At 67.7% G+C, this 54,273-nt stretch carries 61 protein-coding genes and 4 pseudogenes (1 of these 65 only partly in view); 42 read left to right on the top strand and 23 right to left on the bottom strand.

All coding sequences use genetic code 11. From position 1 onward, the window contains the following. Both NGR01S_RS19045 and NGR01S_RS19040 read left to right on the top strand, forming a co-directional pair. Window positions 1-558 carry the 3' portion of a lipocalin family protein gene (locus NGR01S_RS19045; RefSeq protein WP_373861438.1) on the top strand. Its footprint begins 57 nt before the window's first position, so only the last 558 of its 615 coding nucleotides appear in the window; its start codon lies beyond the left edge, outside the window; it ends in the stop codon at window positions 556-558. Between the two features lie 83 nt (window positions 559-641). Next, window positions 642-1,067, top strand: coding sequence for a nitroreductase/quinone reductase family protein (locus NGR01S_RS19040; RefSeq protein WP_063038965.1), 426 nt, complete (start codon window positions 642-644; stop codon window positions 1,065-1,067). Here the strand turns inward: NGR01S_RS19040 and NGR01S_RS19035 are convergent. The 3 genes and pseudogenes from NGR01S_RS19035 to NGR01S_RS33030 all read right to left on the bottom strand — a co-directional run. Continuing rightward, the gene (locus tag NGR01S_RS19035) at window positions 1,053-2,147 is read right to left on the bottom strand and encodes an NAD(P)H-dependent amine dehydrogenase family protein (protein WP_063038681.1); all 1,095 of its coding nucleotides are present in this window, start codon (window positions 2,145-2,147) and stop codon (window positions 1,053-1,055) included. The two genes, NGR01S_RS19040 and NGR01S_RS19035, sit on opposite strands and share 15 nt — an antisense overlap. 59 nt (window positions 2,148-2,206) lie before the next feature. After that, a complete protein-coding gene (locus NGR01S_RS19030; RefSeq protein ID WP_063038679.1) occupies window positions 2,207-3,334 on the bottom strand; it encodes an NDMA-dependent alcohol dehydrogenase in 1,128 nt (375 codons plus the stop codon). A gap of 215 nt (window positions 3,335-3,549) precedes the next feature. Then, window positions 3,550-3,795 (bottom strand): annotated as a pseudogene (locus NGR01S_RS33030) (hypothetical protein); the annotation flags it as partial. A gap of 86 nt (window positions 3,796-3,881) precedes the next feature. Between NGR01S_RS33030 and NGR01S_RS33230 the strand changes: the two are divergent. From NGR01S_RS33230 to NGR01S_RS19020, 3 genes and pseudogenes are all read left to right on the top strand, one after another. Next, a pseudogene (locus tag NGR01S_RS33230) lies at window positions 3,882-4,082 on the top strand (alpha/beta fold hydrolase); the annotation flags it as partial. A gap of 59 nt (window positions 4,083-4,141) precedes the next feature. Then, a complete protein-coding gene (locus NGR01S_RS32615; RefSeq protein WP_063038677.1) occupies window positions 4,142-4,390 on the top strand; it encodes a hypothetical protein in 249 nt (82 codons plus the stop codon). An 89-nt stretch (window positions 4,391-4,479) separates the two neighbouring features. Next, on the top strand, window positions 4,480-5,370 hold the full coding sequence (locus NGR01S_RS19020; protein WP_063038675.1) for a Vgb family protein: 891 nt from the start codon (window positions 4,480-4,482) through the stop codon (window positions 5,368-5,370). Window positions 5,371-5,683: 313 nt separating this feature from the next. Here NGR01S_RS19020 and NGR01S_RS19015 read toward each other — a convergent pair whose 3' ends face one another. Beyond that, entirely contained in the window at window positions 5,684-6,061 is a 378-nt protein-coding gene (locus tag NGR01S_RS19015) for a MerR family transcriptional regulator (RefSeq protein ID WP_084481405.1), read from the bottom strand. Window positions 6,062-6,115: 54 nt separating this feature from the next. Here NGR01S_RS19015 and NGR01S_RS19010 point away from each other — a divergent pair, with 54 nt between their 5' ends. Beyond that, window positions 6,116-6,817, top strand: coding sequence for an NAD(P)H-dependent oxidoreductase (locus tag NGR01S_RS19010; RefSeq protein ID WP_063038671.1), 702 nt, complete (start codon window positions 6,116-6,118; stop codon window positions 6,815-6,817). A 145-nt stretch (window positions 6,818-6,962) separates the two neighbouring features. On the opposite strand, the gene NGR01S_RS19005 is transcribed toward NGR01S_RS19010, so the two are convergent. Together NGR01S_RS19005 and NGR01S_RS19000 are read right to left on the bottom strand one after the other, a co-directional pair. Further along, a complete protein-coding gene (locus NGR01S_RS19005) occupies window positions 6,963-8,066 on the bottom strand; it encodes a Gfo/Idh/MocA family protein (RefSeq protein ID WP_281179772.1) in 1,104 nt (367 codons plus the stop codon). Between the two features lie 120 nt (window positions 8,067-8,186). Then, a pseudogene (locus NGR01S_RS19000) lies at window positions 8,187-8,315 on the bottom strand (transcriptional regulator); the annotation flags it as partial. 89 nt (window positions 8,316-8,404) lie between these two features. On the opposite strand from NGR01S_RS19000, the gene NGR01S_RS18995 reads away from it, so the two are divergent. The 4 genes from NGR01S_RS18995 to NGR01S_RS18980 all read left to right on the top strand — a co-directional run bounded on the left by NGR01S_RS18995 (window position 8,405) and on the right by NGR01S_RS18980 (window position 11,062). Then, window positions 8,405-8,944 carry a DoxX family protein gene (locus NGR01S_RS18995; protein ID WP_157107334.1) on the top strand — a complete coding sequence of 180 codons (540 nt, stop codon included), beginning with the start codon at window positions 8,405-8,407 and terminating at the stop codon, window positions 8,942-8,944. Window positions 8,945-8,979: 35 nt separating this feature from the next. Further along, window positions 8,980-9,738 carry an SDR family NAD(P)-dependent oxidoreductase gene (locus tag NGR01S_RS18990; protein WP_218020794.1) on the top strand — a complete coding sequence of 253 codons (759 nt, stop codon included), beginning with the start codon at window positions 8,980-8,982 and terminating at the stop codon, window positions 9,736-9,738. A 10-nt stretch (window positions 9,739-9,748) separates the two neighbouring features. Next, window positions 9,749-10,099, top strand: coding sequence for a MerR family transcriptional regulator (locus NGR01S_RS18985; RefSeq protein WP_063038667.1), 351 nt, complete (start codon window positions 9,749-9,751; stop codon window positions 10,097-10,099). Window positions 10,100-10,594: 495 nt separating this feature from the next. Next, on the top strand, window positions 10,595-11,062 hold the full coding sequence (locus NGR01S_RS18980) for a hypothetical protein (protein WP_157107333.1): 468 nt from the start codon (window positions 10,595-10,597) through the stop codon (window positions 11,060-11,062). A gap of 219 nt (window positions 11,063-11,281) precedes the next feature. Here the strand turns inward: NGR01S_RS18980 and NGR01S_RS18975 are convergent, their stop codons facing one another. From NGR01S_RS18975 to NGR01S_RS32870, 3 genes and pseudogenes are all read right to left on the bottom strand, one after another. Next, on the bottom strand, window positions 11,282-11,632 hold the full coding sequence (locus tag NGR01S_RS18975) for a hypothetical protein (protein ID WP_063038663.1): 351 nt from the start codon (window positions 11,630-11,632) through the stop codon (window positions 11,282-11,284). Between the two features lie 27 nt (window positions 11,633-11,659). Further along, window positions 11,660-12,911 (bottom strand): annotated as a pseudogene (locus NGR01S_RS18970) (IS256 family transposase). A gap of 169 nt (window positions 12,912-13,080) precedes the next feature. Then, the gene (locus NGR01S_RS32870) at window positions 13,081-13,215 is read right to left on the bottom strand and encodes a hypothetical protein (RefSeq protein WP_281179771.1); all 135 of its coding nucleotides are present in this window, start codon (window positions 13,213-13,215) and stop codon (window positions 13,081-13,083) included. A 265-nt stretch (window positions 13,216-13,480) separates the two neighbouring features. Between NGR01S_RS32870 and NGR01S_RS18965 the strand changes: the two genes are divergently transcribed. Further along, window positions 13,481-14,260, top strand: a complete 780-nt coding sequence (locus tag NGR01S_RS18965; protein WP_063038661.1) for a DJ-1/PfpI family protein — start codon at window positions 13,481-13,483, stop codon at window positions 14,258-14,260. A gap of 189 nt (window positions 14,261-14,449) precedes the next feature. Beyond that, entirely contained in the window at window positions 14,450-14,740 is a 291-nt protein-coding gene (locus NGR01S_RS33225) for a recombinase family protein (protein WP_169811933.1), read from the top strand. Here the strand turns inward: NGR01S_RS33225 and NGR01S_RS18960 are convergent. Continuing rightward, the gene (locus tag NGR01S_RS18960; protein ID WP_084481400.1) at window positions 14,724-14,978 is read right to left on the bottom strand and encodes a helix-turn-helix domain-containing protein; all 255 of its coding nucleotides are present in this window, start codon (window positions 14,976-14,978) and stop codon (window positions 14,724-14,726) included. The genes NGR01S_RS33225 and NGR01S_RS18960 overlap by 17 nt on opposite strands. Window positions 14,979-15,330: 352 nt before the next feature. Here NGR01S_RS18960 and NGR01S_RS18955 point away from each other — a divergent pair, with 352 nt between their 5' ends. The 3 genes from NGR01S_RS18955 (at window position 15,331) to NGR01S_RS31055 (ending at window position 16,464) form a co-directional block, all read left to right on the top strand. Then, window positions 15,331-15,729, top strand: a complete 399-nt coding sequence (locus tag NGR01S_RS18955) for an oxygenase MpaB family protein (protein WP_063038657.1) — start codon at window positions 15,331-15,333, stop codon at window positions 15,727-15,729. After that, window positions 15,717-15,944 (top strand): oxygenase MpaB family protein, encoded by a 228-nt coding sequence (locus tag NGR01S_RS18950; protein ID WP_063038655.1) that lies wholly within the window; start codon window positions 15,717-15,719, stop codon window positions 15,942-15,944. The genes NGR01S_RS18955 and NGR01S_RS18950 overlap by 13 nt, the downstream gene beginning before the upstream one ends. 211 nt (window positions 15,945-16,155) lie before the next feature. Next, on the top strand, window positions 16,156-16,464 hold the full coding sequence (locus NGR01S_RS31055; protein WP_157107332.1) for a hypothetical protein: 309 nt from the start codon (window positions 16,156-16,158) through the stop codon (window positions 16,462-16,464). Between the two features lie 34 nt (window positions 16,465-16,498). Here NGR01S_RS31055 and cobG read toward each other — a convergent pair whose 3' ends face one another. Both cobG and NGR01S_RS18935 read right to left on the bottom strand, forming a co-directional pair. Then, window positions 16,499-17,683: a precorrin-3B synthase gene (cobG, locus tag NGR01S_RS18940; RefSeq protein ID WP_063038651.1), complete on the bottom strand. Its 1,185-nt coding sequence runs from the start codon at window positions 17,681-17,683 to the stop codon at window positions 16,499-16,501. Window positions 17,684-17,709: 26 nt separating this feature from the next. Beyond that, entirely contained in the window at window positions 17,710-18,111 is a 402-nt protein-coding gene (locus NGR01S_RS18935; RefSeq protein WP_063038649.1) for a PaaI family thioesterase, read from the bottom strand. A gap of 227 nt (window positions 18,112-18,338) precedes the next feature. Here NGR01S_RS18935 and cobN point away from each other — a divergent pair, with 227 nt between their 5' ends. After that, window positions 18,339-21,971, top strand: coding sequence for a cobaltochelatase subunit CobN (cobN, locus tag NGR01S_RS18930; protein ID WP_063038647.1), 3,633 nt, complete (start codon window positions 18,339-18,341; stop codon window positions 21,969-21,971). Between the two features lie 4 nt (window positions 21,972-21,975). On the opposite strand, the gene NGR01S_RS18925 is transcribed toward cobN, so the two are convergent. Together NGR01S_RS18925 and NGR01S_RS18920 are read right to left on the bottom strand one after the other, a co-directional pair. Then, window positions 21,976-22,467, bottom strand: a complete 492-nt coding sequence (locus NGR01S_RS18925; RefSeq protein ID WP_063038645.1) for a hypothetical protein — start codon at window positions 22,465-22,467, stop codon at window positions 21,976-21,978. A gap of 305 nt (window positions 22,468-22,772) precedes the next feature. Continuing rightward, complete coding sequence (locus NGR01S_RS18920; protein ID WP_063038638.1) at window positions 22,773-23,522, bottom strand: TetR/AcrR family transcriptional regulator C-terminal domain-containing protein; 750 nt, start codon at window positions 23,520-23,522, stop codon at window positions 22,773-22,775. Between the two features lie 54 nt (window positions 23,523-23,576). Between NGR01S_RS18920 and NGR01S_RS18915 the strand changes: the two genes are divergently transcribed. The 3 genes from NGR01S_RS18915 (at window position 23,577) to NGR01S_RS18905 (ending at window position 26,191) form a co-directional block, all read left to right on the top strand. Continuing rightward, window positions 23,577-25,049 carry an MFS transporter gene (locus NGR01S_RS18915; RefSeq protein ID WP_063038636.1) on the top strand — a complete coding sequence of 491 codons (1,473 nt, stop codon included), beginning with the start codon at window positions 23,577-23,579 and terminating at the stop codon, window positions 25,047-25,049. 31 nt (window positions 25,050-25,080) lie between these two features. Next, the gene (locus NGR01S_RS18910) at window positions 25,081-25,473 is read left to right on the top strand and encodes a PPOX class F420-dependent oxidoreductase (RefSeq protein ID WP_063038634.1); all 393 of its coding nucleotides are present in this window, start codon (window positions 25,081-25,083) and stop codon (window positions 25,471-25,473) included. 310 nt (window positions 25,474-25,783) lie between these two features. Next, window positions 25,784-26,191, top strand: coding sequence for a nuclear transport factor 2 family protein (locus tag NGR01S_RS18905; RefSeq protein ID WP_063038632.1), 408 nt, complete (start codon window positions 25,784-25,786; stop codon window positions 26,189-26,191). A 60-nt stretch (window positions 26,192-26,251) separates the two neighbouring features. Here NGR01S_RS18905 and NGR01S_RS18900 read toward each other — a convergent pair whose 3' ends face one another. Beyond that, window positions 26,252-27,490, bottom strand: a complete 1,239-nt coding sequence (locus NGR01S_RS18900) for a cytochrome P450 family protein (protein WP_157107331.1) — start codon at window positions 27,488-27,490, stop codon at window positions 26,252-26,254. A gap of 236 nt (window positions 27,491-27,726) precedes the next feature. On the opposite strand from NGR01S_RS18900, the gene NGR01S_RS18895 reads away from it, so the two are divergent. From NGR01S_RS18895 to NGR01S_RS18885, 3 genes are all read left to right on the top strand, one after another. Next, window positions 27,727-28,554: a mycofactocin-coupled SDR family oxidoreductase gene (locus tag NGR01S_RS18895; RefSeq protein WP_063038630.1), complete on the top strand. Its 828-nt coding sequence runs from the start codon at window positions 27,727-27,729 to the stop codon at window positions 28,552-28,554. Between the two features lie 211 nt (window positions 28,555-28,765). After that, a complete protein-coding gene (locus NGR01S_RS18890) occupies window positions 28,766-29,713 on the top strand; it encodes an endonuclease/exonuclease/phosphatase family protein (RefSeq protein ID WP_084481397.1) in 948 nt (315 codons plus the stop codon). A gap of 46 nt (window positions 29,714-29,759) precedes the next feature. Next, entirely contained in the window at window positions 29,760-30,002 is a 243-nt protein-coding gene (locus NGR01S_RS18885) for a hypothetical protein (RefSeq protein WP_063038628.1), read from the top strand. Window positions 30,003-30,162: 160 nt separating this feature from the next. Here the strand turns inward: NGR01S_RS18885 and ampC are convergent, their stop codons facing one another. Next, window positions 30,163-31,422, bottom strand: coding sequence for a class C beta-lactamase (ampC, locus tag NGR01S_RS18880; protein ID WP_084481394.1), 1,260 nt, complete (start codon window positions 31,420-31,422; stop codon window positions 30,163-30,165). Window positions 31,423-31,668: 246 nt separating this feature from the next. Here ampC and NGR01S_RS18875 point away from each other — a divergent pair, with 246 nt between their 5' ends. Beyond that, on the top strand, window positions 31,669-32,463 hold the full coding sequence (locus NGR01S_RS18875; RefSeq protein ID WP_157107330.1) for a hypothetical protein: 795 nt from the start codon (window positions 31,669-31,671) through the stop codon (window positions 32,461-32,463). Then, window positions 32,463-32,831 carry an Imm8 family immunity protein gene (locus tag NGR01S_RS18870; protein ID WP_084481392.1) on the top strand — a complete coding sequence of 123 codons (369 nt, stop codon included), beginning with the start codon at window positions 32,463-32,465 and terminating at the stop codon, window positions 32,829-32,831. The genes NGR01S_RS18875 and NGR01S_RS18870 overlap by 1 nt, the downstream gene beginning before the upstream one ends. A 435-nt stretch (window positions 32,832-33,266) precedes the next feature. Here NGR01S_RS18870 and NGR01S_RS18865 read toward each other — a convergent pair whose 3' ends face one another. Further along, window positions 33,267-33,530 carry a helix-turn-helix transcriptional regulator gene (locus tag NGR01S_RS18865; protein WP_063038622.1) on the bottom strand — a complete coding sequence of 88 codons (264 nt, stop codon included), beginning with the start codon at window positions 33,528-33,530 and terminating at the stop codon, window positions 33,267-33,269. 73 nt (window positions 33,531-33,603) lie between these two features. On the opposite strand from NGR01S_RS18865, the gene map reads away from it, so the two are divergent. Further along, window positions 33,604-34,371, top strand: a complete 768-nt coding sequence (gene map, locus NGR01S_RS18860; protein WP_063038955.1) for a type I methionyl aminopeptidase — start codon at window positions 33,604-33,606, stop codon at window positions 34,369-34,371. A 247-nt stretch (window positions 34,372-34,618) separates the two neighbouring features. On the opposite strand, the gene NGR01S_RS18855 is transcribed toward map, so the two are convergent. The 3 genes from NGR01S_RS18855 to NGR01S_RS18845 form a co-directional block, all read right to left on the bottom strand. Beyond that, complete coding sequence (locus tag NGR01S_RS18855; protein WP_063038620.1) at window positions 34,619-36,022, bottom strand: TldD/PmbA family protein; 1,404 nt, start codon at window positions 36,020-36,022, stop codon at window positions 34,619-34,621. Continuing rightward, entirely contained in the window at window positions 36,019-37,524 is a 1,506-nt protein-coding gene (locus tag NGR01S_RS18850; protein WP_174551721.1) for a TldD/PmbA family protein, read from the bottom strand. Before NGR01S_RS18850 ends, NGR01S_RS18855 begins: the two co-directional genes overlap by 4 nt. 61 nt (window positions 37,525-37,585) lie before the next feature. Next, window positions 37,586-38,383 (bottom strand): 2-keto-4-pentenoate hydratase, encoded by a 798-nt coding sequence (locus NGR01S_RS18845; protein WP_063038616.1) that lies wholly within the window; start codon window positions 38,381-38,383, stop codon window positions 37,586-37,588. A gap of 189 nt (window positions 38,384-38,572) precedes the next feature. Here NGR01S_RS18845 and NGR01S_RS18840 point away from each other — a divergent pair, with 189 nt between their 5' ends. From NGR01S_RS18840 to NGR01S_RS18785, 12 genes are all read left to right on the top strand, one after another. Continuing rightward, window positions 38,573-39,541, top strand: coding sequence for an ABC transporter substrate-binding protein (locus tag NGR01S_RS18840; RefSeq protein ID WP_063038614.1), 969 nt, complete (start codon window positions 38,573-38,575; stop codon window positions 39,539-39,541). Window positions 39,542-39,719: 178 nt separating this feature from the next. After that, window positions 39,720-40,487, top strand: coding sequence for an ABC transporter permease (locus tag NGR01S_RS18835; protein ID WP_218020792.1), 768 nt, complete (start codon window positions 39,720-39,722; stop codon window positions 40,485-40,487). Beyond that, a complete protein-coding gene (locus tag NGR01S_RS18830; protein ID WP_084481389.1) occupies window positions 40,484-41,272 on the top strand; it encodes an ABC transporter permease in 789 nt (262 codons plus the stop codon). Before NGR01S_RS18835 ends, NGR01S_RS18830 begins: the two co-directional genes overlap by 4 nt. Then, the gene (locus NGR01S_RS18825) at window positions 41,269-42,111 is read left to right on the top strand and encodes an ABC transporter ATP-binding protein (RefSeq protein WP_245664668.1); all 843 of its coding nucleotides are present in this window, start codon (window positions 41,269-41,271) and stop codon (window positions 42,109-42,111) included. The genes NGR01S_RS18830 and NGR01S_RS18825 overlap by 4 nt, the downstream gene beginning before the upstream one ends. Window positions 42,112-42,115: 4 nt before the next feature. Beyond that, a complete protein-coding gene (locus tag NGR01S_RS18820) occupies window positions 42,116-42,970 on the top strand; it encodes a creatininase family protein (protein WP_084481386.1) in 855 nt (284 codons plus the stop codon). Between the two features lie 72 nt (window positions 42,971-43,042). Next, a complete protein-coding gene (locus NGR01S_RS18815; protein ID WP_063038951.1) occupies window positions 43,043-43,888 on the top strand; it encodes a DODA-type extradiol aromatic ring-opening family dioxygenase in 846 nt (281 codons plus the stop codon). Between the two features lie 30 nt (window positions 43,889-43,918). Further along, entirely contained in the window at window positions 43,919-44,248 is a 330-nt protein-coding gene (locus NGR01S_RS18810; protein WP_063038607.1) for an extradiol ring-cleavage dioxygenase, read from the top strand. Further along, on the top strand, window positions 44,241-45,329 hold the full coding sequence (locus NGR01S_RS18805; RefSeq protein ID WP_084481383.1) for an amidohydrolase family protein: 1,089 nt from the start codon (window positions 44,241-44,243) through the stop codon (window positions 45,327-45,329). Before NGR01S_RS18810 ends, NGR01S_RS18805 begins: the two co-directional genes overlap by 8 nt. Further along, window positions 45,326-46,033 (top strand): FadR/GntR family transcriptional regulator, encoded by a 708-nt coding sequence (locus tag NGR01S_RS18800; RefSeq protein WP_063038605.1) that lies wholly within the window; start codon window positions 45,326-45,328, stop codon window positions 46,031-46,033. The genes NGR01S_RS18805 and NGR01S_RS18800 overlap by 4 nt, the downstream gene beginning before the upstream one ends. Continuing rightward, window positions 46,030-46,659 carry a cysteine hydrolase family protein gene (locus tag NGR01S_RS18795; protein WP_063038603.1) on the top strand — a complete coding sequence of 210 codons (630 nt, stop codon included), beginning with the start codon at window positions 46,030-46,032 and terminating at the stop codon, window positions 46,657-46,659. The genes NGR01S_RS18800 and NGR01S_RS18795 overlap by 4 nt, the downstream gene beginning before the upstream one ends. Continuing rightward, entirely contained in the window at window positions 46,641-46,832 is a 192-nt protein-coding gene (locus tag NGR01S_RS18790; protein WP_063038601.1) for a tautomerase family protein, read from the top strand. The genes NGR01S_RS18795 and NGR01S_RS18790 overlap by 19 nt, the downstream gene beginning before the upstream one ends. A 2-nt stretch (window positions 46,833-46,834) precedes the next feature. Then, window positions 46,835-48,280, top strand: coding sequence for an aldehyde dehydrogenase (locus tag NGR01S_RS18785; RefSeq protein ID WP_063038599.1), 1,446 nt, complete (start codon window positions 46,835-46,837; stop codon window positions 48,278-48,280). A 125-nt stretch (window positions 48,281-48,405) separates the two neighbouring features. Here the strand turns inward: NGR01S_RS18785 and NGR01S_RS18780 are convergent, their stop codons facing one another. Further along, window positions 48,406-49,173, bottom strand: coding sequence for a TSUP family transporter (locus tag NGR01S_RS18780; protein WP_063038597.1), 768 nt, complete (start codon window positions 49,171-49,173; stop codon window positions 48,406-48,408). Between the two features lie 81 nt (window positions 49,174-49,254). On the opposite strand from NGR01S_RS18780, the gene NGR01S_RS18775 reads away from it, so the two are divergent. The 3 genes from NGR01S_RS18775 (at window position 49,255) to NGR01S_RS18765 (ending at window position 51,788) form a co-directional block, all read left to right on the top strand. Beyond that, a complete protein-coding gene (locus NGR01S_RS18775; RefSeq protein ID WP_063038595.1) occupies window positions 49,255-50,424 on the top strand; it encodes a sensor histidine kinase in 1,170 nt (389 codons plus the stop codon). A 27-nt stretch (window positions 50,425-50,451) separates the two neighbouring features. After that, complete coding sequence (locus tag NGR01S_RS18770; protein ID WP_063038949.1) at window positions 50,452-51,111, top strand: response regulator; 660 nt, start codon at window positions 50,452-50,454, stop codon at window positions 51,109-51,111. A gap of 170 nt (window positions 51,112-51,281) precedes the next feature. Continuing rightward, entirely contained in the window at window positions 51,282-51,788 is a 507-nt protein-coding gene (locus NGR01S_RS18765; protein ID WP_063038593.1) for an FxsA family protein, read from the top strand. On the opposite strand, the gene NGR01S_RS18760 is transcribed toward NGR01S_RS18765, so the two are convergent. Further along, on the bottom strand, window positions 51,785-52,339 hold the full coding sequence (locus NGR01S_RS18760) for a PadR family transcriptional regulator (RefSeq protein ID WP_063038591.1): 555 nt from the start codon (window positions 52,337-52,339) through the stop codon (window positions 51,785-51,787). The two genes, NGR01S_RS18765 and NGR01S_RS18760, sit on opposite strands and share 4 nt — an antisense overlap. 104 nt (window positions 52,340-52,443) lie before the next feature. Between NGR01S_RS18760 and NGR01S_RS18755 the strand changes: the two genes are divergently transcribed. Beyond that, a complete protein-coding gene (locus NGR01S_RS18755; protein ID WP_063038589.1) occupies window positions 52,444-53,163 on the top strand; it encodes a DUF8817 family protein in 720 nt (239 codons plus the stop codon). Window positions 53,164-53,188: 25 nt separating this feature from the next. Here NGR01S_RS18755 and NGR01S_RS18750 read toward each other — a convergent pair whose 3' ends face one another. Further along, window positions 53,189-53,590 carry a PPOX class F420-dependent oxidoreductase gene (locus NGR01S_RS18750; RefSeq protein WP_063038587.1) on the bottom strand — a complete coding sequence of 134 codons (402 nt, stop codon included), beginning with the start codon at window positions 53,588-53,590 and terminating at the stop codon, window positions 53,189-53,191. Between the two features lie 121 nt (window positions 53,591-53,711). Here NGR01S_RS18750 and NGR01S_RS18745 point away from each other — a divergent pair. Further along, window positions 53,712-54,273 (top strand): amidohydrolase family protein (locus NGR01S_RS18745; RefSeq protein ID WP_157107329.1); only part of this gene is annotated, 562 nt, incomplete at its 3' end.

Genomic DNA, 54,273 nt, shown 5'->3' with positions numbered 1-54,273 from the left:
TTCGGTGCCCTCGCCGCCGGTGGCTCGGTCGCCCAGCCGCCGCTGCCGGCCGGGCCCGCCCCCGTCCCCGCACTGGACCTGAACCGGTACCTCGGCGACTGGAACCAGCTCGCCGCGGTACCTCAGCTGTTCAACCTGGACTGCGCGCGCGATACCCGCGCGCGGTACACGCTCGACCCGCAGGGCAATGTCGCCGTGCACAATTCCTGCACCACCTGGGCGGGCGGCCGGAACGAGATCCGCGGCACCGCGAAGGTGAACGACCCGGTGACGGGTGCGCAGTTGCACGTCAGCTTCCCCGGAGTGCCGGGTCAGGACTCGCTCGACGGCCCGACGAACTACATCGTCACCGCGCTGGCGCCCGATTACTCCTGGGCTCTGGTGACCGACCCGAGCCGGCTGTCGGGTTTCGTACTGGCCCGCTCGGCCGCGCTCGACACGCCGACCTGGGACGAGGTGAAGTCCGCCATCACCGCGGCGGGCCAGACAACGTGTATGTACCTGAGCTCGCCCACCACCGGTGGCCGCTCCGATATCACGCCGCTGTGCCTGCGCTGACCGCCGCGCCGCGCATTCGGCGATAACCCGCCGCGCGGCCGGGAGTACGGACCCGGCCGCCCGGCCGCTGCATAATGCCGGGTATGGCAGACGACTGGAACGACCGGATCATCGCGGAATTCCGGGCCAACGAGGGCCGGGTCGGCGGGCCTTTCGAGGGTGCCCCGCTGGCATTGGTGCACCATCGCGGCCGGCGTACCGGCCGCGAGTCGGTGACGCCGATGATGTACCTGGCCGATGAACAGGATCCCGACGGCCTGGTCTACGTATTCGCCAGCAAGGCGGGTGCGCCGACGAATCCCGACTGGTATCGCAACCTGACCGCGGCCGGTAAGGCCACGGTGGAGCGGGGCACCGAGAGCTACCCCGTCACGGTCACGGAGGTGACCGGCGCGGAGCGCGACCGCATCTACGGCGAACAGGCCCGGCGCTATCCCGGCTTCGCCGAATACGAGCAGAAAGCGGCCGGCTTCCGCACCATTCCGGTTCTGGCCTTACGGCGCGCCTAGCGGTCCGCCGGGCGCCTGCGATCCGCGCGCGAATCGCGGATGGGCCCGGCCCGCCACCATCGGTAGTTCGACCGAGGTGCGGATACCGGGTTCGGCCGCGCAGACGTACGGTACGGAGTTGACGCAGTGCGCGGCCGTCGCGGCGATCCCGGGATTCTCGGACTCCGGCGGGTCACCGGGTTCGGATTGCCAGCCGCGGATGGTGACGAATGTGCCCGGGTCGCCGTCGATCTCGATCTCGAACCGTTCGCCCTCGGCACCGAGGGTCCATGGCGGGTCGAGATGCTGCTGCCCCATCAGCCAGTTGACTCCGATGCGTACGACGGTTTCACCACCGGCCAGCGCCTCCCAGTGGAAGCGCTGGCCGGCCACCTGCCCGGGTTCGATGGTACCGATCGGTGATTCGATCGGTGCGGTCGCGACCGCCGTCTCGTGCACCGTGCGGATCTCCGGGTTCGCGCCGAAACCCAGCGTGTCCAGGATCATCCGGACCGATTGGCGGAAGCCGCCGTCGAGCAGTTTCCGCATGGGGCCCGCAGCTGCCTCGGCGGGAGTGGTACCGAACCGCATGATATGGCGCACCACATCGGGCGCACCGTAGGTCCGGATATCGGAGAACTCCTCGCCGCGCACGAAGGTGACCGCCGCGGACATGGCCGACAGCATCAGCGGGAACACCTCGGTGACCCCACCGGGATCGATTCCGGTGCCGTGCAATGTGGCCCCGCCCGCCAGACAGGCCTGCCGGACCGGTTCGGCCTGCTCCTCGTCGGGATAGAACCAGCCGACCGGTGTCACCACGTTCTTCCCCGACCGCAGCAGTGCCGCCACCTCCTGCGTGCGCGGGAGCAGTGGCGCGTAGACCACGGCGTCGGCGGGCAGCGCGAGGATCTCGTCGAGACTGTCGGTCGCCCGCACCCCGACGGGTGCGCGGCCGAGGATCTCACCCACATCGCGGCCGCATTTGTCCGGTGAATGCACCCAGCATCCCACCAGTTCGAGATCGGGGTGATCGATGATGGCTCGCAGCGCGGCCCGGCCGACCGATCCGGTGGCCCACTGCACGACCCGGTAGCTCACATGTCCTCCTCGTCGGTGTCCGGTCGCGCGGCAGACCGGCGGCGATGGGTCCGGGCGGCTCAGCGGTCCGCGTCGGTGTAGCGGATGATGCCGCGGATATTTCGGCCGGCCAGCATGTCCTGATATCCGTCGTTGATGTCCTCGAGCCGGTACTGCCGGGTGACCATATCGTCGAGGTTCAACTTGCCGACCTGGTACATCGACAGCAGATGCGGGATGTCGTAGTGCGGGTTGCCGCCACCGAAGATGGTGCCCTGCAGATTCTTCTGCAGCAGCGAGAGCATGGCCAGGTTCAGGGTCGTCTTGTTCTCGGTCAGGCTGCCCATGGCGGTGAGGACGCACGTTCCGGCCTTGGCGGTGATGCCCAACCAACTGTCCACGTCCTCGCCGTGCACCTCGCCGACGGTCACGATCACCTTCTTGGCCATACCGCCCCAGGTGACCTCCGCGCAACCGGCGGTCGCCTCCTCGATGGTCGCGTAGGCGTGGGTGGCCCCGAATTTCCGGGCCTGTTCGCGCTTCCACGGCACCGGGTCGACCGCGAAGATGTAGCGGGCGCCCGCGTGCACCGCGCCCTGTAGCGCGGAGATGCCCACGCCGCCGAGGCCGATGATCGCGACATCCTCACCCGGCCGGATATCTGCGGTGCGGACGGCCGACCCGTATCCGGTGGTGACACCGCAGCCGACCAGGCAGGCGACCTCGAACGGAATCGTCGGGTCGATCTTCACCACCGAGCTCTGGTGCACCACCATGTACGGGGAGAAGGTGCCCAGCAGGGCCATCGGGTAGACATCGTGGCCGCGAACCCGGATCCGGAACGATCCGTCGGTGACCGAGGTGCCCGCGAGCAGGAGCGCGCCGAGATCGCACAGGTTGCGCAGACCCGCCTGACAGGATTTGCATTTCCCGCACGACGGGATGAACGACAGGACGACGTGGTCGCCGACCGCGAGATCCTCCACGCCCTCGCCGACCTCGGTCACGATGCCGGCACCCTCGTGCCCGCCGAGTACCGGGAATCCCATCATCGGGATGCCGCCGGTGACCAGGTGGTGGTCGGAATGGCACATTCCGGCCGCTTCCAGCTGGACCTTGACCTCATGTTTGCGGGGATCGCCGATCTCGATCTCCTCGATCTGCCACGGCTGGTCGAATTCCCAGATGAGAGCGCCTTTGGTCTTCATCGGTGAACCTGCTTTCTCCTACCGCTCCGGGTCCGGGAAGTAGCCGGGTCCGGCTGAATGCACAAGTGTATGGACAACAGTCCAGACGACAATACGACACGAGTGTGGCCGGCGGCGCGGAATCCGTCCGGCAATAACGCCGGTGCGGACCCGATCGACCGAATGCAGGATCGGAGGACAGCGGCGTAGCGGGGCCCCGCGGTTCGGCAGGTCGGAGACGCGGAGCCGAGTTCGCGGCCGGCGCGGCGCTGGGCAGCGGACAGATGGCCAGGCTGACCGCGGCCGGCGCGATCGCGATCGTGGGCGCTCGGCCTCGGCAACCCCGCGCAGCGCGCCCGCACCGAGTCGACGACCACGTAGGTGGCAAGAGCGCAGAAGGAGAAGGCGATGATCCGCAGCGTGATCTTATGCCGGGCGTCGGGGTCGCGGCCGGCGAACTGTCAGGCGACCGCGGCCGCCGAGGGCCGGCTCCGGGGTGCGCGGAGATGAGTCCCTGTACCGATAAACAGTTGCGGGTGGTGTCTGCGGCGGGCACAGTGTCGGACTTGTGTTGGGGACCGAGGTCGAGGTGCGCGTATCCGGTGGTGTGTTGTCGGGGGTGGACTTCGGCGGCGAGGGCACAGGGGTGCTGTTGGTGCACGGAAGCGGCCACAACTGTGTGGCATGGTCGGAGGTGGCGACTTATCTGGTGGCGCACTGCCGTGCGGTGGCATTCGATTTGCGCGGTCACGGGCATACGGCGGCCGATTCGCGCACCGCGGCAACGCGCAGTGGCGAAGACCGGCAGCGGCTCGACAGTTGCGGGAGATGTTTCGGTACGGGTGGCGCGCCGACGAACGCCGGATGCTCGACTACATCGAGCAGTGCGCGCGGGAGGCCCGAACGGATCGGCTCGACGCCGGCGCCGGTCCGGAGCTGGTGCGCAAGGTCGTGCGCCGCTGCTTCATGCCGCATTCGGACGGCGGGTATGTGCGGCGGCCGACCGTAGAAGAGATCGCGTCGACCGCGGTGCCGGACCCCGAGGCGGTCGTGTATCCGGACACAATGTGCCGATGACCCGGCCCGCCGAACTGGCCGCGATCATTGTCGACCTGGTGTACCGGGTCGCCGCTGCCACCGAATAACCGAGCCGGAAAGGGCCATCAATGACACGCAATGCCGAAAGTCGCCTCGTCCAGGAGTTTCCGGTGGCCGATGCCGCAGCGGGACCCTACGGCATCACCACCGGTGCCGACGGCGCGCTCTGGATCACGCTGGCGCAGAGCGGCGAGATCGCTCGCCTGACCGTCGACGGTGTGCTCGACCGTTATCCGGCCGGCCCCTCCGGATGCCGGCCTACCGTCATCGCCGCGGGCGTGGACGACGCCCTGTGGTTCGCCCGAACCGGCGACGACCACATCGGGCGCATCACCACGGACGGGATCGTGACAGCGTTCGGCTTACCGGCGGGCAGCGGCCCGTTCGGGGTCTGCGCCGGTCCGGACGAGGCCATATGGTTCACCGAGATGAACACCGACCGCATCGGCCGTATCACGCCCAACGGACAGATCACCCACATCGACCTCCCTGTCCGGGGCGGATTCCCATCCATGATCACCCGCGGTCCCGACAGCGGACTGTGGTTCACCCTCAACCAGGCCGGCGCTATCGGACGGGTCGACCACCACGGCAATGTCACCCAGTACCCATTGCCCGATCCGGGCGCGCCGGTGGGGATCACGTGCGGTCCGGAGGCCATCTGGTTCGTCGATATCGCGGCAGGCCGGATCGGCCGCCTCGAGCCCGGTGGCACGATGACGATGTTCCCGTTGCCCGACCCCGCGGCGAAACCGCACGCGATCACCGCATCGACTTCCGGTGACTGCTGGTTCACCGAGTGGGGAGCCAACCGGCTCGGCCGGATCGACCCCGCCGGCGCCATCACCGAACACGACCTGCCCACACCGGAATCCGAACCACACGGCATCACCGTGGGCCCCGACGGCGCGGTGTGGGCGGCACTGGAGATCGGAGTAATCGCCCGCGTCGCGCCGTGACCCAGGCAACTGCCACAGGCGGTCGTTCTCGGCGACTTCCGAAATCGGCCAGCGCCCGCAGCAGCGCATCGGGCTGCCGGTCACTCGGCAGCGCAACGTGTTCGCCTCGACCCGCACCTCGGTGACGCCGGGCAACGCCGTGAATTCGGGCCGATACAGCGCTCGTAGGTGAACGTGGGCCGGCAGGGTTCGACCTATCTGTGGACATCCCTGATTTCGCGCCGATGTTCCTCGACCCTCTACTCGAATCCACCTGAGGGCCGGAGTCCGGTCGGGCCGGTCGCAGCGTGGTTCCGGCCGTGCCTGTATCGAATCAATCCGATGGGGGAGGGGCCGCGGCCTCGATGCTCGCACGAAGTCGGAGGATCTCGGCTTCCTGGGTCCTGAGGCGGGCGATTCCAGCGTTCAATTGGCTTGCCCGCTCGTCGAGTTGCGTTAATGCGGCTCTCCGGTCGGCTTCGGAGGCGCCGCCGGGATCGAGGCATGCGACCTGCAGTATCGCGGATGCCTCCGACAGCGACAGGCCGGATGCCAGCAAGCAGCGTATGTGGTCCACGATCTGCACATCGTCTGGGCGGTAGTTCCGGTAGCCGTTGGAGTCGCGTTCGGGCGACAGGATCCCGGCGCCCTCGTAGTGTCGGAGCATTCGCGGGCTCGCACCGGTGGCCTGGCTCAATTCGCGTATCCGCATCCAGCTGCCTTCTCCTTGACATTGACGTCAGCGTCATACTTTAGTTTGGCCGGCATGATGAACGAAAGCAGCCGACCGAAGGTGATGCTCGTAGTTGCGCATCCGGACCACGATTCGGCTACCTGGGCCATTGCACGGGCCATCGAGCAGGGCATCGAGTCCGATGGAAGTACCACCGCCATTACCCATGACCTGGTGGCATCCGGTTTCGATCCGGTCTACCGAAAGGCGGATCTGGCGCATCATCGAGGGCTTTCCGAACTTCCCCCCGACGTCCGGCGGGAGCAGGAACTGCTCGAATCCGCCGAGGTGACCGTCGTTCTCTTCCCGGTCTACTGGTGGTCCATGCCGGCACTCACCAAAGGCTGGTTCGACCGGGTATTCGGGGCCTACGACGATGTTTCGCACGGTAGCCCCAGTGTGGTGAAGCAACTACATCTCGTCGCAAGTGCCGGTCTCGGTGAAAGTACGTTCGCCCGGCACGGATACAAGACTGCGTTGACAACTCAGACGATGCACGGCATCGCCGACTACTCGCAGATCGGCGACTCGTCCATGGAATTTCTCTACGACACCGAGTCCGAGGACTCGGCAGTCCACGAGCAACTGATCGCTCAGGGATACGAAATCGGCGTCGCGATGGCGCAGCGTGCGCAGATTGCGTACGACTCGGTCGCGGTCCGAATGATCGGGCGTCACAACCCAGCCGCGGGACCGGTGACCGAACGCGGTGCCGGTGGGGCAGCGAAACGCTGATGTCCAGATCTGACGAGGAGCGGGAGGCTGGAGCTGATTTTCATCGGGGTGGAGCCTCCGGAAACGCCCCTGGCATGCGATACCGCTTTCGTGCATTATTCACAAACTGACGCATTCCTGGACGCCGGTAAGTGCAATCAGGAACCTAGGGGCATACGTCCGGAACGGGAACCGGCGCGGAACCCCTCGCGAGCGATTCCGCACCTGCAACGCCGACCAGTGATGCCGCGACCGCGGGACGCACCGGGATAAGTGGAGGCGTACCGCGTTCCACGGTGGCACGGAATCCTTCGAGTACCGCGACGGTCCCCTCCGCCATACGGTCGACCGGTTCGTCGTCCACAAGGTAGGGACCCGGTACGCGGATCTGCTCGCATGCCTGCCCGTCGGCCTGTGCCCAGCCCTCCTTGCGTACTCGCACCGACCAAGCATCTCCGTCGGTGGCACGGACGGATTCGGCCAGGCCGTGGGCACCGCGCACGGAGACCCAGCTCCAATGGCTGCCTGTTTCGCCGGCGAGGAACCCATGGCGAACCAGGGCCAGGGTGTCGTCGGACAGCCGGATCGCCAGCACCACGGCGGCAGGTCGGTCGCCGCCCCGACCGACCGGGAAGGCGCTGACCTCGACCGGCCATTCTCCGGTGAGGTTCAGCAGCGGCGAGACGGTGTGGGTGCAGTAGGCAGTCGGCGCGATGCGACCACGCCAGTGCGCTGGATCACCGATCAGCGCGGCGGTGTCCTGGGGCGACAGGCTGTGCAGATAATCGGCCTCCACCAATGCGATGGCGCCCAGCTCGCCGGAATCCACCGACTCCCGGAGCAGTCGGGTGTGTGGATGGAAGACGTAGTTCTCCGCGAACGAATAGGTCGCCGTCGACCGCTCGGCCGCGGCAATAAGCCGACGCCCTTCCTCCTCGGACACGCAGGCCGCCGTCTCCGACAGCACATGGATCCCGCGATCCAGGAATGCGACGGCCAACGCCGTGTGCGCGTCGAAATCATTGGCGAGTACGACACCATCGAGACCGGCGTCGAGCAGTTCCGTCCAGTGCTCGGTCGCCCGGGCTGCCGGAAATCCCGCCTGTGCAGCAGCCAGTCGTTCGGAATCGCGATCACAGATCGCGATCACCTCGACCCCGATCCGGTATGCCAACTCGGCCATATACAGACCCCGCAACAAACCCACAATTCCGATACGCACCCCACCGGTATACACACGCAGCGGAGAACCCACAAAGGTTTTTCGCATCCAACACATGACGGGGGAACGTCTTTCATCGCCGTGCGCCGCGACGCCGTGTCGTAAAAGGATGCGTTCCTCAACAGTGGGCGAGCGCGATCATCGCTGGTCGGCGATGATTCACCAGTGAATCTGCTCGGCGAGTTCAGAGGGATACCCGAGTGCCTGGCGCAGGGACGGCAGGACTCGGGTGCGGGTCGGATCGGATCGGGCGTGCCCGAACCGGGCCAGGGCATCGGTGTGTACGGCGGTTTCCATACCCGGAAGAGTGCATCTGAATCTGATTCAGGAAATGATGAAATTTCAAGGAAGTTGTAGCAGATGGCGGGATCGGGAGGTGAGTACCGATGACGGAAACGCGACGGTGGTCGTGGCCGCAGATACTGGGCTCCGAGGGCCCAGCGGCGGCGACCTGCATCCGGGTGGCGGTGGGGTTCGTGTTCCTCAGTGAGGGGATCCAGAAGTTCCTTTACCCGCACACGCTGGGGCCGGGTCGTTTCGAGAAGATCGGAATACCGGCGGCGACGTTTTTCGCCGACTTCGACGGGGCCGTCGAGATCGCCTGCGGCGCCTTGATCGTCTTCGGCCTGCTGACCCGTGTGGCGGTGATCCCTCTGCTCGTCGACATCAGCGGGGCGATCGTGCTGACCAAACTGCCGCAGCTGCGACCCGGCGGGTTCGATGGGAAAGAGGGTTTCTGGGAAATGGCCCACGATGCCCGCACCGATTTCGCGATGCTGCTCGGGCTGATCTTCCTGCTGTGGGCCGGCCCCGGCCGCTGGTCACTGGACGCGGTGATAGCCCAGCGTGCTCGGTTCACTCGCGACGGGGATCGGCGAGGGCATGATGCGAGGTGTCCGCCGCGCGTTTCCCGTTCCGGGCCTTGACCTTGACGCCCGGGTCAAGGCTTAGCGTCTCGGGCATGGAAGAGACGAACACCCTGTACGGGCGAGCAGTGCTGATTACCGGAGGGGGCAGCGGGATCGGTCGGGCGACGGCCCTACAGTTCGCTGCCTCGGGCGCCGACGTCCTGATCGTCGGCCGGTCCGCCGGGCGGCTGGCGGAAACGGCCGACGAGCATCCCCGAATTCGGGCATTCGTGGCCGACGTCACCGAGTCGACCGCCGCCGCTGGTATCGTGACCGCCGGGTTGGAGGCCTTCGGACGCATTGATGTCTTGATCAACAATGCTGCGATCACCCGGCCGGCTCCTCTCGGGGCCATCGACCGGAGGGTCGCCGAGGAACAACTCGCCACGAATCTTCTCGCGCCGATCTTTCTCACCCAGCATGCTCTGCCGCATCTGCGGTCCGGTGCCACCATCGTCAACGTCACATCCAACCCGCCGTACTACGGATGGCCGAACAATTCGGTCTACGGATCCACGAAAGTAGCTCTCGACTTCCTCACCCACACGTGGGCTGTCGAACTCGCGCAGCGAGGCATTCGCGTTCTGTCGGTGGCACCGGGGATCACGGCGACACCGGTACTCGCCCACGCCGGTCTATCCGACGAGCAGATCGCTGCGGCGGGGGCGCAGCTTCGGGCCCGAATTCCACTGGGCCGCATCGCCGAGCCCAACGAGATCGCGTGGTGGATCGTGAACGCAACGCGCCCCGAAGCCGGCTACCTCACCGGCGCGGTCATCCGCGTCGACGGCGGACTGAGCGCGGCCGGGTGAAAATGTACTGATGCTGATCGGAGAACTGGCGAACGCGGCCGGCACCACCATTCGCGCACTGCGGTATTACGAACAGCAGGGCCTGCTCCATCCCCAGCGAGCACCCAACGGCTACCGGGAGTACGAGGAGACAACCATTGTCCACGTCGGCAAAATCAGGCTCCTACTCTCCCTCGGCCTCACCACCAACGACGTCCGGGCCTTCCTGCCCTGCCTGGATCAGGACCTCGCCGCCGCTACGCTTTGTCCCGCCAGCGCACAGGTCGTCGCCCGCAGGCTCAACGAGGTGGACGAGAAGATCGCCGCATTGAATGTCGTCCGCAACCGTCTCCTCGAAGCGATGCCCGCTCTCATGCAGTAGGCCGCGCGCTGACGCGGCAGACGATTCCAGCCTATCCTCAGCCCGGACGCGGAGCGATGCCCACTCCGGGCCCCGGACTCGAGCCCATCCCTGTGACTCGCAGTGTTGAGTGGCAATATTTTCGTAGTGTTGGGTGGCACCGATCGTGGGGACTGCTGCGGGTCTGGATGAGAGGTTGGGTGGGACGATGGATGCTGCAGCCCTGGAGGGTGATGTAATCGGCTGCACTCGACGGTTCTGCCCTTCCGTTGGCCGGTCAGTGGGCTGACCACGCCGTAGAGTTCGGTCGGGTAATCACCGAGCGCGGATCAGGCCTTCGGTCACGGTCGTCGAGATGAGGAGGCTTCGGTCAAAACAATTCGTGTCCATGATCGGCGGACCGGGGACGGGCGTGACACTGCCACTGCGCCGGGTTTTGTGGTCCTGACGGGGGCGGTCCTCGGTGTCGTGGTCCTTATGTGCGTCCACCTCGACTGGGCTCCGTTCGTCAGGAATATGACCGGTCCCGATCAGCTTCTTGCCCTGGTGGCCGGCGGGATTCTGCTGGGTGTTTGCTTGCTGGTGTGGGCGATCAAGTCGTTGCACCTGCTCGGCAGCGAGCGTCGGTGGCTCTGGAAGGTCGCCGCGGTGCCGCTGGTTGTGCTCGCGGGGCTGGTGGCCGGCATGGTCTTTCAGCCTGCGGGCTTCGATTCCGCACGTCCGGAAATGGAAAAGGTCGCGGTCGAGATGCTGCGCGAGGATAGGCCGCACACCCGTCGGGACCTGAATCTCGGCGGAGTCGATATCAGTCTGGTGCACCGCGCGCCCGATGGGCGCGTCTACTTCTACGACGCCGACGGGTTCGTGGGAACCACTGTCCAGGGTTGGGTCTTCTCGCCCGGCCCTGAGCCAGTAGGGAGCGGTGCGCGACAGTTCGAGAAGCTGTCCGGAGACTGGTATTCGTTCGACTTCACTATCGACTGACGCGCCTGGTGGCGGTCGACTCGGCGACAATGCGGGTCGGGTCAGGTGGTCGTCGTCATCGATAAGGTCACCTGGCTCACTCTCTTGCGACCGAGGAATCGGGACCACGCGACCGATCCAGTTGTACCGGCCTCATTCGCTCATTGTGCGTACGCTGCACGGCAGTCTGTCCCGCCAAGAGCAATTGTCAATACCTGTGGATGGCCGGCCGGTGGATGGCTATGCAGTTGCGCATAGTTTGTCGAGCCACCGGCTGCAGAGTTCGCGGGTGATCGGTTCGAAGAGTTCGGGTGTCGATATCTCGAATAGGAACTGGGTGAGCAGGTCCTCCTGTCCCGGCTCGATGTCGATGTCTTCGCACATGTGCAACTCTTCGGTCCACGCGGTGAGCTCACCGGGGAGTGCTTCCCCGGTGAGCACCTTGCGCAGGGCGGCCTGGGCACTCGCGCGGTCCAGCACTACTGCGGAAAACTCGTCCGCCGGGATCCTGCGGGCCGCTGCGATCAGGTCGTCGATCCGGCCGTTCCACCGGACGAGGTCGAGCAGGACTTGTTGGCTGTCTACTGCCATCGCGGATCTATCCTCTTCCTTCCACTGTCATGCCGCCCGTGCAGCGCGTTCGACGAGCTGACCGCCCTCGAAGCGGGCTCCTGCCCGGACGAGGGCGGCGAGGTGGGGTGCGGTGATCGCCCGCCAGCGGGCCTGGGCGGATTCCGCGAGCTTGAAGACCATCGCCAGGGCGGCGGCCGGGCTGCCCGCGCCACGGGTGACCTTGGTCCGCAGTTTCACCGTGGAGAAGGTCGATTCGATCGGATTTGTGGTGCGCAGGTGGATCCAGTGTTCGGCGGGGAAGTCGTAGAACGCCAGCAGTTCCTCGCTGTCGTCGGTGATCTTCTTGACGGCCTTGGGCCACTTCGCCCCGTAGGCCTTCGCGAAGTCCTTCACAGCCTTCTCGGCGTGAGTGCGGTCCTCGGCGTTGTAGATCTCCTGCAGAGCCTTCTTCGCTCCGCGCTGCGCGGACTTCGGCAACGCGTTCATGACATTACGGACCTTGTGCACCCAGCACCTCTGATGCCGGGCCTCGGGGAACACCTCCGCGAGGGCGTTCCACAGGCCCGTCGCGCCGTCACCGGCCACGAGCGCGGGGGCGCGCATGCCGCGCCGGGCGGCAGTCGCGCAGCAGGTCGGCCCAGGACTCGGTCGACTCCCGCAGTCCCTCGGCGAGCGCGATCAGGTCCTTGCGGCCATCCGCACGGACGCCCATGAGGACCAGGACGCAGGAGTGGGCCTGGCCGAGCCTGACCTTGGGGTGGACGCCATCGGCCCATACGTACACGTAGTCGGATCCCGACAGGTCGCGGGCCTGGAAGACAGTGTGATCGTCGGTCCACTGCTTGGTGAGCCGGTTCACGGTCGGCCCGGACAGCCCTGCCGCCGAGCCGAGGAACTGCTCCAGAGCGGGTACGAAGTCCCCGCCCGACAAGCCGTGCCGGTAGAGCAGCGGCAGCACCTCGGTGACCTTCGGGGACTTGCGGCACCACGGGGCCAGGATCTTGGAGGAGAACCGCTTGCGCTCCCCGGTGCCCTCGTCGACGCGCTTGTCGTTCACACGCGGCGCGCTGACCTCGATCTCTCCGGCGGCCGTGGTGACCCGCCGGGCACGGTGGCGGCCGTTGCGGACCACCAGCCGGCGCCCCTGCTCGTCCCGCTCGCCGACGAGCTCGGCTATGTACTGGTCGACTTCCGCCTCCAGAGCGGCTGCCAGCATCCGGCGGGCGCCCTCGCGGACGACGTCGTCCAGCAGCGATCCGGTCTCGGTGGTGCCGTCTTCGGTGACTACTCTGAGCACAGGCGTGCCTTCCCCGGCCCGCGCAGCAACGCGGGCCTACTCGGTGACCATCGATCGATCACTCGGGAAGGTACGCCCTTCGCGTTCAACCCGAGACCGATCCACAGGTCTTGAGCATTGCTCTCCCGCCAACGATGGCGGTCTCAAAGGGTGAGTGCATCACCGCTGTTCAGGTGTTCAGCATAGACCTCGGCCGGGCTGCGGTATCCGTGGATTCTGCGGGGCCGAGTTCGTAGGCGATGAATCGGCTGGTCCGCTCCACCAGCGTGGCGATCGCCGACGCGTGCCTTCTGCTGCGAGTCACGCCCAGGTCTGTGACTCGCAGCGGTAGGTGGCGCTGTTTTCGCGGCGTCAGGTGGCGCCGACGGAGAGGGGGTGGTGTTCGGCCGGATTCGCCATGGCCCGCGCCCAGTTGCGAGGGATCGAGCGCTGAGCACCACCACGAGAATCTCCTACATGCTGTAGTAGATTTGTGCCTGCGTTGCTGCAGTGAATTCTGTTGTAGCGCAGCACCGAGGGACGACTGTCGTGGGAAGGCAGAGATGTTTGCTGGTCGCCGAGATTTCCTGATGAGTGCCACCGCGGTTTTGACCGGCGTGCCGTGGCTGCGTGGGCAGCCGGGCTCGGGCGATACCTCGGCCCACATTCGGCCGGTCGATGAACCTCTGCTCGACGGAAATGAGCAGATTGCCATGCTGCTCTACCCTCAGTGCACAGCGCTGGACTTCGTCGGTCCCCAATATGCGTTCGGATGCCTGACAGGGGCAACCGTGCACCAGATCGCCGCCACCATGGATCCCATAGTCACCGATACCGGAGTGACCCTCATGCCGACGGCAACCTTCGATCAATGCCCTCGTGATGTCGATGTGTTGTTCGTACCTGGCGGAACGAATGGAACGCTGGCCGCGATGCGCGACGACAACGTCGTTCGATTCGTTGCGGATCACGGCGCAAGAGCAAGATGGGTCACCAGTGTCTGCACCGGTTCGCTGCTGCTTGGCGTGGCGGGGTTGTTGCACGGTTACCGGGCCACATCGCACTGGGCCGCGCGCGATCTACTCGCCGAAGCCGGCGCGATATCAATCGACTCGCGTGTCGTCGTCGACCGCAATCGGGTCACCGGCGCCGGCGTAAGCGGCGGACTGGACCTCAGCTACGTCATCCTGTCGCTGCTGCGCGACCAGCGCTACGCGGAAACGGTGCAACTGATGGCCGAATACGCACCGCGGCCACCGTTCGATGCGGGCTCTCCCGATACCGCCCCGCCGACGACGAGAACCATGGTGGAGGGAATGTTCACAGAATTCCGCACAGAAGTGAAGGACACATTGCGTGCCACACGTTGAGGATATCTGCCTCGGGCAAATTGACGGTCGGAGGTGTCCGCCATTCGACGCTCACGGTCAAGTCGACGATCATTCGTGAGACACTCCGGGGTCCACGGGTCTCCGCAGGTGGAGTTTGTCATCGTGCCGTGTCCGCATCTATGTCAACCTGTCGGGGGTTTGCGATACGTTGCCGATCGTGAGAATCGGATGTGTATCCGCCACCGAACAGAACCCCCCAAGCTCGGCATGACGCGCTCGCCGCCTGGCTGCGAGCAGATCCTTCTCGACAAGGTTTCCGGGAAGCTCGCCGCCCGACCAGAGTTGGACAAGGCGTTGCTGGTGGCGAATCGGCCCGGAGATCAGTTGGTCGTCACCGAGCTCAACCGGCTCGGCCGGCCGCCCGCCATGAGGACCGACGGTGACCGGTCGCGATGCCGGGGACCCGGGGGGAATTCACCGGTCCGCAGGTGTGCCGGTGTGGTCAACCTTTCTCGGTGAGTTTGGCGTTTATTTCGCGGGCTTCGGCGAGTTGGTCCTCGAGGATGATGATCCGGCATGCCGCGTCCAAGGGGGTGCCGGAGTCCATGAGTTCGCGGGCGCGGGCGGCGATGCGCAGCTGGTAGCGGGAATAGCGGCGATGCCCGCCGGCGGAGCGTTGCGGGGTGATCAGTCCTGCGTCGTCGAGGGTGCGCAGGAACGCTTGAGTGGTGCCGAGCATGTCCGCGGCTCGGCCCATGGTGTAGGCGGGGTAGTCGTCATCGTCGAACTTCTCGTTCGCGGTGGGGGGTTCGGAAATCGTACGGCCTCCAGACGCCGTAGTACCCCGGCGCCGACGGCGCCGGGGTACCGAAAGGGGGAATTACTTCGTCTTCCGACATGTAACCGAGACGTCGGCGATCACCCGAATCGCATATCTTCACGGGTGACCCGACGGGCAACGCCTCCTTTCTCTTCAAGGTGTTACTTCATCTTCTTTCCGTGCAACTTCGCTTGCTTCCCGGCGGGCGGTAGGACCGTTGTACATCCTGGTCCCCTGGCCGCGCCCGCCGTTTCCGCCATCACGGGCAGTTCATCATCTCCCGTGCCGTATGGATACTTCCTTCACTTCCAACGAGTCAGAAGTTACCCCATATCCTGCCGAATGTCTACAGTCGTCACTGAAGAATTTCTGCCACGCGCTCAACCCCGAGGTCTACTGGTGGACCCACGCGACCTTCGTCGAACTCACCATCGCCCTCAATGAGCATTTCGGGACCCCGCTCACTACTGCGGAAAAGGATCAGTTGATCGCCGAGGGCGTCACCTGGTGGCGCATGTACCGACTGTCCGACCGGGTGCTGGTGGCGGACTACGCCGAGTTCGAGGAGTACTGGCACCGCACCATCGACGAGGTGTTCGAGGCCAATGCCACCACTGATTTCGCGCTCCGCTCGGCAGCACCCGGATTCCGGCGCTGCCCGGTATCCCGGAACCGGTGTGGTCGGTGATCTGGCGGCCGGTGATGGCGTTCAATGTCTGGCTGGCCAATGGTCTCATGCCCGAACGTGCCCGCGAGATCCTGGAGCTGCGCTGGACGGCCGTGGGCCAGAAGCTGTTCGGGGTGTTCACGGCGGTGGTGCGTACGGTCTGGCCGCTGCTGCCCGACCGGCTGCGGTACGCCCCTCGTGCCTACGCGGGTGTCCGGCGCGTCCGGGCCGGTTGATCTATGGTTTGCGACACAAAAGCGGAGCCGGCCGAACAGCGTACCGCACGTCACAGTGGGCCGATTTGCGTTGCGGGCCTGCTGTTCCCGGCTCCGAGCCGCTGACCGGCGCATACGTGACCTGGGACACCCCCGCGTCATCGCGGGATAAATTCCCCATTGCTGGGAAGTTTTCGAAAATCCGCCGGTCCCACGTCGATACGATTTTCGCATGCTCACAGTTCAGGAGCCGCAAGGCAGGTCGTCGTTCGTCACCGGGAATACGAGTCGGTCGAATGGGTGTCCGGCAGCCGCGGGGCGTCCCGAGCGCCGTGCCGCCGAACCCGTCGTGCAGTGGCCGGAGGAAGTGTCGGTGCGCGAGGAAACCGAGCAGTTGCGCAAACCGTCGGCCGCGCTGGCGGTCGCGGCGGTGATGGGGCTGTTGATCGTCGTACTCCTGGTGGCCAGCCACGGCAAACAGGACGACGGAGATCGTCGCTCGCGGCCGATCGAAAAGCCCTCGACGTCGCAGCAGCAGTAGGGCAGTTCGCCGGGCGGCGCCGCGGCACGGCGGTTCAGATGCGCGGCGGCGTCACCCGGTAGCCTTCGGGACCGGCGGTAACCTCGGTGGCCGCCGCGGCGGGCCGACCGCAGCGGCGCTCGCATCCCGACCAGTGCTGCCGCCCGGCCGTGGTGATCTCGGCGGCCGGGAGCGGCGTACTCGAGCCGTCGGCGTCGGAGCTATCCGTCCGGCCCGATTCGACCGCGGCCGCGGCGTCGGCCCGGACGTCGGTATGCGATTTCGCGCACCCGGGCGCTCCGGCGCAGGCGGTGACCCGCAGCCACGGTGAATCGGCATCGAAGACGAGACCCATCGGCGCCAGCACCCGGACGACCTGTTCGGCGGGCCATTCCTCCAGATCGGTGACGATCAGGCTGCGCCACGGAGTCAGCAGGATCGGGCGTTCGACCGCGGCGAGGAATTCGGCGGTGCGGGCGGGCAAGGAGCCAAGCCGGACCCCCGCGCCCAGCGCGACGAGACCGTCGCGCTGGGGCAGCCAGCCGATCGGCGGATCCCCGGGGCCGGTGTATTCCAGCCGTTCGGGCCCGGGTTCGAGCCCCAGCAGTGCGGCCAGCCGCGTGGCGCCGTCGGCGACCTCGTGCAGGCGCCACTGCCCGTCGGCGAGTGCCAGGAAACCGTGCGCGGCCGCCAGCAGCACCTCGGGCGCTTCGGCGGTGGTCACGCGGATACCGCTGTCCCGCCCGGCGAGCAGGAGGGCGGACCGGTCACGGTCGAGTACGTGCAGTCCGATATCCGGGCCGAGCGGGCTCACATCCCCCCGGCCGTCGTCGAGGGTGAACAGGACCCGGCCCGGGAGTTCGGCCAGCCGGGGCGAGCCGAGCAGCCCCGCGTCGAGTGCGGCGACCAGCGGCCGGATATCGGGGTGGTCACCGACCCGTCCGGACAGGGGCGAGGCGATGATATTGCGGACCCGCTCGTGGGTGCGGCTCGGCAGCAGCCCGGCACCGGCCAGCCATTCGGTGAGCGCGTCGGCATCGCGGATCCTGCGCAACTGCACATTGCCGCGCGAGGTCAGTTCGATATGCCCGTCGCCGAGCTCGGCGGCGGCCGCGGCGAGGGTCTGCAACTGCTCCGGCGCGAGCGCCCCGCCCGGCACCCGGACCCGGGCCAGCGGGCCGTCGGCGGCCTCGTGCAGGCGCAGGACACCGGGGCAGGAATCGGGATCGGTACGTGCCATGATCCGACCAGTTTACGGAGGCCGTACTAGAGCACCGCCTGGGTCTGGGTCACCTTCCCCACCAGCTTGCCCGCGTCGTCGCGGACCTCGGTCTCGACCACGATGAACGACCGCCCGGTGTGCAGCGGCCGCGACGATGCCTCCGCATGACCCGACCGCACCGCCCGCAGGAAGTTCGTCTTCGATTCGACGGTGGTGGTCGCCTGGGCGCCTTCGGGCAGATTGAGGAACGCGCAGACCGCCGCGGTCGAATCCGCCAGCGTCATCAGCACGCCGCCGTGCAGCGCGCCGCCCAGCGTGCACAGTGTCTCGTCCCAGGCGATGCGGCTGCGCACCAACCCAGGACCGTGTTCGAGCACCTCCACGCCCAGGCGTTCGGTGAAGGGCATGGACTGGTGGAACAGTTGCGTACCCGCGTCGTCGGTCATGGCAGGAAGCCAACCCGGGACGCGAGGCGTCGGCAAGTACAGGTTGTCCGGAGGCCGCGCGCCGGTGTGGTGACCGACGGTTCCGGCGGTCGCGGTAGCATCCGGGGGCTCGACGGGTGACGAGGAAACCGGTGGAACTCCGGTGCGGTCGCGCCACTGACACAGCCAGACCCTCTCCGGCGAGCACACAACCCCCACGGGCGCGTCACCCCAGGAAGGTCATCGCTGTGATTCTGCTGCTGTCCACCTCCGATACCGATCTGCTGAGCGCGCGTGCCAGCGGCGCCGAGTACCGGTGGGCCAATCCGGCCCGGTTGCTGGTGGAGGATCTGCCCGGCCTGCTCGCGGACGCCGATCTGGTGATCGTGCGGGTCCTCGGCGGCAAGCGGGCCTGGGAGGACGGCCTGACCGCGGTGCGGGCGAGCGGGGTGCCGGTGGTCGCGGTCGGCGGCGAGATGGCCCCCGACGCCGAACTGATGGAGTGTTCGACCGTACCGGTCGGCGTGGCTTCCGACGCGCACAACTATCTGGCGGCCGGTGGCCCGCAGAATCTGCGCCGGCTGCACAATTTCCTCTCCGATACCGTCCTGCTCACCGGGCACGGGTTCGAACCGCCGATGCAGTTGCCCGCCTGGGGCCGGCTCGAACGCGCCGCGCGGCATCCCGAACCGGTGGCCGGGAAGCCGACGGTCGGCGTCGTCTACTACCGGGCCCAGCACCTGGCCGGGAACACCGGCTATATCGACGCGCTGTGCGCTGCGATCGAGGATGCCGGCGCGGTACCGCTGCCCGTCTACTGCGCCTCCCTGCGTACCGCCGAACCCGACCTGCTCGCCACCCTCCGGCAGGCCGACGCATTGGTGGTCACCGTGCTGGCGGCCGGCGGCAGCAAACCGGCGCTGGCCACGGCGGGCGGCGACGACGAGGCATGGGATATCGGCGCGCTGGCCGAACTGGATATCCCGATCCTGCAGGGCCTTTGCCTGACCAGTGGCCGCGCGCAGTGGGAGGCCAACGACGACGGGCTGTCCCCGCTGGACGTGGCGACCCAGGTCGCGGTCCCGGAGTTCGACGGCCGGATCGTCACGGTGCCGTTCTCGTTCAAGGAGTTCGACGAGGACGGACTGTCCACCTACGTGCCCGACGCCGAACGTGCCGCCCGGGTCGCCGGGATCGCGGTGCGGCACGCGCGGTTGCGGTATATCCCCGCCGACCGCAAACGCCTGGCGCTCATGCTGTCGGCCTACCCGACCAAACACGCTCGCATCGGCAATGCCGTCGGACTCGATACGCCCGCCAGCGCTATCGCCCTGCTCACCGAATTGCGGGCCGCCGGATACGATCTCGGCGCCCCGGGTGAGGTCCCGGGCCTGGAGGAACGCGACGGCGACGCGCTGATGCACGCGCTGATCGCCGCCGGCGGACAGGATCCCGATTGGCTCACCGCCGAACAACTCGAGGGCAACCCGGTAAGGATCGGCGCCGAGGTCTACACCGCCTGGTTCGACACGCTGCCCGAGGAGCTTCGCGCCGCGGTCGTCGAGGCGTGGGGGCCGCCCCCGGGCGAGCTCTACGTGGACCGTTCCGCCGACCCGCGCGGCGAAATCGTCATCGCCGCACTGCGTTTCGGCAATGTGGTGCTCATGGTGCAGCCGCCGCGTGGTTTCGGCGAGAACCCGGTCGCCATCTACCACGACCCGGATCTCCCGCCGAGCCACCACTACCTCGCCGCGTACCGGTGGCTTTCCACCGATGCCGCGGCCGGGGGTTTCGGCGCGGACGCGATGGTGCATCTGGGTAAGCACGGCAATCTGGAATGGCTGCCCGGAAAGACCCTGGGCATGTCCGCGGCGTGTGGTACCGATGCCGCCTTGGGGGATCTGCCGTTGATCTACCCGTTCCTGGTGAACGATCCGGGGGAGGGCACCCAGGCCAAACGCCGCGCCCACGCCACCCTGGTGGATCATCTGATCCCGCCGATGGCGCGCGCCGAAAGTTATGGCGATATCTCCCGCCTCGAACAGTTGCTCGACGAGCACGCGAACATCTCCGCGCTGGACCCGGCCAAACTGCCCGCTATCCGGCAGCAGATCTGGACGCTCATGCGCGCCGCGAAGATGGACCACGATCTGGGGCTGGCCGAACGCCCGGACGAGGAATCCTTCGACGATATGCTGCTGCACGTCGACGGCTGGCTGTGCGAGATCAAGGATGTCCAGATCCGCGACGGCCTGCACATTCTCGGCCGCGCCCCGGCCGGTGCCGGCGAGGTCGACCTGGTCCTGGCCATGCTGCGGGCCCGGCAGTTGTGGGGCGGGGAGATGTCGGTGCCGGGGCTGCGGGAAGCGCTGGGGCTCAGCGAATCCGGTGGGGAGGCGCGGGAACGGGTCGATACGGTGGAGGCCCGCGCCCGCGAACTGATCGTCGCGCTGCAGGCCGCCGGGTGGGCGCCGGAGGCCGTGGACCGGCTCGTCGACGAGCACGCGGACGAACTGTTCGAAACGGCCGGCGGCGATCGCGCGGCGGTCGCCGCGGTGCTGCGTTTCGCCGCGACCGAGGTGGTGCCGCGGCTGCGGGGGACCGGAGTCGAGATCGACCGCGTCCTGCATGCGCTGAACGGTGGTTTCATCCCCGCCGGCCCGAGCGGTTCGCCGCTGCGCGGCCTGATCAATGTGCTGCCGACCGGCCGTAACTTCTACTCCGTGGACCCCAAGGCCGTCCCGTCGCGGCTGGCCTGGGAAACCGGGCAGGCCATGGCCGAATCACTGCTCGAACGCTATCGGGCCGACCACGGCGAGTACCCGCGCTCGGTGGGCCTGTCGGTCTGGGGCACCTCGGCCATGCGCACTTCCGGCGACGATATCGCCGAGGTACTCGCCCTGCTCGGGGTGCGCCCGGTCTGGGACGAGGCCAGCCGCCGGGTCACCACCCTCGAGGTGATCGAGCCCGTGGAACTGGGCCGGCCGCGTGTGGACGTGACGGTACGGATCAGCGGATTCTTCCGCGACGCCTTCCCGCATGTCCTGGCGCTGCTCGACGACGCGGTCCGGCTCGTGGCCGATCTCGACGAGCCCGCGGAGACCAACTACGTCCGCGCCCACGCCCGCGCCGATCTCGCCGAACACGGTGACGAGCGCCGGGCCACCACCCGGATCTTCGGGTCGAAACCGGGCACCTACGGCGCGGGCCTGCTCCAGCTGATCGATTCCAAGAGCTGGCGCACCGACGACGATCTCGCGCAGGTCTACACCATCTGGGGCGGCTACGCCTACGGGCGCGACCTCGACGGCGCCCCGGCGGCCGACGATATGCGTACCGCGTACCGCCGGATCGCGGTGGCCGCGAAGAACACCGATACCCGTGAGCACGATATCGCCGACTCCGACGACTACTTCCAGTACCACGGCGGGATGGTCGCCACGGTGCGCGCCCTGACGGGTAAAAACCCGGAGGCCTATATCGGCGACAGCACCCGCCCGGACGCGGTCCGCACCCGCACGCTGTCGGAGGAGACCACCCGCGTCTTCCGGGCCCGGGTGGTCAATCCGCGCTGGCTCGAGGCCATGCGCCGGCACGGGTACAAAGGTGCCTTCGAGATGGCGGCCACCGTGGACTACCTGTTCGGCTACGACGCGACCACCGATGTGATCGCCGATTGGATGTACGAGAAACTTTCCGAGAGCTATGTGTTCGACGAGACGAACCGCAAGTTCATGGAGCAGTCCAATCCGTGGGCATTGCACGGTATCGCCGAACGTCTACTCGAGGCGGCCGAACGCGGAATGTGGGCGAGCCCCGAGCGGGAGACGCTCGACCGGTTGCGCCAGGTGTATCTGGAGACCGAGGGCGAACTCGAATAGCCGATCAGAGGGTCCAACTGCTCTGCACGAAGTAGTCGCTGGTGGCGAAGATGATCCGGTCCGGTGTCTGCTGGTGGTCGATGCCGAAGGCCACCAGCCCGTGGCGGGGCTGTCCCGGCTCGAGGAACCCGGCCGGGTATTCGCCGGGGACATCGGTGAGCGGATACACCGTCGTACCGTCGGCGGTCACCATGCGCAGGTCGAGAGTCGGCAGGAAATAGGGGTTGCCCGCAGTCTGCTCGGCGGTCACGTCGTACACCAGCACGCGCTGGCCGTCGGCGCGCGGCTCGACCACCGCGTCGGCGGGGTCGACCGTGATGGACATATCTCCTCCGGTCCGGACCGGGAACGTTGTCCCGAGCGGCCCGGAAGGAACCTGATCCTGCGCGGCCGCCACCGGCGGTTCGGGGAGCACCGGGACCGGTTCGGCGCCCGCGGCGGTGACGGAGAGGAGCGGTAGAACGACGGCAGCGGCGGCCAGGACGGTTTTCTTCACAGGAGGTCCTTCGGGGTCGTCGGCGCTCGGGGCGCGTTATCGGTGCCGGCACGCCGTTGGCCGGTCGAGTCGGTAGGCGTCGCCGTGACGCCGTGTCCGGATGGGCCGCACCTGGTCACTGGGGAGCGGCGGCGGCTCTCCGCGAGCCTAGAAGCCCCGCGGGCGGCGCCGCATCCCGGGAAAACCGATCTTGGCGAATATGTGATATTCGATCTTGCCGAGACCACACCGTGACTGGCACAACAGCGGCCGAGCCCTTGCCGAAGTGCGCTTACGCCGGCCTGCCGATTGCGGCCAGCCGGTCGTCAGCGACGGGGGTGGGGTTCGTCCACGTCCGTGGGCGGTGTGGATTGCCGGTCGCGTAGCCGGGCCTCCAACCCGTCCAGCAGGCACAGCAGCCCGAAATCGAAGCCGAGCGCATTGCCGACCGTGGAATCCTCGGGCATGAACGCCCGGTAGTCGTCACGCATCTGCGGATAGTCCGCGCTGAGTTCGTCCAGTATCCGTCGTACCCGGCTCGCGTCGACGGGCCCACCGTGGGCTTTCTCCATCGCGATCAACGGCACGACCTGGCCGAGTACGAAACTGGTGACGGTGCCGCTGGCCAGGTAGACGTCGAAGCCGCGGAAGCCCGCTTCGGTGAAGGCCCGGCGCAAACGGTCGGTCAGCCGGAAGGCCTGCGGGCCGAGACTGGGGATCTGGCCGATGAGTGTCGCCGCCCACGGATGCGAGAGCAGCGCACCGCGGAAGTTGTAGGCGAAGGTGCTGAGCAGTTCGCGCAGGCCGGAGGCGGATTCCAGGCCACCGTCGTCGATCGAACCCCAGATCTCGTCCAAGGCCAGTTCGAGGAGTTCGTTCTTGTTCGCGACATGCCAGTACAGGCTGGTGGCCCCCGCGCCGAGTTCGGCACCGAGTCTGCGCATGCTGAGCGCCTCGAGACCGTCCTTGTCCAAGACGGTCACCGCGGCGCGCACGATCTGGTCCCGGCTCAGGCCGCCCGAGGCCCGGGTCCGGCGGGGTGCACGGGTCCACACACTTCTGAACTGCTCGGTCACAGGTCGATCCTAATCCCACTCGTACGCTGTTCGATTTGGTCGTACAGTGTGCGAGTGGAATCGAACACTGTACGAGATCCCCGTCGCTGGCTGATCCTCGCGGCGCTGTGCCTCGCGTTGCTGGTGCTCATGATCGACAGCACCGTGCTCACCATCGCGATCCCCTCGCTGATCCGGGAGCTCGACGCGACCCCTTCCGATATCCAGTGGATCCTGGACGCCTATGTGCTGGTCTTCGCCGGTCTGCTGCTCACCGCGGGTAGTCTGTCCGACCGGTTCGGCCGGCGGCTGATGCTGATCCTCGGCCTGATCGTGCTGGGGGTGGGTTCGCTGGCCGCGGTCCTGGCCACCGCGCCGTGGCAGGTAGTCGCCGCCCGGGCCGTCATGGGCGTGGGCGGCGCTCTGCTGATGCCCTCGACGCTGTCGATCCTGATGACCACATTCGACGAGGGCGAACGCCGGATGGCCCTGGCCGCCTGGTCCACGGTGTCGATCCTCGGTATCGTCGCCGGCCCGACGCTGGGCGGTCTGTTGCTCCAGCACTACTGGTGGGGTTCGGTGTTCCTGCTGAACATTCCGGTGGCCGGGCTGGCGATCGCCGCGGCCCTGGTGCTGATGCCGGAGACCACCGGCGCACGGCGCCCCATCGATGCGGTGGGCGTGGTGCTGTCGATCCTCGCGCTCACCTCGAGCGTGTACCTCGTCATCGAGCGCGAATGGAACTTTCCGGTGCTGATCCTGGCGGTCGTCTCAGCCGCCGCCTTCGTGCGGTGGGAGCGTGGGCAGGAGCATCCGATGCTGCCGCTGGGACTGTTCGCAAACCGCGATTTCACCGGCACCTGCGCCACGGTGCTGCTGATGGTGTTCGGGATGGGCGCTGTCATGCTGATGCTCACCCAGTATCTGCAGTTCGTCCTCGGCTACGGGCCGATGAAAGCGGGTCTCGCGCTCCTGCCCTACGCGCTGGCCGGCGCGGTGTGCAACGGTCTCGGCGCGACCCTGGGCAAGAACCTCGCGAACAAGACGCTGATCGTGGCGGGATTGTCCGTCATGGCCGCCGCCTTCGCGATACTGGCCGTCGGTACCGGATATCTGTGGGTACTGATCGCCATGCTGGTCATGGGCATCGGCGGCGGCCTGGCCGGCCCGGCCGCCTATACCGCCATCATGAACGCCATCCCGCTGCGGCACGCGGGTGTCGGCTCGGCCCTGAACGACACTCTCCAGCAAGTGGGTATGGCGTTGAGTATCGCCATCCTGGGCAGTGTGCTCGCCGGAGTCTTCACCGCGCGGATGCCGGTCGACGCGCCCACGGCCGCGCGCGAATCCATCGGCGCCGCCTTCGAACTCGGATATTCCGACGTCGCGAAGTCCGCGTTCACCGACGCGGTATCGATAGGAGCGTGGGTGGGCGCCGGGTTCACTGCGGCGGCCGCACTCCTCGGCGCGCTCGTCCTGCGAGCCCGCCCGCGACCGGCCCCGCGCGACGAACCGGAGGCCGTGGAAATTCCGGCAGGCGATCCGTGACGCGTGACCGCGGTCGGCATACCGTGTAGCAATGAGCTGGGACCAGCTGGCGCAGGCCAAGTACGTTTCCCTGACCACCTACAAGAAGGACGGCTCGCCCGTCGGGGCCCCGGTCTGGGTGGCGCCCGACGGCGACCGTCTGCTCGTGTGGACGAACCCGGCCTCCTGGAAGGTCAAGCGGATCCGCCGCAACCCCGAGGTCACCCTACAGATCTCGGACAGTCGGGGCCGCACGAAGGGCGGGGAGGTACTGCCCGGTGCCGCCGAGATCCTGGACGCCGCGGGCACCGAGCGCACCCGGGAGGTCGTGGGCCGGAAATACGGTCTCATCGGCAAGCTGATGATCCGCGGTCACAAACTGCTGCGCGGGGCCGACGGGTCGGTCGGGATCGCGATCACGCGCCGGACGGGTACCGCGGACTGAATCCGCGGACCGGCGGGTGGTCATTCGCCGAGCTCTCCGCGCCGCCCGAGCGTTCGATGCGCTCGTTGCGAGAACACCCGCCCGGCACGACCGTTTCGGTGCATGGCCGCGTGCCGAGCTGTTCTCGACCCCCGGGAGCCGGACCGGTTTCGCGTGGAGTTCGATCGGTATGTCGGCGCCCGCGTAGGTCGGGGCGGATGAGTGCGGCCGGTGGGCTCGACCGTGGACATCGGTGGGCAATCTGGTTAGCGTTCACAAGGCATCGGTCGGCCAAGGTCCGGCCGGCATATCGAGTGGGCGAGGTTTCCGCATGCATCCGTTCCGCAAGGCCGTGGAGGAGCGCGATTCCGCCGCCATCGAGGCACTGCTGGCCGACAATGTGGTGTTTACCAGCCCGGTGGCGTACAAGCCGTATCCGGGCAAACCCATCACCGCGGCCATCCTGCGCGGTGTGCTCCGCGTTTTCGAGGATTTCCGCTACATCCGGGAGATCGCCGACCCCGGCGGCCGCGACCATGCGCTGGTATTCGAAGCGACGGTCGCGGGTAAGCGGCTCACCGGCTGCGATTTCCTGCACGTCGACGAAGACGGCATGATCGACGATTTCATGGTGATGGTGCGTCCGCTCTCGGCAGCGACCGCTTTGGCCGAGGCCATGAGCGCGCAGTTCGACCGGATCCAGAGCGAGGCGATCGCCGCGAGTACCGACGCGCGGTAGCCGAGGGCCCCGCCGCGGAAGAACGGACGCTCGATCGGGTCACCTGCGCGGGACCGCGCTTCAGCCCACCGGCAGCGGTGGTGTGGGCGGGAAGGTGACCGGTAGGGCGGCGAGGGTGCGGTGCAGGACGCCCGGCCGCCAGACCAGTTCCGCCACCGGGACCGCGAGCCGCAGCTCGGGCAGCGCGTCGAGCAACTGGTCGATGGCCTCTTGCGCGATCAGATACGCTGTCGGCTGGGCCGGGCAGGCGTGTGGGCCGGCGCCCCAGGCCAGATGCGACCGGTTGCCGGTGTGGTGGCCGGTCCCGATCTCCGGATCCCTGTTGCACCCGGCGAGGCTGATCACCACCGGCTGGTGGGCCGGCAGCCAGACGTCGTCGACCAGGGTGGGCTGCCGCGGATAGGTGACGCTCGCGTTGGGTAGCGGCGGATCGTCGAACAGCACGTCGTCGAGCGCGTCGCGGGTCGCCAGCGCGCCGCCGAGCATCTCGTCGGCGAACCTCTCGTCGGTGAGGATCAAGCACAGCGTGTTGATGATCAGGCTCTGCATCGGCCCCATGCCGACGCCGTAGAGGGCCACCACCTGGTGGGTCATCTCGTTCGCGTCGAGCGCCGCGGAGTGGTGCAGGAGCCGGGTGGTGACATCGTCGCCGGGTTCGGCGCGTTTGGCGTCCACCAGTTCCTGCACCGCCTCGCCGAACATCAGATTGCCCTTCTCGGAGTCGACGCCGTCGAAGATGGCGGCCGTCGCGGCGGCGGCGCGGTCGCTGATCTCGGGTGGGCAGCCGAGCATCGTGTTGATGACCTCGAAGGTCAGCGGAAAGGCGTACTGGGCGACCAGATCGGCCGAACCGGACTCGCAGAACGTATTGATCAGCTGTGCCGCGACGCGTTCGACGGTATCGCGCAGCCGGTGCAGGTCCACCCCGGCCAGCGCCGCGGTGACGGCACCCCGGTAGCGCGTGTGCTCGGCGCCGGCACTGCGCGGTGCGTTCGGCCGGTACTGCAGTACCGGCAGCACCGGGCAGTCGGCGGGGACGGTTTTCTCCCAGTGGCGGGGATCGGCGGGAAACCGGGCCGGGTCGTTGAGAATGCGCAGGGCGGCGCGGTATCCGATCACCAAGGTGGCGGGGACACCGGGCGCCAGTTCCACCGGCACCAGGGCGCCGTGACGTTCCCGCATCTCCTGATAGGCGCGGTGCGGGTCGGCGGTGAATTCGGCGGAGTGCAGCGGATATCGCTCTTCGTCGCCTCGACCGGGTCCCGAGAGTGCTGGCACGGGGTCTGGCGGCGTGATCATGGCGTGCTCCAAGCATATCGGCAGCCAACGGCAGGGCGGTGCAGAGACGTTGGCCCGGGAACTGTTTCGGCCGGTCCGCTGCGCTGCGGGCACCAAGATCATAGGACATTCTCCGTCGGGAAGGTTGCGCGCGGGTTGCCGTGAATGGGCATATCGATGATCGACTTTCGACAGTTGGTGTCATATTGTCGAGTTGCGGCAAAAGTGCAGATACAGCGCGGGATACGGAGTATTTCATGGGCAAATTGAATGGCAAGACCGCATTCGTCACGGGGGCCGCGCGGGGCCAGGGGCGCTCCCACGCAGTACGTTTTGCGCAGGAGGGGGCCGATATCATCGCCGTCGACACCACGGCCGAGGTCGCTACTGTTCCGTACCCGCTGGCCGATGCCGCCGACCTCGCGGAGACCGTCCGCCTGGTGGAGGCCACCGGTCGCCGTATCGTCGCCCGGGACGCCGATGTCCGTGATCTCGCCGCCCTGACCGCGGCGGTCTCGGCGGGGGTGGCGGAATTCGGGCGGCTGGATATCGTCGTCGCCAATGCCGGGATCTCCAGTCCGGCCCCGACGCTGGAGATGAGCGAAGACGTCTGGCAGGACATGATCGATATCAACCTCACCGGGGTGTGGAAATCGCTCAAGGCCGCTGTTCCGCACATTATCGAGGGCGGCCGCGGTGGCTCCGTGGTGATCACGAGTTCGCTGGCCGCGTTCCACGTCAACGAGAACACCGCGCACTATTCGGCGGCCAAGGCCGGCCTGGTGATGCTGATGAAGGTGCTCGCCAAAGAACTCGCCCCGCACGATATCCGGGTGAACACGGTGCATCCGACCACCGTCGCCACCCCCATGATCCTCAACGACGCCACCTACCGCCTGTTCCGGCCGGATCTGCCGAACCCGGACCGCGCCGACTTCGAAGAGGCGGCCCGCACGCTGAACCGGCTCCCGGTGGTGGCCCTCGAGCCGGAGGACATCACCGCCACGGTGCTGCATCTGGTCTCCGACGACGGCCGCTACATCACCGGGACCACCCAGCAGATCGATGCCGGGGGGACGCTCTGAACGCCGATCGCAGGTAGCCGGCCCACTCGGTTCCGGTGCTCCGACTGCCGGTCGCGGCTCCGGTCGCGCGGTCGGCGTACGGTTTCGCGCGCCGGACTATCGCGGATGCGATCCGGTCGGCGTGCACCGAACCGAGGTAGCGCGGGCCGGATGAGCTTCGCCGCAAGAACTTCGCAAGGTTCTCTCGAGTGCGCCCGATAGGTTTACGGGTATGACGCACGGAGTTGTCCGCCGGGTGCTGCTCGGCGCGGGATGGTGTGTGCTGCTGGCCGGGACCTTCGGTCTGGCTCTCCATCTCGGGGGCTGGCAGCGGCGGGAACTGATCCTGCTGGCCGCGGGCGCGACGTATCTGATGCTGGGCGCCGTGGCAGCCCTGCTGTTCTTCCTGGCCGCGCGCGGATGGCGCAGCGCCGCGGCGGCAGTGATCGTACTCGCCGGTGTGCTGTGGACCCAGCTGCCGCTGTTCGTTCCGGACAGCCGCGCCGCGACCGGCGTCGAACTGACCGTGCTGCAATCGAATCTACTGTTCGGCCGAGCGGATACGACCGGCCTCGTGACCGCGGTCCGGGAGCGTGGCGTCGATGTGCTCACCGTGGACGAACTCACGCCCGAGGCAGTCGATGCCCTGGCCGCGGCCGGTCTCGGCACTGTGCTCCCGTACAACTATCTGGACCCGGGCCCCGGCGGCGGAGGTACCGGTATCTACAGCCGGTTCCCGCTCTCGGATCCGGTCCGGCACCAGGAGTTCGTGCTCGGCAACCTGTCCGCGACGCTCACCCATCCCGCCCTCGGATCCGTCGCGGTCCACGCATTCCACCCGCTCCCGCCGACCGCGGACGCCGCGGTCTGGGCGAAGGAGATGAGCGCCGTCGACACCATCCTGCGCGCATCACCGGAACCGGCGGTCGTCGGCGCCGATTTCAACGCGACCAGTGACCACATGGCCTTCCGTCGCCTGGTGAGCGGCGATTTCGCCGCCGCCGCCGAACAGGCCGGTGCGGGCCGGCTGCTCACCTATCCGGCCGACCGAGCCTGGGGTCCGCTGATCGGTATCGATCATATTCTGGTATCCGGCGGCACTACCGAGCACATCAGTACATTCACCCTCGCGGGTTCGGACCATCGTGCCGTTGTGGCCCGCCTCCGGCTCACTCCCTGATCCGCTGTCCGCGGTCACCCTTCCCACGAAAGACCCAGGAGAGAATATGTATTCCGGCACCCGTCTGCGCACTGTCACCGGCACCGTGGTGATCGCCCTCGCGGCCGGCTTCGGCTCGGTCGCCTGCAGTAGCGACCGCTGGTGTGAATTCGACGCCACCGACACCAAGGTCGCCGACTCATACTGCGAGAACGGGACTCCCGGCTACGAATGGGAGCCCGACAGCGACGGCAAGAACAAGAGCAAGAAGAAGCCCAGCAAATCCACCACCTCCACACGCCATCACTGAGCAGGGAGTTCCCCGCCCGCTGGACCGGGCTCGCCGGAGAGTTCTGGCGGGGGCGTTCGGCGCCACGACCGTCGTGACGATACCGTCCGCCGTCGGCTCGACGATGCCCCGAGGCCGGTGACTCCGTGCGGCCACGCCGACCGCACGCCATGAGCGGTCGCTACACGGAATCGAGGGCATCGAGGACCCGGTGGGCGGCGGCGATCCGGGCAGGTATCGGAATACTCCGGTTCATCAGTACGACTACAGCGAGAGAACGGCTCGGTACGAACGCGACGTAGCCGCCGAATCCCCCGGTAGAGCCGGTCTTGTCGAACAACGCCGGACCGGATACGGCCGGGGCCGGTTCGACCGGCCGGGGCCGGTTGATGACCTCGGCCGAGTTGCCGGCCTGAAGCGCCTCGAGCGAGGTGGGGTACTCGAAACGTTCCCAGCCCAGTGCCTGTGTCATCGTGCCGACTCGGTAGTAGCCGCGCCGGGTCGCGTCCAGCGCTCCCCGCAGGGCGAGCGGAGCGCGCCGGTCGTCCATATTCGCCGCGACGAACGACAGCAGGTCGGCTGCGGTCGTTTTCAGCCCGTAGGCCTCGGCATCACCCGGACCGGGAGAAACCCGTACCGGAGCACCCGACCGCGCCGTCCCCCAAGCGTAGTCGTCCTGCGCTGTCTCCGGTACATCGAAGTATGTGTGCCGGAGGCCGAGCGGTTCCAGTATCTCGGCGCGCATCGCGTCCTCGAACGGGCGACCGAGCGACGCGGCGGTCGCCTGCCCCAGCAGGGCCATACCCGGGTTGCCGTAGAGGCGGGTGTTCCCCACCGGGTACGTCGGGTGCCACTGTTGGAAGTAGCGCCACATCTCGGCCTCCGTCGTCACCTCGGAGGGGAACTGTTGCGGCAGGCCACCCGCGGTATAGGTCGCGATATCCCTGATCCGCGCGTTGTCGATCGGGTGGTCCCGTAACCACGGCAGGTACGTGCCAGGGGTGTCGTCGAAGTCGAGCCGCTCCTGGGACGCAGCGGATCCGGCCAGCAATGTGGTGAACAATTTGCTGAGTGAGCCGATCTCGAAGATCGTCTGTTCGGTGACCGGGCGATCACCACCGGGGGCGGTGGTGCCGAATTCGAAGACCTGGGTCCGATCCCCGTCGATCACGCCCACGGCGATGCCGGGGATGTCGTGGGCCGCGCGCAATGACGTGAAGGTTTCGTGCACGACGGTGCCCAGGAGGTCGTCGGCTGCCGCCGGTGCGGGTGCTTCTCCGGTGCACGCGGACACCAGTAGTCCCGTGAGCAGGATGATCGCCGGCCGAACCCACCTTCTACCGTCGTGGGCTCGCGCCTCGGCGGCGCGAGCGAGTGCGGCGCGATAAGCCGGCCCCGGCTTGCCTGGTTCGTGTCCGGGATCGGCATCTCGAAATCTCATAGGGGCACGGTAAGCGCCTGCCGTATCGCCCTCGAAACTTCTGCGTGGCGGTCCGCTCCCTGCTCTGCGCGCGCCGGTAGCGTCTGCACCGCTCGAGCGTCAATGGATCCTGCCGGTAGCGCGATTCGATCGAGGTGGCGATGTACAGGCGTCGGGTGTTGTCCGTGCTGGCCGCGGGCACTGTGGCGGCCCTGGCGGGTTGTCGTGCCGCGCAGAGTGGTGCGGCGGACGCGGAGCGGACGATTAATGGATATCATCCAGGAGCGCGATCTCGCACTGGTCACACTCGACGATGTCCTCACGGTCAGGCTGACCCGGCCTGGGCCACACCTGATCACCTTTGTGACCGCTCATCTGGTCGTTTGCCCTGAGCGCCGACGGCTTCTATCGGTATCGACAGCCGCTGAATATCGATTCGATACTGTCGCGGAGGCTCTTCAATATTCAATTTCTGGGAGGCTGCTGGTGTCGCGTGTCGCAGGCGAGTACGTCGCATTCGCGAACCTTCTGTCCAACTATATCCATACCTACGTCCAGAAGGTCCGGGTTGAAGTTGATGGTTTGCTCGACCTCGGCACCGGGACCGGGGCGAGGAAGCTTGTGGCCGAGGACGCAGCGGGAGCGGAGCGTATCCCAGGGATCGGAACGGCCGCCGCCGAGGGGCGGACCGGTGCGGAGGCTCCCGCCGGAAGCGCTGCAGCGGTGCCGCGCGCGGACTCCGAAGAGCCGGCACCGGCTCGGCCGGATCGGCGGCGGGTGGTCGAGATCGTGCGCAGTGCGGGGGCGCGCGCCGGCAATTTCGGTATCGGCCGGGCCGGGCGGGCCGAGGCCGATGCCGCTGGACTCGCCTGGGTCGGGGCCGATGCCAGGCGGTTGCCCTACGGCAGCGCCTATCGCTGGGTCAGCGACGACGGATCGCGGCAGTATCGCCCGCCCCAGCAGAAGCCTTCCGGGCGGAGTGTTGAGGCCAATTACGAATCACGCCCGATGACCGCCCGGCACTGGGAGAGCAACGCGCATCTGGAGATCGAGGAGCGGTGATGAGAGCGGAGCTCAAGGGAATGCACAGCCCGGACGTCGATCTCGCGAACCCGGCTGCTGTGAGCGCGGCCGACGACGTGTTGGTGCAGTTGATGATCGGCCCGGCGGGCGACGCGGGGGAGGAGGCGTTCGACCTCGTCGTCCGGGCTTCGGGTGACAGCGCGGAGGTTGCGGGCGGGCGCGGGTTCCGGCCGGCCGATCACGCGCTGGTGCTCGACCGTATCGATACCGCCGAGCTTCGCCGCTACGTCGAGGATTTCCTGCGTGATCTGGAATATCCGACCTGGGATGAGCTGGCCCGGGCGATCGGCCGGATCGCGCGGTGGGAATTCGCTGTTTACCGTCCTGTTCGTGATGACGGCGTGTAGGCCCGGGCGGTCGGCGGATACGTCTCCCGCTCGATTGGACCGTCGGTCACCTGCTGCTCCGGACATCCGCTCGTGTTCGTCCCGCGGGTCGGTGGCCCGGCGGGTCAGTTCGACCGCGTAGACCCAGGCGATGTTCCAGCCGAGCTGGGTCCCGTGGACGCATCCGGGAGTGCGATCTCTCGTGAGGTCATCCTCGCGTGTCCACTGCGCGCCGAGATGGCCCGGGGCGCGACAGTGCGGTGCAAGCCGATCGCTCACTCCTGCTCGGCGATCGGATGGTCCATTGGTGACCGTCGGGCCAGAGCGAGCGCAGCGGACTACTCGGCGCGGCGGTTGGGGCTTACGTCGTCGACGCTCGGTGATCGGGTCGGTGTCCGGAAATGCAGGGCCGTGCCCGGGCCGCGGGGAGCCGATGGCCAGGCCGTTCCGGATCGTTCAGGCGGATTCGGCGAGATTGTCCGCGGTCCAGATCTCGGCAAGCTCCTCGAGGGGCAGTTCGAGAACGCGGCTCAGGGAAACGACCGTGCCGAAGCCCGGCGAGGGAAGGCGGCCGGTCTCGATCTTGCGCAGGGTCTCCGGGGAGATCCCGGCCGCGCGCGCGACCTCGGCGAGGTCGCGCGCGTCACGGGCGGTACGCAACCGGACTCCGAGACGGCGGCCGGCGTCGATCTGGGTGGCGGTGAGGGGCAGGCGGACCATACCCCCATTCTAAAGAGTGGTATTAATGTACCGCAATGACGGTATAGAAATACCACTGGCTGTGGAGGTTGTGATGGTGGAGTTGAAATCGCCCGAGGAGATCGAGCGGATGCGCGTCGCGGGGGCGTTCGTGGCGGAGATCCTGGCGGAACTGCGGGCGGTCGCGGCGGTGGGCGTGAACCTGCTCGACCTGGAGATGATCGTGCGCGAACGGATCCGGCAGCGGGGCGCGGTGTCGTGTTACTGGGACTACGCGCCCTCGTTCGGGCGTGGTCCGTTCCGCAATACGGTCTGCCTGTCGGTCAACGACGCTGTCCTGCACGGCCTGCCCTTCGACTACGCGCTACGCGACGGTGATGTGCTGACCGCGGATCTGGCGCTGAGTATCGGCGGCTGGGTCGCCGACGCCGCCACCACCGTTATCGTCGGCACACCCGCCGCCGCGGATCTGCGCCTGGTGCGGGCCACCGAGGAGGCGCTGGCCGCGGCCATCGAGGCCGCGCAGCCGGGTAACCGGATCGGGGACATCTCCGCGGCGATCTCCGCTGTGGCCCGCGCCTACGGATACCCGGTCAATACCGAGTTCGGCGGTCACGGGCTCGGGCGCACCATGCACGAGGACCCGCACGTCGCCAACGCCGGACGCGCGGGCCGCGGCTTCCGGCTGCGGCCCGGCCTCACCCTCGCCCTGGAACCGTGGTTCGCCGCCACCACAGACCGGATCGTCACCGATGCCGACGGCTGGACCATCCGCTCGGCCGACGGCTCCCGCACCGCCCATTCCGAGCACACCGTAGCGATCACCGCCGACGGGCCCCGAGTGCTGACTGCGGTGGCGTGATCGACCGTTTCCCGCGTGTACCGCGAGCAGAATAGATTTCCCGGCGCCGGCAGCAACACATCCCGCGTGATCACTGTCGGCGACGCCCACTCGCCCGGCGCCGACACGACGAGGCCGGTGGCGGACATCTTCCGTCGCGGACGCTTGCCGGCCCCGCGGTGCCGCTTGCCTGCCGACTCCTGCCTGCCCGGCGCCGAGCCGGGTCGCATCGGTGTGGGGTGAAGTCCCGGGACGACGCTTCGCGGGTTCAGGTCGCCCGGCTCACCGACGACATGTGGAAGTCCGGGATCCGCAGCGGCGGCATGGCCGTGCGGGTGAACCAGTCCTTCCATTCCCGCGGCAGCGTGAGTTCGGTGGCCCCGGCCTCGGTGACCCGGCGCAGCAGGTCCAGTGGGCTCTCGTTGAACCGGAAATTGTTCACCGCCGCGGTGACCTCTCCGTTCTCCACCAGGTACACACCGTCGCGGGTGAGCCCGGTGAGCAGCAGGGTGGCCGGGTCGACCTCGCGGATGTACCAGAGGGTGGTGAGCAGCAGACCGCGTTCGGTGCGGGCGATCATCTCGTCCAGCGTTGCCGCGGAACCGCCGGTGAGCAGCAGGTTCTGCACCGGGACGGTGGGCGAGACGGCGTAGTCGGCGGCGGTGGCACGCGGGTACACCAGATCGGCGATCGCGCCGTCGCGCAGCCAGTCCACCCGCGGCGCGGACAGGCCGTTGTCGAAGACCGAGACCGTCTCCGACGAGGCGGGGGTGGCTACGAAGGGCAGGCACTGCAGGCCGGGTGCCGCCGGATCGGAGAAGAGGGTGAGCGGAAGATCGGTGAGCTTCTCGCCGACCCGGGTACCGCCCGCGGCGGCGAACGCGGTGTGCCCTTCCTGCGCACCCCGGCCCTCCATGGACCAGTACATGTAGATGAGCAGATCAGCGACCGCCGAGGGTGGTAGCAGGGTTTCGTACCGTCCGGCGGGCAGTTCCACCCGCCGCGCCGACCAGTCCAGCCGCCGGGCCAGTTCCGCCAGCAGACCGGGGGTGTCCACATCGGTGAAATCGGCGGTGCCGGCGCCCACCCAGGCGCTGGCCAGTTCCGCCCCGTCGCCGCGCTTGCCGTTGATCTCGATCGACCCGGTGGGCTGGGTGTAGCGGCGCCGGACACCGGTGGAGGTGCCGAGCCAGGTGGTCTGCACCTGATGGTGCGCGAAACCGTAGAGCCGGTCGCCGCCGTCGAAACCGGTGGCCAGATCGGCGGCGAGCCCGGCGAACACATCGATCCCGGTGACGGCCGGCGCCTGCTCCCAATCCGGTGCCGCCGGAACCGCGTTCGTGTCCAGCAGCGGCATGGCGTCGCGGGCCGGTTCGGCGGATCGGGCGGCCTCCTCACTCGCCCGCACCACGGCCTCGATATCGGCGGGGTCGACACTGGTCGAGGCCACACTCCCCACGCGTGCCGAGCGCGGCCCGTCCCGGAACACCGAGATCACCGACCAGCGTCGCGAGACGGAGGCGCCGTTGGTGGTCATGGAGTTGCCGGCCCAGCGCAGCGAGGCCTCGTATTCGTCGCTCACGATCACGATCGCCTCATCGGCCCGGGACGCGCCGAGAGCCCGCTCGACCACCGCACCCGCGGGCAGTACACCCGCACCGGTCACCGTCATCGTCCTGCCTCCGTCCGGGTGTTGAGGACGTTCACGCCGCGTACCAGCACCGACGGGCAGCCGTGGCTGACCGCCGCGACCTGGCCGGGCTGCGCCTTACCGCAGTTGAACGCGCCGCCCAGCTGCCAGGTCGACGGTCCGCCGACCGCCTCCATCGAACCCCAGAAATCCGTGGTGGTCGCCTGATAGGCGACATCACGCAACTGGCCGGCCAGCTCACCGTTGCGGATCCGGAAGAACCGCTGCCCGGTGAACTGGAAGTTGTAGCGCTGCATATCGATCGACCAGCTCTTGTCGCCGACGATGTAGATGCCGTCGGACACCCGCGAGATCAGCTCCGCGGTACTGGTATCGGCTTCGGGATCGGGCTGTAGCGAGACATTGGCCATCCGCTGGATCGGTACGTGATGCGGCGAATCGGCGTAGGAACAGCCGTTGGAGCGGTCCAGGCCCAGTCGCGGCGCGAACACCCGGTCGAGCTGGTAGCCCACCAGCACGCCGTCGCGCACCAGGTCCCAGCGCTGACCGGCCACTCCGTCGTCGTCGTAGCCGACGGTGGCCAGCCCGTGCGGCTGGACCCGGTCGGCGGTGACATGCATGACCGGAGTGCCGTAGCGCAGCGTGCCCAGCAGATCCGGGGTCGCGAACGAGGTTCCGGCGTAGGCGGATTCGTAGCCGATCGCGCGGTCGTACTCGGTGGCGTGGCCGATGGATTCGTGGATGGTGAGCCACAGGTTGGTGGGGTCGATCACCAGATCGGTCGGGCCCGCGGTGACGGTCGGCGCCTTCACCTTCTCGGCCAGCCATTCCGGGATGCGGGCCAGTTCGGTATCCCAGTCCCAGACCCCGTCGGCGCCGGTGACGTACTCCCAGCCGCGACCGACCGGGGGCGCCAGAGTGCGCATGGTCTCGAACCCGCCGGAGGCGGTGTCCACGGTGATCGCCTCCAGTTGCGGGTGCAGACGCACCCGCTGCTGGGTGATCGAGGAGCCCGCGGTGTCGGCGTAGTAGGTCTGCTCCTTGACCTGGAGAAGTGAGGCGGTGACGTGGTCGACGCCGTCGGCGGCGGTCAGCCGGCCCGAATAGTCCTGGAGCAGCGCCACTTTGTCGGCCGAGGCCACGGTGAACGGATCGATCCGGTAGTCGGAGATCCAGCGGGCGTTGTCGTAGCGGGGTTCGGCGGCGAGTTCGACGCGTTCCCGGTTGAGGGCGCGCAAGGTGGTCGCCACGGCCACCGCGGACCGTGCGACCTCGGCCGCGGTCTCCCGGGTCAGCGCCGCGTGCGAGGCGAAACCCCAGGTGCCGTCGACGATGACGCGGACCGCGAACCCGAGTTCGACGGTATCGGTCAGTGCCTCCACCCGGCCATCGCGTAACCGCAGTGTCTGCGTACACAACCGGTGCACTCGCAGATCGGCGTGTTCGGCCCCGGCCGCGCGGGCCGCGGCCAGGGCCGATTCCGTCAGCGCCGCCAGCGGTAGGTCCGCGAACTCCGGATCGATGGTGTGCGCGGACGGTAGGCCGCCCGATTCGGTGGAGGTTGTCGCCGTCACCCTGCACAACTTAGTCGACGGTGCGGGCCTGTCCACGTGGTGCGATGTCGAGAGTCACGCTGCCCAGGCCGTGCACGTCCACCCTGATGTGGGTGCACGAGTCGATCGGTGCGGCCGCTGTCGCGCCGCCGGCGAGGACGACCGCGCCGGCGGGCAGGGCGTAACCGTAACGTCCGGCTATTGTCGACAGTTCGCGGAGCGCGTTCCACGGGTTGTCCAGGATTGCCGAGGTGGTCCCGGTCTCGGCCGGTTCACCGTCCAAGCTCAAGGTGACGGGTAGCTCGGCCACCTCGGTGGTGGAGTTCGCGGGTTGCCATGCGCCGACGACGAATCGGCATGCCGAGGTGTTGTCCGCGACCACGTCGGGGAGGCTGAACCGGAAGTTCCGGTACCGCGAATCGATGATTTCGAGGGCGGGGGCCACGGCGTCGACCGCGTCGATGATGTCGTCGTCCGGATCGTTCGGGCTCACGTCGCGGCCGAGACGGAACGCTATCTCCGGCTCCGCCCGCGGGTGGACGAGCCGTTCGAGGGAGAGGGTGCCGCCGGAGGGGATCTGCATATCGTCGACGAGCCAGCCGACTATCACCTCGTCGACACCCATCTGGGCCATCTTCGCGCGGCTGGTGAATCCGAGCTTCGGCCCCACATAGACCGCTCCATCCGCACGGCGGCGGTCGAGCAGTGCCCTTTGGACGGCGTAGGCGTCGCCGAGCGTGAGCTCGGCACCGAACTGGTCCACGGCGGTTCCGGTGCGCTGCGCGGTGGCGAGGATATCGGCTACGCCGGACAGGTCGAGTGCGGACATGGGACTCCTTGGGTCGGGTCGAGGGGTGGGGATGTGCCAGGTGAGGCGGCCGCGAGGTGAGTCCGTGTCGGCCGGGTTACCGGATTCGGAAGATTCGTAACACTGAATTTTCGCGAAAGCCATGTCGATCGTTATCAATTGTGATTGATTATAGTCGATACTGATCCGGGGGTACCAGCAAGGAGACCCATGCCGAACTTTCCGAAAAGCGTGCGGGCATTCGCCGTCGCGTTGAGCCTGCTGGCGGCGACCGCGTTGACAGGCTGCGGCGCCGGTGGATCCGGTGCCGAGGACAGCGGCGCCGTCAAGCTCGGAATCATCCCCATCATCGATGTCGCTCCCGTCAAATTGGGCGTCGCACGCGGTCTGTTCGCCGCCGAAGGACTCGACGTGACCACGCAGGACGCCCAGGGCGGCGCCGCGATCGTGCCCGGCGTGATGAGCGGCGACTTCGACTTCGGCTATTCCAACCTGGCCAGCCTGCTCGTGGCCCGCGAGCAGGGGCTTCCGCTCAAACTGGTCGCGATCGGCGCCCGCGCGTCGGACGACGTTCTCGACGACGGATCGGGCCAGCTGATGGTCTCGGACCCGTCGATCCGCACCGTGGCGGACCTGAAAGGAAAAACCGTCGGGATCAACACGCTGAAGGGCATCAGCGAGGTCGCGGTGCGTGCCGGCCTCGAGAAGGGCGGGCTCGCTCCCGGGGATGTCACGCTGGTCGAAATGCCCATCCCCAATATGGTCGCGGGCCTCGAATCGGGCCAGATCGCCGGAGCGATGGTGGGCGAGCCGTTCATCACGATCGCCGAGAAGGCGGGCGCGCGCCCGTTGCCGGTCGGCTACGCGGCCATGGGCGAGGGTATTCCGTTCGCCGGATGGTTCGCCTCCGAGAAGATGCTGGCCGAACGTCCGGACGTGGTCGAGCGGTTCACCACCGCACTGAAGAAATCCTTCGAGTACGCCGCCGCGCACCCCGACGAAGTACGTCAGTCGCTGAACACCTATCTGACGCTGGACGACGGTATCGCCGAGAGCGTCCGGCTACCGGTGTGGGGGCCGGCCGTCGATCGGGACGAAATCGACGGCTTGGCGACGCTCACGGCCGAGGCCGGCCTGATCGGCGACCCCCGCGTACTCGACGGCTTGATCGTCAAGTGATCCGGTTTCCGGTCGGCCGCGACATTCCGGCCTCGGTACCGGGTGAAGAAGCGAGGTAACAGTGCCACCCACAATTTCGGAATCGGTCACCGTGGACGAGTCTTCGAAGGCCGGCCGGGCGCGGGCCGCGGGAATGCCTGAGTCCCGTCCCGATCGTGCGCCCGAGCGAAGGCGGAAGGTGCCGGATGCGGCGTTCGGCATCGTCGGGGTCGTCGTCTTCGCCGCCCTGCTGGAGGTGTTGCCACGACTCGGCGTGCTGCCGCGGAAGTATTTCCCGCCACTGAGCGAAATGCTCACGGCGCTCGCCGGGCAACTCGGCGCGGCGTCCTTCTGGGCGGCCCTGCTGGACACCGTGCGCGGCTGGGGAATCGGGCTGGGGCTCGCCCTGATCGCGGGCACCGCGGTCGGATTCGCCATCGCGAGTTCGGCGAAGACGATCGCGATCACGGCGTCGACCATCGAATTCCTGCGCCCGATACCGTCGGTCGCCCTGATTCCGCTGGCAGTGCTGTTGTTCGGCACGGATATTCGCAGCACACTGCTCTTGGTCGGCTACGCGTCGTTCTGGCCGGTCCTCGTGCAGGTACTCCACGGTGTACAGGACATCGATCCCGTTGCCGCGAACACGGCCGAATCGTACGGGTTCTCGCGCTGGGCCGTGTTCCGGCACCTGGTCTGGCCGACGACATTGCCGTACCTGATCACGGGCGCGCGCCTGTCGGCCTCGGTCGCCCTGATCCTCACCATTTCGGCCGAATTGATCATCGGGAGCCCGGGACTGGGAAGCGAGATCGCGCGAGCCCAGGCGAGCAACGCGATCGCCGATGTCTACGCGATGGTGATCGTCTCGGGTCTGCTCGGAATGGCGGTCAATGTACTCATTCGATCGATCGAACGGCGGGTGCTCGGGTGGCATATGTCGATACGGAAGGACGAGGTTTCGTGAAACTCGTCGCGGTGGCGAAGAAGGTCCTCTATATCGTTGGACTGCCGGTCGTTCTGATCGCGCTGTGGTGGATCGGTACAGCGAATTCGGGTAGTTACTATTTCCCCTCGCTCGTCAAGATCGCGCAGGCGTTCGGTGATTCCTGGTTGACCACCGAGCGGTTGACGAAGGACGTCGTGCCGAGCATGTTGCGTCTGGCCGCCGGCTACGCCATCTGTGTGGTGTCGGGAGTCGGGCTCGGGGTGTTCCTCGGGTTGCACCGCCGCGCCCGCGCGACGGTGGAACCGGTACTCGAATTCTTTCGCGCGATCCCGCCGCCGGTATTGATCCCGGTCTTGATCATCGTCGCGGGAATCGGTGACGGAATGAAGATTCTGGTCATCGTGCTGGGCGCGGTGTGGCCGGTGTTGCTCAATACCGTCGAGGGTGTGCGTGCGGTGGACGATGTTTTGTCGGATACGTCGCGGTCGTACGGTATCGGCGGGAGCGCGCGAATCCGTCACCTCGTGCTCCCGGCGGCGAGCCCGCAGATCGTGGCCGGAATGCGTCAGGCTCTGTCGATTTCGATCATCCTCATGGTGATCAGCGAAATGTTCGCCAGCTCGAGCGGTCTGGGTTTCACCGTCGTTCAATTCCAGCGCGGGTTCGCCATCCCACAGATGTGGAGCGGAATCATCGTGCTGGGTCTGCTCGGCTTCGCTCTGTCGCTCGCGTTCGGCGTCTTCGAACGTCGTGCCCTCGGCTGGTATCACGGCCTGCGCCGTGCGCAACTAGGAGAGAAATGACCACAACCCGAACCCGCCCCACCGAGGCGACGATCGATGCCGCGCCGGCCATGCTCGACGTCCGCGGGGTCCAGAAGGTCTACTCCGGTCACGGCCGGCACGTGGAAGCGGTCCGTGACCTGACCTTCCGGATCGGCCGGGGCGAATTGGCCTGCATCGTCGGCCCCTCGGGAGCCGGCAAGACGACCCTGCTCAAATGCATCGCCGGCCTGCTGTCACCCACGTCCGGTGCGGTGTACCTGGGCGACCGCCCGGTCGTCGGTCCGCCTCGCGATATGGCGATCGTGTTCCAGGAATACGGCAGAAGCCTGTTTCCCTGGATGACCGTCGAGCAGAATGTCTCGCTGCCGCTCCGGCAGAAGAAGGTGCCGAAGGCCCGTAGATCCGAACTGGTCGAACAGGCTCTGGCCGCGGTCGGTCTGAAAGATGTGCCACAGGCGTACCCGTGGCAGCTGTCCGGTGGTATGCAGCAGCGTGTCGCCATCGCGCGGGCCGTGGCCTACCAGCCTTCGGTGCTGCTCATGGACGAACCGTTCGCGGCCGTCGACGCCCAGACGAGGTCCGAGCTCGAGGATCTGACCCGCTCGCTCTGGGAGCAGCTGGGCATGACCGTGCTGTTCGTGACCCACGACATCGACGAGGCGGTCTACATCGGGCAGCGGGTCCTGGTGTTGTCGGCGTCGCCGACCGTGGTGCTGGACGACATCACGATCGATCTGTCCGACGAGCGCGATCAGTTGCGTACCCGCGCACTGCCCCGCTTCGCGGAGTTGCGCGCACTGGTCTATCAGCGGATCCAGGACGCCAAGACATTCCACGACACCCGGGCCGGAGGCTGAGCCGATGGATATCTTCAGCGGTTCGATGGCCGAGATGACCTGGTACGAGATCGATGCCGCGGCCGCCGCGGGGGCGGTGCTGCTCTGGCCCATCGGCGTGATCGAACAACACGGACCGCACCTACCGGCGGGGACCGATGTGTACGTGCCGACCGATCGGGCACACAAGGTCAGGGCCGTGCTGGCCGAACACGGTGTCGACGCCCTCGTCGTCCCGCCCTATTACTGGGGGGTGAACGTGGTGTCCGGATCGTTCCCCGGCTCCTACAGTATTCGGCCCGGTCTGATGCGCGAGGTACTCGCCGATCTGTTCGTGAGCATGTCCGGCGACGGCTTCGGTCATATCTTCTGCTTCTCCGGCCATGGCGACGCCCTGCACAACAGGACGATCTACGAGGCAGTGGAGACGGGTACGAAACGAGCGCCGGCGGATATCAGCTTCGTCGTCGACACGGCCCTCGCGCGGCGGCTCGAACTGTCTCCGGATGATCCCCTGCTGACCGTTCACGAAGACCCGGCCGTCGCACCCCCGGTGACGGCGCCGCCCGTGCGAAGCGGACCGGACGGCCGCGAGTTCGTCGACGTGCACGCCGGCCGGTGGGAGACCGCGATGATGATGGATTCCTGCCCTGGCCTGGTACGTGAGGACGTGCGGAAAGAACTACGGGCCACCGACTACGGGGCCGAGGAGCTCGCCGTCTGGCGGCGCGGCTACGACGACGCCCGCCGGACCACGCCCCTGGGGTATCTCGGGGACCCGGCGGGCGCGACCGCGGGCGAAGGACGGGATACCCAGGCGGCCACGGCCGAAGCCGCCGCCGCCGCGATCCGCCGCCGCTTGGCCGCGCGGCAATCGTGACCGGAGCTCGGCCTTCTCGAACCGGGTGTCCCGCATGCGGGACACCCCTGTGCAAACGAACTCGGAGGAATGATGGCTAGGATCAGTTTGGCGGTGGCGGCAAGTCACGCGCCGGGCCTGACGGGGTGGTTCGACAAGGCACCCGCGGCCGATCGGGAGACGGTACGACGGGCGTACGACGTCATCCACGACGAGATCGCCGCCGCGGATCTGGACGCACTGCTGATCATCGGGAACGATCACGTGGCCAATACCCGGGTGGGTGACCCATGGGACTTCTCCTTCGGGTTGACCGATCGGCACTCCGGTCCGGACGAGTGGTTCAAGCCGTGGCTGCGGGTAGCGGACTACGACCTGCGCGGAGCGCCGGACATCGCGAGAACCCTGTTCGAGTCGGTGCGTGACAGCGGCCCCCGGGTGCGCGGGGTCCGCGATCGGCTCAGGTTCGACGACAATGTCTCCGTCCCGGTGACCATGGCCGGATTGGCCGCCCTGGACGTACCCGTCATCCCCATCCTGCAGAACTGTACGGTTCCTCCGGTGCCGGACGAGCGGGTCTGCTACGACTTCGGGAAGGCCCTGGGGCGTGCCATCACCGAGGACCTCCCGGCCGACGCCCGGATCGGCCTGTTCGGCTCCGGCGGGCTCAGCCATGAGCCCGGCGGCCCTCGGTACCTGGAGATCGACGAGAAATTCGACCGCTGGTACATGGATCTGCTGACCGCGGGGGACCACGAGCGCATCCGCACCGAGGCGACATTCCAGCGGATGGAGGCGGCCGGTTCGGGCGGCACCGCCGAATTACTCTCCTGGACAGTCGTTCTGGGTGCGATCGGGCCTCGTCCGTGCACCGATCTGGGTTACGTCGCAGTGGAACAGTGGCGGTGCGGCGTCGGCGCGGTGCGCTGGACCGTCTGAGCTCTGTTTCGAATGGAAGGATCTGAAACCATGGCATTGGATCGGTTCGATCCCCTGTTGAAAACCAACGATCTCGTGCAAGACCTCAAGTGGGACGAGGAGTTCCGGGCTCGCTTCGAGTCCGACGAGGACGCGGTCATCGACGAATATCCGCTGACCGAGGCGGAGCGGCGGGCCATCAGGGAGCGCGACTTCCGCGGACTGCACGAGCTGGGGCTGCACCCGTACCTTCTCTCTCAGCTGGCTCGCCTGATCTACGGCACCGGCGAGAAGGCCGGTACATCGGGTGCGGCCACGGCATTGATCCGTTCGCTGCTGGGCGACGACTACGACGCATACATGGCCGAGCGACGTGACTAGAGAGATACCGTCGTCCCGCCAGAGGTCCTCCCCGGTCATCGATATACACAGTCACGCAATGCCTTTGCCGCTGCTCGTCGCGCTCGAACGACGCGGGCTGGCCGACCTGTCCGGTATGGACGCGGGTTCGATCTCGATCGATCCGGCGATCTGCGGGCTGAACCGGGGTGCGGCGATCCCCTTCCCGGCCGAGCAGTACGACATCGAGAAGCGTCTCCGTTCGATGGATGCGGCGGGTGTGTCGATGCATGCGGTATCGGCGCCGCCCTTCCTGTTCGCGTCGGAGTCCACCGACGATGCGCTCACCTCGGCAGTGGTCCGGCAATCCAACGACGCGCTGGCGGAGTTCGTCGCGCAGGCGCCGGACAGATTGGTGGGAATGGCCACCCTTCCGGTCGGTCTGCCCGAAGCGAGTGCGGAACTGCGCCGGTGTATCGACGAACTCGGGTTCGCCGGGGCGACAATCGGGACTTACGGTGGCGGGGCGGAATTGGACGCGCCGGTCAACGATGCGCTGTGGGACGAGCTCTCGAGCCGGCAGACCCTGGTTCTGGTGCACCCCAGCCGGGTCTCGGGCCGGACGCGTCTCGCCGATTACCATCTGGTCCAGCTTTTCGGCTACCCGGTGGAGACCGGCCTCGCGATCTCCCGCCTGGTGTTCGGTGGTGTGCTCGACCGGTACGATCTCCGGCTGTGTCTCGCGCACGGCGGCGGCTGCCTGCCCGGTATCACCCCCCGGCTGGACCTGGGTTATGAACGGAAATCGTCTGCCCGGATGATGCTGCGGCCACCCTCGGACTATCTGCGCACGTTGCTGTACGACACAGCCGTATTCGACGACGAGGCCCTCGCCCGCCTGATCGACAACGTCGGCGTGCGCAACGTCCTGATGGGCAGCGATTTCCCCTTCGATCTCGCGGACCGGTCGCCGCTGCAATCGGTCCGGGCACTCGACCTGACGCACGAGGAGGAGCACATGATCCTGGGTGGGAATGCCCTCCGATTCCTGTCGAGACCGACCTGTCGACCGGATCGGCTCGAGGAGATACCACAACTACGGCAGAGCAGAGGGACACCATGAGCAAACGCGAACTCGATACCCAGTCCTCGTTCTCGCTGGCCGATGAGGTGGCGCGCGATATCGAGCAGATGATCCGGGACGAAGGCCTCGGCAACGGCCATCGTCTCGGTACCAAGGAGAGCCTGCGCGAGCGGTACGACGTGGCAGTCGCCACATTCAACGAGGCGATCAGGCTGTTGAGCGCTCGGAAGATGATCACGATCCGGCCCGGTGTCCGCGGCGGGATCTTCGTGGCCTCACCGCCGCCACTGGTTCGCCTGGGGCAGAAGATGCTGGAGCTGAGTGGCGATTCGGTATCGGTGGCCGACTGTCTCATCATGCGTGAGGCGCTCGAACCACTCATCACCCAGGACGCGACCCGTTTCCGGAACACCGTCGATGTCGAGGAACTGCGTGCCCTGGGCGAGGTGATGTTCGCCCCCGACCTCGGTGTGGAGGCCTATCTGCGTGCCAACTGGGCGTTGCACAAACGTATTGCCGAGATCACCACGAACGAGATCCTCAAGCACACGTATCTGTCTTTGCTCGAGTTCGTCGAGAGCCGATTGGCGGGAGTCGTCGCCTCGGGTTCTCCGGTGGACACCGGCGTCGGGGCACGGGTACACCGGGAATTGGTCGAGGCCATCGCGAGCGGCGATTCCGGACGTGCGACCACCGCACTCGAAGCGCATGCGGCGCTCACGGCCGACCCGGATCGCGCATGACCGCCGCGGCGCCGAGCTCCGAGTACGGGATCGGGGCGGTGGTCGTCATCGATATGCAGAACGACTACTGCCATCCGGACGGGGTCTTCGCGCAGGCCGGCCTGGTCGTTCGCGATCTGCCCGCACTGGTCGACCGCATCAACACCCTGGTGAGTGCCGCCCGGGCGGCGCAGGTGCCGGTCATCTGGGTGCGGATGGAGTGGGCCGACGATTCCGAGCTCGGAATACTCGCGCAGCGCAGTCCTTTTCTCGCCGCCGCAGGCCTTCGGACCGGCACCTGGGGCAGCGAGCTGGTGGCCGGACTCGATGTCCGGTCCGAGGACCCCGTCGTCGTCAAACAGCGCTTCAGTGCCTTCTACCGAACCTCGCTGGTCGAGACGCTGGCCGGGGTCACCGGGATGGCGGTGGCGGGTGTGCGCACCGACTTCTGCGTCGAATCCACCGTCCGGGACGCGTTCTTCCGCGATCTCGAGGTGGTGGTGGCCCGCGATGCCGTCGCCGGGTACTTCCCCGACCTGCACGAGAACAGTCTGCGTGTTATGGGCACCGTGTTCGCCCGTATCGAATCCGTCGATGCCCTGGTGACACGTTTCGAGGCGGTGCGCGGATGCCCTTCGTCGAAGTAACGCTCGTGGAAGGACGCAGTCCGGAGGTCCTACGTGACCTGATCTCCAGACTCACCCATGCCACCGCCGAATCCACCGGGGCACCGCTGCCCAGTATTCGCGTCGTCGTCCGGGAGGTTCCCGGTTCCCACTGGGCGGCCGGCGACGTCACCATTGAGGAACGAGACAGATAGCCATGGAACTGATCACCCACTTCATCGATGGAAAAGAAGTCGAGTCGAAGGACAACGGCCGCTTCGACAATATCGACCCGTGGACTCGCGAGGTGCGCACCGAGGTCGCGCTGGGCGGACCCGCGGAAGCCGATCTCGCCGTCGCGGCGGCCCGCGAAGCCTTCGACTCGGGCCCGTGGCCGCGGATGGGTTTCGCCGAGCGGGGGCAGATTCTGCACCGGCTGGCCGATCTCATCGATGCGAACACACACGAGCTGGCGATGGCCGACACCATGGATATGGGCAAACCCATCGCCGACAGCTCGTCCAAGGACGTTCCGCGCTCGGCGCTGAACTTCCGGTTCTTCGCCGACCACGCGCGCATGTCGTCGGCCGAGACGCTGCCGATGGACTCCGGCCACCACGCGTACACGAGATTCGAATCGGCCGGTGTGGTCGCGGCCATCGCGCCGTGGAACTTCCCGCTGATGCTCGAAACATGGAAGATCGCACCGGCCTTGGCCTGGGGAAACACCGTCGTGCTCAAACCCGCCGAGGACACGCCGCACTCGGCGACGATTCTGGCCCGGCTCGCACACGAGGCCGGTATGCCCCCGGGCGTGCTCAATGTCGTGCACGGGTTCGGGCCGGATTCGGTGGGTGAGGCGCTCACCACGGACGCCCGGGTGGACCGCATCACCTTCACCGGTGAATCGAACACCGGCCGCGCCATCGCCCGGGCGGCGGCCGGCAACCTGACACCGGTGAGCCTCGAGCTGGGCGGTAAGGGCGCCAATATCGTATTCGCCGACGCGGATCTCGAATCCGCTGTGCAGTGGTCGATCAAGGCCATCTTCAGCAATGCGGGACAGGTCTGCCTCGCCGGTAGTCGCCTGTTCGTCGAACGCGGTATCTACGACGCCTTCCTGCGCCGCTTCTGCGAGGTGGCCGACGCGTTGGTCCTGGGTGATCCCAAAGATCCGGCGACACAGCTCGGCCCGCTGGCCTCCGCGGAGCACTACACCAAGGTGCGCTCTTTCCTGGAGGGCGTCGCTGCCGACGGCGGCACCACGGTGATGGGCGGAATGGGGGAGGGGTGGACGGTCCGTCCGACCGTTGTCACCGACGCTCCCGCCGACGCCCGGGTCTGCCGGGAGGAGATCTTCGGCCCGGTTGTTGTCATGACTCCGTTCGATTCCGAAGCCGAAGCCATCGGCCGGGCCAACGACACCCCGTTCGGGCTGAACGCGATGGTGTTCACCGAGAACCTGTCCCGGGCGCACCGGGTCTCCGCGCTGCTGCGTGCGGGAACCGTATGGGTCAACTGCTTCTTCGTCCGAGACCTCAGGGCCCCGTTCGGCGGGGTCGGCGACTCGGGGGTGGGCCGCGAGGGCGGCAACTTCAGCCGTGAGTTCTTCACCGAACCCAAGGCGGTCGTGATGGATATCCGGAGCGAGGCACGCCCGTAACGATGCGAGGACCGGGGCAGGCCCCGGATCGTGTCGTGGGGCACAGCGGTCCGCGGGGCGGGGCCGGTTGCGGTGGGGAACTCCGGCGCAACCGGCCCCGGACGAGCGGCCCGCGGTGCGCGTCTTCAGCCGAACTGCTGCCAGCCCAGCCGGATCACCATGGCGACCACGACCACCAGCAGCACCGCGCGGACGAACTCCGCGCCGCGGTCCAGTGCCATCCGCGAACCCAGCACCGCGCCCGCGATATTGGCCAGCGCCATCGCCGCGCCCAGCGCCCACAGCACGTGCCCGGTGGCGCCGAAGTAGATCAGCGCCCCGATATTCGAGCCGCAGTTGATCACTTTCGCCATCGCCGCCGCCCGGACGAACTCGGTGCCGAGCAGGGTGGCGAAAGTAATGATCAGGAACGTTCCCGTGCCGGGGCCGAGCAGTCCGTCGTAGGCGCCGATCAGACCCGCGGCCAGCGCCACCACCAGCACGATCTTGCGCCGCGACGGGGGGTGGGCAGCCAGCGTGATCCCGATCGTGGGACGGGCCGTGACGAAGATCGCCACCCCGATCAGCACCACCAGCACGGTCGGGATGAACAGGTCTCGGTCGATGAGCGCCACCGCCGCCGCGCCCGCCGCCGCGGTGATCGCCGACAGTGCGGCGGCTGGTATCAGCAGCCGCCACTGGAGCGGAACCTTCCGGGCGAAGGTAGCCGCCGCCGTGGCCGTACCCGCGACCGCCGCCAGCTTGTTGGTACCCAGTGCCGTCTGCGGCGCGAGGCCGGGGGCCACCAGCAGCAGGGTCGGCAGCACGATCAGGCCGCCACCGCCCACCACGGCGTCCACCCAGCCTGCGGCGGCCGCGGCCGGAAGCAGCATCAGCCAGTCGGTCACATCCACCCGCCAAGCGAACCAGACGGTCCGCGGGTGGAGATCACCCGCTCACGGAGCCGGCCGGAGCCGTACTCCTAGGCTGGGCGGGTGCGCCGGTTCATTCTGTGGCTTCGAGACAACCCCGTCGTCGCGGACTCCGCGCTCGCGGCGGCGCTGCTGGTGTTCGACCTCACCATGGCCCGCGACAGCACCCACCTCGCCGCCTTCCTGGTGTTCTCGGTGCTCATCCCGCTCCCGATCGTGCTGCGCCGCATCTATCCGCGGGCCATGGCGGTCACCTTCATGGCACTGTCGATCTGCGCCAGCACCATCGGCTACCTCGTCGGCGACCCCACCGGGCACGCGGCGCTGATCGGCCACGGGGTCATGCTGTACACGTTGGTCGCCTATGTCGGCCGGCGCGCCGGACTCTGGTACGTGCTGGCGCTGGTCGCCGATACCGCGTACGGGATGGCGCTGCTGAGCGGATTCCGGGCCGGGGACCTCGCGTTCGTCTCGGTGTTCTTCGCCCTGTGCTGGGCGCTGGGCGAGTTCACCGGTGCCCGCCGCGCCTACGACGCGGAGGTGGCGGCCCGGCTGGCCGTCGCCGACTCCGACCGGGAACGCCGTGCGCACGACGCGGTCTCGGCCGAGCGCACCCGGATCGCCCGGGAACTGCACGATGTGGTCGCGCACGCGGTGAGCGTGATGATCGTCCAGGCCGACGGCGCGCGGTTCGCCCTGCGCACCGACCCCGGCACCACCGAACAGGCGCTGGTCACCATTGCCGGGACCGGCCGCGAGGCATTGCGCGAACTCCGCCGCACCGTCGCGCTGCTGCGCACCGAACACGCCCCCGACGAAGTCCCCCAGCACGGGACGGCGGGGCTCGCCGCGGTGGTGCAGCTGATGCGGGACGCGGGCCTGGCGGTCGAACTGGAACTTGCCGGCGAACTGGACGGCGTCGCGCCCGAGATCAGTCTGGGCACCCACCGCATCGTGCAGGAAGCGCTGACCAACACCCTCCGCCACGCCGGCGCCCACCCGAAGGCGTGGGTGCGGGTGCGGCGGCACGCCGACCATATCGAGGTGGAGGTCGTCGACTCCGGTGGCGTCCCGGTACGGCCCGAGGACCGGATCGAGGGCAGCGGCCTGGGCCTGGCCGGAATGCGCGAACGGATGGCGGTGCTCGGCGGCAGTCTCGAGGCCGGGCGACGGCCCGATGGCGCCTGGCGGGTATACGCGCGGATTCCGCTGTCCGCACCGGATCGGGAATAGGTACCGGCCGCCACTACATTGGAATCCGTGCCGATCACCGTGCTCGTTGTGGACGACCAGGAACTCATGCGCGTAGGACTCAAAATGGTGCTCGGCGCACACCCCGATATCGAGGTGGTCGGCGAAGCCGACAACGGCGCCACGGCGGTCGCCCGGGCCGCCGAGCTCACCCCCGATGTGGTGCTCATGGACGTCCGGATGCCGGTCGTGGACGGAGTGACCGCCACCGGTCGCATCCTGGAGGCCGACCACGGCGCCCGCGTCCTGGTGATGACGACCTTCGACCTCGACGAACACGCTCTGGGCGCGCTGCGTGCCGGCGCGAGCGGGTTCCTGCTCAAGGACACCCCGCCCGAGGACCTGATCTCGGCCATCCGCAGCGTCGCGGCCGGGGACGCGGTGGTGTCGCCGAAGGTCACCAAACGCCTCCTCGACCGGTTGATCGCCGAAGAACCCACGCCCTCGCGCGACCCCGCCATCCTCGAGGTGCTCACCGCCCGCGAGCGCGAAGTGCTCGAACAGATCGCTGCCGGACGGTCCAACGCCGAGATCGCCGGCCAGCTGTTCCTGTCCGAAGCCACGGTGAAGACCCACGTCGGCCGGGTACTGACCAAACTGGGCCTGCGGGACCGGGTGCAGGCGGTGGTGCTGGCCTACGAGACCGGCGTGGTACGTCCGGGCGGCTGAGCATCGGGATCCGGGCGGGCGGCCCGGAACGCGGAACCGGCGCTGCGGCCGGCCGGGATCCGGAAGCGGAGTCCGGGCTTCCCGGCATCGGAAGCCGGGCAATCGAGGGTTTCGGGAGAAAATCGGACATCTCGTTCGTTGTCCGGGTAGTCCGACCGAAAGGTTCGCCCATGCCCGTCCTCGGTTTCCTCGTCTACCTCGTCGTCGAGATCGCAGTCTTCGCCGCCGCCGTCGCCTGGCTCGGCGCCGTTCCCGCCATCCTGTTGCTCATCGCCAGTTCCGCCGCGGGCATGTTGCTGCTCGGCTCGCAGTGGCGTCGGGTGGGAGAACAGTTCCGCCGCGCCTCGCGTGGTGAGATCACCCCGGGAGCCGCGGTCGCCGACGGCGCGCTGGTGGGGGCGGGCAGCCTGCTGATGTTCGTTCCCGGCCCGGTCACCTCGGTGGTGGGCCTGCTGATACTCATCCCGCCGACCCGCGCGCTGTTCCGCCCGGTACTGGCGGCCCTGGCCGCGCGCCGCGTCGCCAAGATCGCCGCGGCCGCACCGTACCGGTCCACGGTGATCGATGCCGATGTCGTGGACGGTGTCGTGGTGAGCGAGTGGTACACCGACGAGCGACCGCACTCGAGCACTATCGTGGAAAAGCGGCTCCCGCCCGCGGAGCCGCGCGGGATCTAGGAATCGTCGGCCATGCGGTACTCGCCCCGCTCCAGCCGATCCAGTACACCGGCGGTCCAGCCGGTGAGATTGTCGAAGACCCCGCTCCACAATTCGAGCAGATCGGTGGCGTGCGGGGGCTCGTAGCGACCCGGATAGTCACCGACCATGGTCAGCAGCTCATCGCGGATCGCGCGGCTGCGCTCCCGCTGTTCGCGTAGTTTCGCGATCACATGGGCGCGCGGCAGGGCGTCCATGAAGGCGATACCGGCACCGAGTTCCTCCATGTCCACGCTGGTCAGCGCCTCGTTCATGCGCTCCAGGAATTCCGCCTCGCCGGCGGGGGTGAGTTCGAACAGGGTACGGCCCGGTCCCCGGCCGCCGTCCTCGGTGCCGAGGGTGCGGAGCTTTCCCTCCTGGGTGAGCTGTTTCACGGCGTGGTAGATGGAGCCGGGCTGCACATTGGTCCAGGTATCGGCGCGCCAGGACAGCAGTTCGCGGCGCACCGCGTAACCGTGGGTCGGCTGCTGCCGCCGTGCCACTCCGAGAACCAGCAACCGTACCGCCGCCATCGGCGCTCCTTCCGTCACCCGAACAGTACGGTACTCAAATTTGACTTCCGAATGCCGAGTGACCTAACTTCAGGTAGTCAAAATTGACTATTGGGAGGGTTCTCATGGGAGATACCGCGGTACCGGTGCTGCCCACACACGATCTGGCCCGCACGCTCGACTTCTACCGGGCGCTCGGTTACACGGTCACCTACGAACAGACCAAGCCGTACGTCTACGGCGCGATCTCGGCGCACGACTGCGACCTCCACTTCACCTCCGCTCCCGCGGGGCACGCAGGTAAGGAGGAGGCGGGTTGTCTGGTCATGGTCGACGATGTCGCGGACCGGCATCGCCACTTCAGTACCGCGCTACGCGAACGGTTCGGCCGGATCCCCGCGCAGGGTCCCGGGCGGATCACGCGCTTCCGTGCCGGGCAGACCAGGTTCACTCTCATCGACCCGGACGGCAACCGAGTGATCTATATCGCCAGAACGGAGCCCACGGAAATCGAGTACGGCGGATCGGCGAAACTGACCGGCCTTGCCCGAGTGCTCGACAATGCGCGGATCCTGCGCGATTCCAAGAACGACGACAAGGCCGCCGAACGAACACTCGAATCGGGGCTGCGCCGCCACGGCGGGGCGGCCGGTGTGCTGGACCGCGCACGTGCCTTGGCGGCACTGGCCGAACTCGCCGTCGCGCGCGGAAACCCGGACAAGGCCGCCGAGCGCCGGGCCGACCTATCGGCACTGGGGTTGACCGACACCGAGCGGGCGGAACTCGCCGCCGAGCTCGGCGCGGCAGACGACCTCGAGGAATGGTTACGGCCCCACGTCGATTGACCCGACAGGCCGGGACGACGGTCGGCTATTCCGGGACGGCGGGCTCGGACCGTGGGGTGAGTTCGATGCCGACGGTGCCGGACTTGCCGCGCCGCAGGACGCTGCCGAATACCACCAGTGGGCCGGTGAGCCGGTACTTGCGGCAAATCAGGCGGCGGACCCGCGTGCTGCCGTCGGCATCGAGGACCCGGCCGGTGCCGTGGACCACCTCACCGCGCGGTGTGCCCTTGTAATCGCACGATTGCAGCGTGACCTCCGGGTTGCGCCGCAGCCTTTTAACTTTCCAGCTGTCGGTGACGGTCCAGACGAAGAGCTTGTCGTCCTCGGCTACCGCCCACAGCGGTGTGGACACCGGGGTGCCGTCCTTGCGGAAGGTGGTGAGCAGAACGTAGTCGGCGGTACCGACCGCACCGAGCGTGTTGGTCATGGAGGCAGCGTAATTCGCCGCGGGCGGGCGCGGGATCCGGCGCCGCCGCGGGGCTGCTCCGCCCGCTCGCGCGCGGACCGGCCCGCGCGAGCCGGGCAGCGGTGCGGCAGACTGGACTCCCGTGAGTACGCAGCTGCTGGTCGGAGGCCGGATCTACAGTTCGAGTGCGCCCGATGCCACCGCCCTGGCGGTGACCGACGGCGTCGTCGTATGGCTCGGCGCCGATCATGTCGGACGTGCCCTGCATCCGGACGCCGAGATCGTCGAGCTCGATGGCGCCTTCGTGACACCCGCCTTCGTGGAACCCCATCTGCACACCACCGCGCTCGGCCTGCGGCTCGCGGGCCTCGACCTCGCCGCGGCCCGTTCGCTCACCCACTGCCTGGAACTGGTCGCCGACTACGCCGCCCGTCACCCCGACGCCGCGATCCTCGCCGACGGCTGGGACGAGACCCGCTGGCCGGAGGGCCGGCCGCCGACGGTGGCCGAAGTGGACGCCGCCGCCCGGCCCGGCCAGGTGGTGTATCTGGCGCGAGTGGACGCGCATTCCGCGGTGGCCTCCTCGGCACTGTTGGACGCGGTGCCGGGACTGCGTTCCGCGGCCGGGTTCACTCCGGGGGAGCCGGTGCGGGCGGCGGCGCATCATCTCGTACGGGCCGCGGCCCGGGCCCGGCTCACCCGGG

Origin of the sequence: Nocardia grenadensis NBRC 108939 (assembly GCF_001613445.1) — a bacterium.
GTDB classification, from domain to species: domain Bacteria; phylum Actinomycetota; class Actinomycetes; order Mycobacteriales; family Mycobacteriaceae; genus Nocardia; species Nocardia grenadensis.
The sequence above is the reverse complement of the archived record's forward strand: the minus strand, read 5'-3'. Positions and strand labels throughout refer to the sequence as shown.

Coding starts and splice junctions, on each gene's coding strand:
- NGR01S_RS18845 (WP_063038616.1), bottom strand. CDS start 38,383: ATGTCCGCACTCGACCTGTCCGGCGTAGCCGATATCCTCGCCACCGCG.
- NGR01S_RS18790 (WP_063038601.1), top strand. CDS start 46,641: ATGCCCTTCGTCGAAGTAACGCTCGTGGAAGGACGCAGTCCGGAGGTC.
- NGR01S_RS18785 (WP_063038599.1), top strand. CDS start 46,835: ATGGAACTGATCACCCACTTCATCGATGGAAAAGAAGTCGAGTCGAAG.
- NGR01S_RS18820 (WP_084481386.1), top strand. CDS start 42,116: ATGGATATCTTCAGCGGTTCGATGGCCGAGATGACCTGGTACGAGATC.
- NGR01S_RS18905 (WP_063038632.1), top strand. CDS start 25,784: ATGCATCCGTTCCGCAAGGCCGTGGAGGAGCGCGATTCCGCCGCCATC.
- NGR01S_RS18750 (WP_063038587.1), bottom strand. CDS start 53,590: ATGACCAACACGCTCGGTGCGGTCGGTACCGCCGACTACGTTCTGCTC.
- NGR01S_RS19010 (WP_063038671.1), top strand. CDS start 6,116: ATGATGAACGAAAGCAGCCGACCGAAGGTGATGCTCGTAGTTGCGCAT.
- NGR01S_RS18760 (WP_063038591.1), bottom strand. CDS start 52,339: ATGGCGGCGGTACGGTTGCTGGTTCTCGGAGTGGCACGGCGGCAGCAG.
- NGR01S_RS19020 (WP_063038675.1), top strand. CDS start 4,480: ATGACACGCAATGCCGAAAGTCGCCTCGTCCAGGAGTTTCCGGTGGCC.
- NGR01S_RS18965 (WP_063038661.1), top strand. CDS start 13,481: ATGAGTGCCACCGCGGTTTTGACCGGCGTGCCGTGGCTGCGTGGGCAG.
- NGR01S_RS18825 (WP_245664668.1), top strand. CDS start 41,269: ATGACCACAACCCGAACCCGCCCCACCGAGGCGACGATCGATGCCGCG.
- NGR01S_RS18855 (WP_063038620.1), bottom strand. CDS start 36,022: ATGACGGTGACCGGTGCGGGTGTACTGCCCGCGGGTGCGGTGGTCGAG.
- NGR01S_RS18975 (WP_063038663.1), bottom strand. CDS start 11,632: ATGGCAGTAGACAGCCAACAAGTCCTGCTCGACCTCGTCCGGTGGAAC.
- NGR01S_RS18890 (WP_084481397.1), top strand. CDS start 28,766: ATGACGCACGGAGTTGTCCGCCGGGTGCTGCTCGGCGCGGGATGGTGT.
- NGR01S_RS18960 (WP_084481400.1), bottom strand. CDS start 14,978: ATGGGCCGAGCCGCGGACATGCTCGGCACCACTCAAGCGTTCCTGCGC.
- NGR01S_RS18895 (WP_063038630.1), top strand. CDS start 27,727: ATGGGCAAATTGAATGGCAAGACCGCATTCGTCACGGGGGCCGCGCGG.
- NGR01S_RS18800 (WP_063038605.1), top strand. CDS start 45,326: ATGAGCAAACGCGAACTCGATACCCAGTCCTCGTTCTCGCTGGCCGAT.
- NGR01S_RS18840 (WP_063038614.1), top strand. CDS start 38,573: ATGCCGAACTTTCCGAAAAGCGTGCGGGCATTCGCCGTCGCGTTGAGC.
- NGR01S_RS33225 (WP_169811933.1), top strand. CDS start 14,450: ATGTGTATCCGCCACCGAACAGAACCCCCCAAGCTCGGCATGACGCGC.
- NGR01S_RS18980 (WP_157107333.1), top strand. CDS start 10,595: ATGACCGGTCCCGATCAGCTTCTTGCCCTGGTGGCCGGCGGGATTCTG.
- NGR01S_RS18935 (WP_063038649.1), bottom strand. CDS start 18,111: ATGACCGACGACGCGGGTACGCAACTGTTCCACCAGTCCATGCCCTTC.
- ampC (WP_084481394.1), bottom strand. CDS start 31,422: ATGAGATTTCGAGATGCCGATCCCGGACACGAACCAGGCAAGCCGGGG.
- NGR01S_RS18795 (WP_063038603.1), top strand. CDS start 46,030: ATGACCGCCGCGGCGCCGAGCTCCGAGTACGGGATCGGGGCGGTGGTC.
- NGR01S_RS18900 (WP_157107331.1), bottom strand. CDS start 27,490: ATGATCACGCCGCCAGACCCCGTGCCAGCACTCTCGGGACCCGGTCGA.
- NGR01S_RS31055 (WP_157107332.1), top strand. CDS start 16,156: ATGCTCACAGTTCAGGAGCCGCAAGGCAGGTCGTCGTTCGTCACCGGG.
- NGR01S_RS32615 (WP_063038677.1), top strand. CDS start 4,142: ATGTTTCGGTACGGGTGGCGCGCCGACGAACGCCGGATGCTCGACTAC.
- NGR01S_RS19015 (WP_084481405.1), bottom strand. CDS start 6,061: ATGCGGATACGCGAATTGAGCCAGGCCACCGGTGCGAGCCCGCGAATG.
- NGR01S_RS18995 (WP_157107334.1), top strand. CDS start 8,405: ATGACGGAAACGCGACGGTGGTCGTGGCCGCAGATACTGGGCTCCGAG.
- cobG (WP_063038651.1), bottom strand. CDS start 17,683: ATGGCACGTACCGATCCCGATTCCTGCCCCGGTGTCCTGCGCCTGCAC.
- NGR01S_RS18955 (WP_063038657.1), top strand. CDS start 15,331: ATGGATACTTCCTTCACTTCCAACGAGTCAGAAGTTACCCCATATCCT.
- NGR01S_RS18815 (WP_063038951.1), top strand. CDS start 43,043: ATGGCTAGGATCAGTTTGGCGGTGGCGGCAAGTCACGCGCCGGGCCTG.
- NGR01S_RS18875 (WP_157107330.1), top strand. CDS start 31,669: ATGGATATCATCCAGGAGCGCGATCTCGCACTGGTCACACTCGACGAT.
- NGR01S_RS18885 (WP_063038628.1), top strand. CDS start 29,760: ATGTATTCCGGCACCCGTCTGCGCACTGTCACCGGCACCGTGGTGATC.
- NGR01S_RS18865 (WP_063038622.1), bottom strand. CDS start 33,530: ATGGTCCGCCTGCCCCTCACCGCCACCCAGATCGACGCCGGCCGCCGT.
- NGR01S_RS19040 (WP_063038965.1), top strand. CDS start 642: ATGGCAGACGACTGGAACGACCGGATCATCGCGGAATTCCGGGCCAAC.
- NGR01S_RS18765 (WP_063038593.1), top strand. CDS start 51,282: ATGCCCGTCCTCGGTTTCCTCGTCTACCTCGTCGTCGAGATCGCAGTC.
- NGR01S_RS18870 (WP_084481392.1), top strand. CDS start 32,463: ATGAGAGCGGAGCTCAAGGGAATGCACAGCCCGGACGTCGATCTCGCG.
- NGR01S_RS19030 (WP_063038679.1), bottom strand. CDS start 3,334: ATGAAGACCAAAGGCGCTCTCATCTGGGAATTCGACCAGCCGTGGCAG.
- NGR01S_RS18985 (WP_063038667.1), top strand. CDS start 9,749: ATGCTGATCGGAGAACTGGCGAACGCGGCCGGCACCACCATTCGCGCA.
- map (WP_063038955.1), top strand. CDS start 33,604: ATGGTGGAGTTGAAATCGCCCGAGGAGATCGAGCGGATGCGCGTCGCG.
- NGR01S_RS18990 (WP_218020794.1), top strand. CDS start 8,980: ATGGAAGAGACGAACACCCTGTACGGGCGAGCAGTGCTGATTACCGGA.
- NGR01S_RS18910 (WP_063038634.1), top strand. CDS start 25,081: ATGAGCTGGGACCAGCTGGCGCAGGCCAAGTACGTTTCCCTGACCACC.
- NGR01S_RS19005 (WP_281179772.1), bottom strand. CDS start 8,066: ATGCGAAAAACCTTTGTGGGTTCTCCGCTGCGTGTGTATACCGGTGGG.
- NGR01S_RS18810 (WP_063038607.1), top strand. CDS start 43,919: ATGGCATTGGATCGGTTCGATCCCCTGTTGAAAACCAACGATCTCGTG.
- NGR01S_RS18755 (WP_063038589.1), top strand. CDS start 52,444: ATGGGAGATACCGCGGTACCGGTGCTGCCCACACACGATCTGGCCCGC.